The sequence below is a fragment of the Sphingobium sp. LB126 genome, assembly GCF_002795205.1.
GTDB lineage: Bacteria > Pseudomonadota > Alphaproteobacteria > Sphingomonadales > Sphingomonadaceae > Sphingobium > Sphingobium chungbukense.
On sequence record NZ_NETV01000001.1, the window covers coordinates 1 to 56,786 of the forward strand.

Annotated in this window: 49 protein-coding genes, 2 tRNA genes and 20 pseudogenes; 25 read left to right on the forward strand and 46 right to left on the reverse strand. The window is 62.1% G+C overall.

Going from position 1 to position 56,786, the window contains the following annotated elements:
• Positions 1–573: 573 nt before the first annotated feature.
• The 14 genes and pseudogenes from CAF53_RS27815 to CAF53_RS27870 form a co-directional block, all read right to left on the reverse strand.
• Positions 574–800 (reverse strand): UDP binding domain-containing protein (locus CAF53_RS27815; protein ID WP_242443334.1); only part of this gene is annotated, 227 nt, incomplete at its 5' end.
• A gap of 1 nt (position 801) precedes the next feature.
• Positions 802–871 (reverse strand): annotated as a pseudogene (locus CAF53_RS27820) (hypothetical protein); the annotation flags it as partial.
• Between the two features lies 1 nt (position 872).
• Positions 873–1,197: pseudogene (locus tag CAF53_RS27825) on the reverse strand (UDP binding domain-containing protein); the annotation flags it as partial.
• 1 nt (position 1,198) lies between these two features.
• Positions 1,199–1,351: pseudogene (locus CAF53_RS27830) on the reverse strand (UDP-glucose 6-dehydrogenase); the annotation flags it as partial.
• 1 nt (position 1,352) lies between these two features.
• Positions 1,353–1,556 (reverse strand): annotated as a pseudogene (locus tag CAF53_RS27835) (UDP-glucose 6-dehydrogenase); the annotation flags it as partial.
• A 1-nt stretch (position 1,557) separates the two neighbouring features.
• Positions 1,558–1,655: pseudogene (locus CAF53_RS27840) on the reverse strand (hypothetical protein); the annotation flags it as partial.
• Between the two features lies 1 nt (position 1,656).
• A pseudogene (locus tag CAF53_RS27845) lies at positions 1,657–1,798 on the reverse strand (UDP-glucose 6-dehydrogenase); the annotation flags it as partial.
• 1 nt (position 1,799) lies between these two features.
• Positions 1,800–1,918: pseudogene (locus CAF53_RS27850) on the reverse strand (hypothetical protein); the annotation flags it as partial.
• A 337-nt stretch (positions 1,919–2,255) separates the two neighbouring features.
• On the reverse strand, positions 2,256–2,801 hold a 546-nt coding region (locus CAF53_RS27855), incomplete at its 5' end, for a CoA transferase (protein WP_242443335.1).
• 1 nt (position 2,802) lies between these two features.
• Positions 2,803–3,503: pseudogene (locus tag CAF53_RS27860) on the reverse strand (CoA transferase); the annotation flags it as partial.
• A 141-nt stretch (positions 3,504–3,644) separates the two neighbouring features.
• Positions 3,645–4,019 carry a cytochrome c family protein gene (locus tag CAF53_RS00020; protein ID WP_100238632.1) on the reverse strand — a complete coding sequence of 125 codons (375 nt, stop codon included), beginning with the start codon at positions 4,017–4,019 and terminating at the stop codon, positions 3,645–3,647.
• A gap of 264 nt (positions 4,020–4,283) precedes the next feature.
• Positions 4,284–5,198, reverse strand: coding sequence for an RNA polymerase sigma factor RpoH (gene rpoH / locus CAF53_RS00025; protein WP_046763028.1), 915 nt, complete (start codon positions 5,196–5,198; stop codon positions 4,284–4,286).
• Between the two features lie 75 nt (positions 5,199–5,273).
• The coding region (locus tag CAF53_RS27865) for an RluA family pseudouridine synthase (RefSeq protein ID WP_242443336.1) at positions 5,274–5,852 on the reverse strand (579 nt) is incomplete at its 5' end.
• 1 nt (position 5,853) lies between these two features.
• Positions 5,854–6,215, reverse strand: a pseudogene (locus CAF53_RS27870) (RluA family pseudouridine synthase); the annotation flags it as partial.
• Positions 6,216–6,241: 26 nt separating this feature from the next.
• Here CAF53_RS27870 and CAF53_RS00035 point away from each other — a divergent pair.
• Together CAF53_RS00035 and CAF53_RS00040 are read left to right on the forward strand one after the other, a co-directional pair.
• Positions 6,242–6,640, forward strand: a complete 399-nt coding sequence (locus CAF53_RS00035) for a M67 family metallopeptidase (RefSeq protein WP_100236944.1) — start codon at positions 6,242–6,244, stop codon at positions 6,638–6,640.
• 96 nt (positions 6,641–6,736) lie between these two features.
• Positions 6,737–7,390, forward strand: a complete 654-nt coding sequence (locus CAF53_RS00040) for a histidine phosphotransferase family protein (protein WP_046763031.1) — start codon at positions 6,737–6,739, stop codon at positions 7,388–7,390.
• Between the two features lie 5 nt (positions 7,391–7,395).
• On the opposite strand, the gene CAF53_RS00045 is transcribed toward CAF53_RS00040, so the two are convergent.
• From CAF53_RS00045 to map, 6 genes and pseudogenes are all read right to left on the reverse strand, one after another.
• A complete protein-coding gene (locus CAF53_RS00045; protein ID WP_100238633.1) occupies positions 7,396–8,445 on the reverse strand; it encodes a nitronate monooxygenase in 1,050 nt (349 codons plus the stop codon).
• 67 nt (positions 8,446–8,512) lie between these two features.
• Positions 8,513–9,490 (reverse strand): acyltransferase, encoded by a 978-nt coding sequence (locus CAF53_RS00050; RefSeq protein WP_100236945.1) that lies wholly within the window; start codon positions 9,488–9,490, stop codon positions 8,513–8,515.
• A gap of 145 nt (positions 9,491–9,635) precedes the next feature.
• A pseudogene (glnA, locus tag CAF53_RS27875) lies at positions 9,636–9,944 on the reverse strand (glutamine synthetase); the annotation flags it as partial.
• Position 9,945: 1 nt separating this feature from the next.
• A pseudogene (gene glnA / locus CAF53_RS00055) lies at positions 9,946–11,048 on the reverse strand (type I glutamate--ammonia ligase); the annotation flags it as partial.
• A 129-nt stretch (positions 11,049–11,177) separates the two neighbouring features.
• Positions 11,178–11,516, reverse strand: a complete 339-nt coding sequence (locus CAF53_RS00060) for a P-II family nitrogen regulator (protein ID WP_007685085.1) — start codon at positions 11,514–11,516, stop codon at positions 11,178–11,180.
• 241 nt (positions 11,517–11,757) lie between these two features.
• Positions 11,758–12,588: a type I methionyl aminopeptidase gene (gene map / locus CAF53_RS00065; protein WP_046763034.1), complete on the reverse strand. Its 831-nt coding sequence runs from the start codon at positions 12,586–12,588 to the stop codon at positions 11,758–11,760.
• A gap of 76 nt (positions 12,589–12,664) precedes the next feature.
• Between map and CAF53_RS27880 the strand changes: the two genes are divergently transcribed.
• From CAF53_RS27880 to mtgA, 3 genes and pseudogenes are all read left to right on the forward strand, one after another.
• The coding region (locus tag CAF53_RS27880) for a competence/damage-inducible protein A (RefSeq protein WP_242443337.1) at positions 12,665–13,051 on the forward strand (387 nt) is incomplete at its 3' end.
• Between the two features lies 1 nt (position 13,052).
• Positions 13,053–13,426: pseudogene (locus CAF53_RS27885) on the forward strand (competence/damage-inducible protein A); the annotation flags it as partial.
• A 156-nt stretch (positions 13,427–13,582) separates the two neighbouring features.
• Positions 13,583–14,275 carry a monofunctional biosynthetic peptidoglycan transglycosylase gene (gene mtgA, locus CAF53_RS00075; RefSeq protein ID WP_046763035.1) on the forward strand — a complete coding sequence of 231 codons (693 nt, stop codon included), beginning with the start codon at positions 13,583–13,585 and terminating at the stop codon, positions 14,273–14,275.
• A gap of 3,022 nt (positions 14,276–17,297) precedes the next feature.
• Here mtgA and CAF53_RS27890 read toward each other — a convergent pair.
• From CAF53_RS27890 to CAF53_RS00105, 10 genes and pseudogenes are all read right to left on the reverse strand, one after another.
• Positions 17,298–17,486 (reverse strand): annotated as a pseudogene (locus tag CAF53_RS27890) (hypothetical protein); the annotation flags it as partial.
• Between the two features lies 1 nt (position 17,487).
• Positions 17,488–17,579: pseudogene (locus CAF53_RS29215) on the reverse strand (hypothetical protein); the annotation flags it as partial.
• A gap of 662 nt (positions 17,580–18,241) precedes the next feature.
• Positions 18,242–18,302, reverse strand: a pseudogene (locus CAF53_RS27900) (hypothetical protein); the annotation flags it as partial.
• A gap of 463 nt (positions 18,303–18,765) precedes the next feature.
• Positions 18,766–19,337, reverse strand: a 572-nt coding sequence (locus CAF53_RS27915) for a ClpX C4-type zinc finger protein (protein ID WP_242443338.1), incomplete at its 3' end; no start/stop codon positions are given.
• 177 nt (positions 19,338–19,514) lie between these two features.
• Positions 19,515–20,105: pseudogene (clpP, locus tag CAF53_RS00090) on the reverse strand (ATP-dependent Clp endopeptidase proteolytic subunit ClpP); the annotation flags it as partial.
• A 179-nt stretch (positions 20,106–20,284) separates the two neighbouring features.
• A pseudogene (locus CAF53_RS27920) lies at positions 20,285–20,390 on the reverse strand (glycosyl transferase); the annotation flags it as partial.
• A gap of 1 nt (position 20,391) precedes the next feature.
• Positions 20,392–20,584 (reverse strand): annotated as a pseudogene (locus tag CAF53_RS27925) (glycosyl transferase); the annotation flags it as partial.
• Between the two features lie 86 nt (positions 20,585–20,670).
• Positions 20,671–21,197: pseudogene (locus CAF53_RS27930) on the reverse strand (glycosyltransferase family 2 protein); the annotation flags it as partial.
• A 184-nt stretch (positions 21,198–21,381) separates the two neighbouring features.
• Positions 21,382–22,989 carry a trigger factor gene (tig, locus tag CAF53_RS00100; protein ID WP_046763039.1) on the reverse strand — a complete coding sequence of 536 codons (1,608 nt, stop codon included), beginning with the start codon at positions 22,987–22,989 and terminating at the stop codon, positions 21,382–21,384.
• A 69-nt stretch (positions 22,990–23,058) separates the two neighbouring features.
• Positions 23,059–23,143, reverse strand: a tRNA-Leu gene (locus tag CAF53_RS00105).
• Positions 23,144–23,285: 142 nt separating this feature from the next.
• Between CAF53_RS00105 and CAF53_RS00110 the strand changes: the two genes are divergently transcribed.
• The 4 genes from CAF53_RS00110 to CAF53_RS00125 all read left to right on the forward strand — a co-directional run bounded on the left by CAF53_RS00110 (position 23,286) and on the right by CAF53_RS00125 (position 26,096).
• Complete coding sequence (locus tag CAF53_RS00110) at positions 23,286–23,477, forward strand: hypothetical protein (protein WP_046763040.1); 192 nt, start codon at positions 23,286–23,288, stop codon at positions 23,475–23,477.
• A 151-nt stretch (positions 23,478–23,628) separates the two neighbouring features.
• Positions 23,629–24,234 carry a sigma-70 family RNA polymerase sigma factor gene (locus CAF53_RS00115; protein WP_046763041.1) on the forward strand — a complete coding sequence of 202 codons (606 nt, stop codon included), beginning with the start codon at positions 23,629–23,631 and terminating at the stop codon, positions 24,232–24,234.
• Positions 24,152–25,177: a FecR domain-containing protein gene (locus CAF53_RS00120; RefSeq protein ID WP_046763042.1), complete on the forward strand. Its 1,026-nt coding sequence runs from the start codon at positions 24,152–24,154 to the stop codon at positions 25,175–25,177. Before CAF53_RS00115 ends, CAF53_RS00120 begins: the two co-directional genes overlap by 83 nt.
• A 167-nt stretch (positions 25,178–25,344) precedes the next feature.
• A protein-coding gene (locus CAF53_RS00125; RefSeq protein WP_100236949.1) for an IS5 family transposase occupies positions 25,345–26,096 on the forward strand; the annotation gives its coding sequence in 2 pieces (ribosomal slippage) (positions 25,345–25,666 and positions 25,666–26,096; 753 coding nt in all).
• 244 nt (positions 26,097–26,340) lie between these two features.
• Here the strand turns inward: CAF53_RS00125 and CAF53_RS00130 are convergent.
• Complete coding sequence (locus CAF53_RS00130) at positions 26,341–27,039, reverse strand: NAD-dependent deacylase (RefSeq protein ID WP_100236950.1); 699 nt, start codon at positions 27,037–27,039, stop codon at positions 26,341–26,343.
• 195 nt (positions 27,040–27,234) lie between these two features.
• On the opposite strand from CAF53_RS00130, the gene dapB reads away from it, so the two are divergent.
• From dapB to CAF53_RS00185, 11 genes are all read left to right on the forward strand, one after another.
• On the forward strand, positions 27,235–28,008 hold the full coding sequence (dapB, locus tag CAF53_RS00135; protein WP_046763289.1) for a 4-hydroxy-tetrahydrodipicolinate reductase: 774 nt from the start codon (positions 27,235–27,237) through the stop codon (positions 28,006–28,008).
• 2 nt (positions 28,009–28,010) lie between these two features.
• Entirely contained in the window at positions 28,011–28,661 is a 651-nt protein-coding gene (gene nth, locus CAF53_RS00140; protein WP_100236951.1) for an endonuclease III, read from the forward strand.
• 132 nt (positions 28,662–28,793) lie between these two features.
• Complete coding sequence (locus tag CAF53_RS00145; protein WP_046763290.1) at positions 28,794–29,141, forward strand: hypothetical protein; 348 nt, start codon at positions 28,794–28,796, stop codon at positions 29,139–29,141.
• Between the two features lie 375 nt (positions 29,142–29,516).
• A tRNA-Arg gene (locus tag CAF53_RS00150) sits at positions 29,517–29,593 on the forward strand.
• A 530-nt stretch (positions 29,594–30,123) separates the two neighbouring features.
• Positions 30,124–30,219 carry a K(+)-transporting ATPase subunit F gene (gene kdpF, locus CAF53_RS00155; RefSeq protein WP_197707317.1) on the forward strand — a complete coding sequence of 32 codons (96 nt, stop codon included), beginning with the start codon at positions 30,124–30,126 and terminating at the stop codon, positions 30,217–30,219.
• Positions 30,220–30,355: 136 nt separating this feature from the next.
• Positions 30,356–32,059, forward strand: coding sequence for a potassium-transporting ATPase subunit KdpA (gene kdpA, locus CAF53_RS00160; protein ID WP_100236953.1), 1,704 nt, complete (start codon positions 30,356–30,358; stop codon positions 32,057–32,059).
• A 12-nt stretch (positions 32,060–32,071) separates the two neighbouring features.
• Complete coding sequence (gene kdpC / locus CAF53_RS00165) at positions 32,072–32,746, forward strand: potassium-transporting ATPase subunit KdpC (RefSeq protein WP_100236954.1); 675 nt, start codon at positions 32,072–32,074, stop codon at positions 32,744–32,746.
• 15 nt (positions 32,747–32,761) lie between these two features.
• Positions 32,762–34,843 (forward strand): potassium-transporting ATPase subunit KdpB, encoded by a 2,082-nt coding sequence (gene kdpB, locus CAF53_RS00170; RefSeq protein WP_100236955.1) that lies wholly within the window; start codon positions 32,762–32,764, stop codon positions 34,841–34,843.
• 49 nt (positions 34,844–34,892) lie between these two features.
• Positions 34,893–37,583, forward strand: coding sequence for a sensor histidine kinase KdpD (locus CAF53_RS00175; RefSeq protein WP_100236956.1), 2,691 nt, complete (start codon positions 34,893–34,895; stop codon positions 37,581–37,583).
• Positions 37,555–38,268 (forward strand): response regulator, encoded by a 714-nt coding sequence (locus tag CAF53_RS00180; protein ID WP_100236957.1) that lies wholly within the window; start codon positions 37,555–37,557, stop codon positions 38,266–38,268. The genes CAF53_RS00175 and CAF53_RS00180 overlap by 29 nt, the downstream gene beginning before the upstream one ends.
• Before the next feature lie 82 nt (positions 38,269–38,350).
• Positions 38,351–39,028 (forward strand): isoprenylcysteine carboxylmethyltransferase family protein, encoded by a 678-nt coding sequence (locus tag CAF53_RS00185; RefSeq protein WP_242443463.1) that lies wholly within the window; start codon positions 38,351–38,353, stop codon positions 39,026–39,028.
• A gap of 24 nt (positions 39,029–39,052) precedes the next feature.
• Here the strand turns inward: CAF53_RS00185 and CAF53_RS26925 are convergent, their stop codons facing one another.
• Positions 39,053–39,385, reverse strand: a complete 333-nt coding sequence (locus tag CAF53_RS26925) for a hypothetical protein (RefSeq protein WP_157801163.1) — start codon at positions 39,383–39,385, stop codon at positions 39,053–39,055.
• Positions 39,386–39,593: 208 nt separating this feature from the next.
• On the opposite strand from CAF53_RS26925, the gene CAF53_RS00190 reads away from it, so the two are divergent.
• The 3 genes from CAF53_RS00190 (at position 39,594) to CAF53_RS00200 (ending at position 42,864) form a co-directional block, all read left to right on the forward strand.
• Positions 39,594–40,529, forward strand: a complete 936-nt coding sequence (locus CAF53_RS00190; RefSeq protein ID WP_197707318.1) for a LysR substrate-binding domain-containing protein — start codon at positions 39,594–39,596, stop codon at positions 40,527–40,529.
• A gap of 141 nt (positions 40,530–40,670) precedes the next feature.
• Positions 40,671–41,915, forward strand: a complete 1,245-nt coding sequence (locus CAF53_RS00195; protein WP_100236960.1) for an outer membrane beta-barrel protein — start codon at positions 40,671–40,673, stop codon at positions 41,913–41,915.
• Positions 41,916–42,570: 655 nt separating this feature from the next.
• Positions 42,571–42,864: a hypothetical protein gene (locus CAF53_RS00200; protein ID WP_100236961.1), complete on the forward strand. Its 294-nt coding sequence runs from the start codon at positions 42,571–42,573 to the stop codon at positions 42,862–42,864.
• Positions 42,865–42,902: 38 nt separating this feature from the next.
• Here the strand turns inward: CAF53_RS00200 and CAF53_RS00205 are convergent, their stop codons facing one another.
• The 3 genes from CAF53_RS00205 to istA form a co-directional block, all read right to left on the reverse strand.
• A complete protein-coding gene (locus tag CAF53_RS00205; protein WP_100236962.1) occupies positions 42,903–43,142 on the reverse strand; it encodes a DUF2274 domain-containing protein in 240 nt (79 codons plus the stop codon).
• Between the two features lie 148 nt (positions 43,143–43,290).
• Positions 43,291–44,073, reverse strand: a complete 783-nt coding sequence (gene istB / locus CAF53_RS00210; protein ID WP_100236963.1) for an IS21-like element helper ATPase IstB — start codon at positions 44,071–44,073, stop codon at positions 43,291–43,293.
• Positions 44,063–45,586, reverse strand: a complete 1,524-nt coding sequence (gene istA, locus CAF53_RS00215) for an IS21 family transposase (protein ID WP_100236964.1) — start codon at positions 45,584–45,586, stop codon at positions 44,063–44,065. The genes istB and istA overlap by 11 nt, the downstream gene beginning before the upstream one ends.
• Before the next feature lie 50 nt (positions 45,587–45,636).
• Between istA and CAF53_RS00220 the strand changes: the two genes are divergently transcribed.
• Positions 45,637–46,326, forward strand: coding sequence for a LysR family substrate-binding domain-containing protein (locus tag CAF53_RS00220; protein ID WP_100236965.1), 690 nt, complete (start codon positions 45,637–45,639; stop codon positions 46,324–46,326).
• Here the strand turns inward: CAF53_RS00220 and CAF53_RS00225 are convergent.
• The 11 genes and pseudogenes from CAF53_RS00225 to trbB all read right to left on the reverse strand — a co-directional run bounded on the left by CAF53_RS00225 (position 46,259) and on the right by trbB (position 56,108).
• Positions 46,259–46,498, reverse strand: a complete 240-nt coding sequence (locus CAF53_RS00225) for a DUF2274 domain-containing protein (RefSeq protein WP_006022577.1) — start codon at positions 46,496–46,498, stop codon at positions 46,259–46,261. The genes CAF53_RS00220 and CAF53_RS00225 overlap by 68 nt on opposite strands.
• 1 nt (position 46,499) lies before the next feature.
• Positions 46,500–47,642: a TrbI/VirB10 family protein gene (locus CAF53_RS00230; protein ID WP_080655011.1), complete on the reverse strand. Its 1,143-nt coding sequence runs from the start codon at positions 47,640–47,642 to the stop codon at positions 46,500–46,502.
• Between the two features lie 110 nt (positions 47,643–47,752).
• A complete protein-coding gene (gene trbG, locus CAF53_RS00235; RefSeq protein WP_006022579.1) occupies positions 47,753–48,820 on the reverse strand; it encodes a P-type conjugative transfer protein TrbG in 1,068 nt (355 codons plus the stop codon).
• Positions 48,817–49,500, reverse strand: coding sequence for a conjugal transfer protein TrbF (trbF, locus tag CAF53_RS00240; protein ID WP_006022580.1), 684 nt, complete (start codon positions 49,498–49,500; stop codon positions 48,817–48,819). The genes trbG and trbF overlap by 4 nt, the downstream gene beginning before the upstream one ends.
• Positions 49,501–49,502: 2 nt before the next feature.
• Positions 49,503–50,858, reverse strand: coding sequence for a P-type conjugative transfer protein TrbL (trbL, locus tag CAF53_RS00245; RefSeq protein ID WP_006022581.1), 1,356 nt, complete (start codon positions 50,856–50,858; stop codon positions 49,503–49,505).
• A gap of 1 nt (position 50,859) precedes the next feature.
• On the reverse strand, positions 50,860–51,261 hold the full coding sequence (gene trbK-alt / locus CAF53_RS00250) for a putative entry exclusion protein TrbK-alt (protein ID WP_006022582.1): 402 nt from the start codon (positions 51,259–51,261) through the stop codon (positions 50,860–50,862).
• Between the two features lie 10 nt (positions 51,262–51,271).
• Positions 51,272–52,033, reverse strand: a complete 762-nt coding sequence (gene trbJ / locus CAF53_RS00255; protein ID WP_006022583.1) for a P-type conjugative transfer protein TrbJ — start codon at positions 52,031–52,033, stop codon at positions 51,272–51,274.
• A pseudogene (gene trbE / locus CAF53_RS00260) lies at positions 52,030–54,468 on the reverse strand (conjugal transfer protein TrbE). Before trbE ends, trbJ begins: the two are co-directional and overlap by 4 nt.
• A 13-nt stretch (positions 54,469–54,481) precedes the next feature.
• Positions 54,482–54,763, reverse strand: coding sequence for a VirB3 family type IV secretion system protein (locus tag CAF53_RS00265; RefSeq protein ID WP_006022585.1), 282 nt, complete (start codon positions 54,761–54,763; stop codon positions 54,482–54,484).
• Positions 54,763–55,095 (reverse strand): TrbC/VirB2 family protein, encoded by a 333-nt coding sequence (locus CAF53_RS00270; RefSeq protein WP_006022586.1) that lies wholly within the window; start codon positions 55,093–55,095, stop codon positions 54,763–54,765. Before CAF53_RS00270 ends, CAF53_RS00265 begins: the two co-directional genes overlap by 1 nt.
• Positions 55,092–56,108: a P-type conjugative transfer ATPase TrbB gene (trbB, locus tag CAF53_RS00275; protein ID WP_024343194.1), complete on the reverse strand. Its 1,017-nt coding sequence runs from the start codon at positions 56,106–56,108 to the stop codon at positions 55,092–55,094. Before trbB ends, CAF53_RS00270 begins: the two co-directional genes overlap by 4 nt.
• Positions 56,109–56,499: 391 nt before the next feature.
• Here trbB and CAF53_RS00280 point away from each other — a divergent pair, with 391 nt between their 5' ends.
• Positions 56,500–56,688: a hypothetical protein gene (locus CAF53_RS00280; protein WP_124810154.1), complete on the forward strand. Its 189-nt coding sequence runs from the start codon at positions 56,500–56,502 to the stop codon at positions 56,686–56,688.
• Positions 56,689–56,786 lie beyond the last annotated feature (98 nt).

A 56,786-nucleotide genomic window follows, 5' to 3' on the forward strand; every position in this document is an offset into this window, starting at 1 on the left:
GCCGATCCAGTGTCACCGGTACATAGGCCATGTTGCTGCCCGGCTGGAAACTGGCATTGCCGAGCGAAAGCGTCGCCTTTTCCGGCAATCTCGTTCCATTGGCGAAGTCGAAAGTGGAAAAATCCGACACGCTGTTCGTCGTTGAGGAACCATTCACGCTCGACGTTGTTGAGGACGTCGGAGCAATGGTGGTGGACGACAGCAAAGTCGTCGTTGTTGTCGACGTCGTATTCGATGTCGACCCATTGGTCATGATCGTAGCGGCACCCGCTGCGAAAATGCAAAGAACGGACATTCCGGCTCCAAAGATGGAGCCAGTCATTTTGACAGGCATGTTTGCGACCCCNGAAGTTAACCCCTGTAGGGTCTCCTATGAAGGTTAACAAAAACTTCCGGTCAATATCGACTCGTCGTGTTCTTTTGGAATTTGCGATGAACTGTTGTTTGCCNAAGCGAAACGATGTTTGAAATCCGCCATCGTTTCAAAATCGCTACGATGGGAACCAAAATAGATTTGAAGAGTAGTGGCCCGCTTGCCCATCCCCAAGACGGGATGGGCAAGCGGGTTGCGGCTTATTCAGCCGCCTGGACCAGCTCCTCGAACTCGGGCGTGGTGCCACGGCCAACGCTGACATAGGTGAATCCCGCCGCCTCCGCGACTTCCGGCCGGTAGATGTTGCGCAGGTCGACCAGCCCGACTCCGTTCATGATGCCCTTGAGACGCGGCAGGTCGAGCGCACGCAGCGCATCCCATTCAGTGACGATGACCACCGCCTCCGCCCCTTCCGCGGCGCTATAGGNATTGTGGCAAAACTCCACGTTCGACACCATCGCGCGGGCGGCATCCATGCCCTCCGGATCATAGGCGCGTNACCTGCGCGCCGCCATCCTGCAAGGCCTGGATGATGGAAAGCGACGGCGCATCGCGCATATCGTCGGTATTGGGTTTGAAGGTCAGGCCAAGGACCGCGATCGTCTTGCCGCGTACCGATCCGTTGCACACGGCCACCACCTTGCGCGCCATGGCCCGCTTGCGGCTCTCGTTGATGGCCACCGTGGTTTCGATGAGGCGTATCGGCGCACCCGCATCCTCCGCCGTCTTGACCAGCGCCAGCGTATCCTTGGGGAAGCAGGACCCGCCATAGCCCGGCCCGGCGTGAAGGAATTTCGAACCGATCCGGTTATCCAGGCCAATCCNGCGCGCCACCTGCTGGACGTCGGCGCCGACATTTTCACACAGATCGGCCATCTCGTTGATAAAGGTGATCTTCATCGCGAGGAAGGCGTTGGCGGCATATTTGATCAGTTCGCTGGTCCGGCGGCCAGTGAACTGGATCGGCGCCTGGTTGAGNTAGAGCGGTCGATAGACCTCCTCCATCACCGGGCGGGCGCGTTCATCCTCCATGCCGACGACGATGCGGTCGGGCCGTTTGAAATCCTGGATCGCCGCTCCTTCGCGCAGGAATTCCGGGTTGGAGGCAACGGCGAACTGCGCATCGGGATTGGCCTCCCGGATGATGCGGTCGACCTCGTCACCAGTGCCGACCGGGACGGTGNACTTGGTGACGATGACGGTGAACCCGTTCAGATTGGCCGCGATCTCCTGCGCGGCGGCATAGACATAGCTGAGATCGGCATGACCATCCCCACGCCGGNCGGGCGTGCCGACGGCGATGAACACCACATCGGCCTGGCTAACCGATCCGGCAAGATCGGTGGTGAAAGTCAGGCGCCCAGCCTTCACGTTGCGCGCGATGAGGTCGGCAAGGCCAGGCTCGTAGATCGGCACGCCGCCCCCNTGCAACAGCTCGATCTTGCGCGCGTCCTTGTCCACGCAGATGACATCGTGGCCGAAATCCGCGAGACACGCGCCGGAAACCAGGCCGACATAGCCCGAGCCGGTCATAACGATCCGCATCACTATTCTCCTTCTTCAAACGGCTTTCGACCGATGGCCAACCGATCATGTCAGGACGCACAAATCCTTTCCGGAAAAACCGGATGCACGGACCCTCATCCCTCATCATGGGTTGGGCGCCAGCCGACCGAGCCCGATGCCCAATTGGCCGGAACCAGCCGGCGATTGACGCAGCGCAGCATACCGCGCTGCGCAGCATGGATGCAACACAGCCCGCCGCTCTATGGACACATATGGACGTGGATCAGGCGTTTAGCCCATGGAAAAAAGGCGGAAACGTCGACGCTCCCGCCCCTCGCACGCGATCGTTCGAAATTCGAAACCGCCGCTATCGCCGTCATTTCTTCCCATCGGCCGGGCGCTGGGCAATCGCGCCCTCGCTGGCCAGGGCATCGAGCGCGGCATCGTCGAGGCCCAGCCACTGGCCCAATATTTCCCGGCTATGCTCACCCACGCGGGGCGGGCAATATCGATAATCGGCGGGCGTTACAGAAAGCTTGGCCGGATAGGCGACGGTCGGGATTTCAACGCCGTCCTCTTCCCGACGGAAGCGATGGACGGTCTGCCGCGCTTCGACGAAGGGGTCCTCGAACACATCCTTGATCGTGTTCACCGGTCCGGCAGGCACGCCCCTCGCCACCAAGCGCGCCATCAGTTCGTCACGATCGAAGGGGCGGACGATCTCCTGCACCTCGGCCTCGATCGCATCGCGGTTGATGAGCCGCTGGGCACTGGTGGCGAAACGCGGATCGCCGCCGAGTTCGGCATGCCCCATCTCCTCGCAAAAGGCCCGGAACTGCCGGTCATTGCCGATGGCGATGATCATCACGCCGTCTGCAACCTCGAAGGTCTTGTAGGGCACGATGGTCGGATGACGATTGCCNAGCCGGCCCGGCACCACGCCGCCGACAAGGAAATTCGCGCCTTGATTGGCGAGCATCGCGATCTGCGTATCGAGCAGCGAAACATCGATCCGCTGCCCTTCGCCGGTTCGTTCGGCGTGGCGGAACGCCACCATGATGGAAACGGTCGCGTACATGCCGGTCGCCAGGTCCGCCATGGCGACGCCCGCGCGCAGCGGACCGCCGTCCTCCTCGCCCGTGATGCTCATGAATCCGCCCATGCCCTGGGCCACGAAATCATAGCCACCACGGTCGGCATAGGGTCCGTTCTGGCCGAAACCCGTGATCGAGCAATAGACGAGGCGCGGATTGATCTCGCAAAGGCTCTCATAATCGAGGCCATATTTCCTGAGGCCGCCGACCTTGAAATTCTCGACCAGGATGTCGGCTTCCGCAGCCAGCCTGCGGATCAGCTCCGCGCCCTGTGGCGTCGCCAGGTCGATCGCAGCGGAGCGCTTGTTGCGGTTGCACGAAAGATAATAAGCGCTGGTGCCGATTTCCGGCTGGCCATCGGCGCCGGTCAGATAGGGCGGTCCCCAGGCACGGGTGTCATCGCCGCGACCCGGCAACTCGATCTTGATCACGTCGGCGCCGAAATCGGCCAATATCTGCGTCGACCAGGGACCGGCGAGGACCCGTGAAAGATCCAGCACCTTGACCCCTTCAAGAGCCCGGCCGTTCATGGCCGCGCTCCTGCCATCATCATGTCATGGGAAAATCGCATCCGCTCCTGTCCCCGCACCTCTCCTGCGCCGGTTGCTTCGGCAGGTTAGCGAGGCAGGATGGTCAGCACAATTATTTCGCACCATAGGATAGTTTTCAGATCATTTGCCGGATGAGCTGGCGAGATAGGCGATCAGGTTGGCGCGATCGGCGGGATTGGGCAGGCCCGCGAAGATCATCTTGCTGCCAGGCACCTTCGCTGCGGGTTTGGTCAGAAAAGCATCGAGCGACTTGGCATCCCAGCGGATCTTGGCGTTCTTCATCGCGGGCGAATAAGCGAAACCCGGGACCGCGCCCGACGTGCGGCCCATTATCCCGGCAAGCGAAGGACCAAGACGGTTCACGCCGCGATCGACGGAATGGCAGGCCATGCAGCGGGCGAAGACCGTCTTCCCCTTGGCAGCGTCGCCCGTCTGCGCAAGTGCGGGGCTCGCAATCAGCATGGCGGTGGCAAGCGCTACGAGTTTCGAAATCATCAGCAACCCTCTTTCCTTCTTCGCTCATCGGATTCCATGTCCGTGCGCGCAAATATACCGATAACGGCCTGAGTCTGAACGCCGATTGAAGCAGTCCCGGATTTGCGAACGAAGGAACGGGGATGGAGGAACCACTCTGTCACCCGAACGGAACCGGGCAGGACAACCGCCACCTCGCTTCCGCCCCCNGAACCATGACGCCAAAGCTCCCAAGAAAAAGCCCCGGATCGCTCCGGGGCTTTCATTCCTTCTCGCTGGCCCCGCTCAGATGGTCGCCAGCCGCGCCACCTTGCCCAGCTTGTCGCCCGCAATCCGCATCATCGCCTTTTGCAGCTTTTCAAAGGCGCGCACCTCGATCTGGCGGACGCGTTCCCGCGACACGCCATAGACCTGGGAGAGTTCCTCCAGCGTCTTGGGCTCTTCCGCCAACCGCCGCTCGGCAAGAATATGCTTCTCGCGATCGTTGAGGTCGTCCATCGCCTCGACCAGCATGTCGTGGCGCAGTTCGCTCTCCTGCCGGTCAGCGACGCGTTCGTCCTGCAACGGATCGGTGTCCGCCAGCCAATCCTGCCACTGGCCTTCGCCATCCTCGCGCATCGGCACATTGAGCGACGTATCGCCGCCCATCGCCATGCGGCGGTTCATGGAGATGACATCCTCCTCCGTGACGCCCAGATCGGTGGCGATCTTCTTGACGTCGTCGGGATGCAGGTCGCCATCCTCGAACGCTTCGATATTGTTCTTCATCCGGCGCAGGTTGAAGAACAGCTTCTTCTGCGCGGCGGTGGTGCCCATCTTCACGAGGGACCAGGACCGCAGGATGAATTCCTGGATCGAGGCGCGAATCCACCACATGGCGTAGGTCGCCAGGCGGAAGCCACGATCCGGCTCGAACTTCTTCACGCCCTGCATCAGGCCGATATTGCCTTCGCTGATCAGCTCGCTGACCGGCAGGCCATAGCCGCGATAGCCCATGGCGATCTTCGCCACCAGGCGCAGATGCGACGTCACGAGCTGGGCCGCGGCTTCGGAGTCCGCATGCTCGGCATAGCGCTTCGCGAGCATATATTCCTGCTCGGGCGTCAGAATCGGAAATTTGCGGATTTCCGACAGATAGCGGTTGAGGCTGGCTTCACCGCCCAGCGCAGGAACCGCGGGGACATTGGTCTTTCCGGCCATGTCGTCACCTTTCCCTTTCATGCGCGGCGGAACCCAGAAGAGGCGTTCGAAGCGCCGTCGCAAACTTATCCAAACCTATACGTGAAGCTCGCTTAACAGTTCCTGCATATCCGCAGGCAGTTGGCTGTCGAAGCTGAGCGCCTCACCCGTTACCGGATGTATGAACCCCAGCCGTTTCGCGTGCAATGCCTGCCTTTTGAAACCCAGCGTTTCCAGTATCGATTTGAAACCTTTTCTCTCTCTACTGTAAACCGGATCGCCGATCAAGGGGTGACCCAGATGGGCCATGTGCACCCGCACCTGATGGGTACGCCCGGTTTCCAGCCTGCATTCGACCAAAGCCGCACCGCGTAGCTTCTGCTCCGTCCGGTAATGGGTCACGGCATGCTTGCCACGCCCTTCCCGATGAACCGCCATTTTCTTTCGATCGGCGTCGGACCGGCCGATCCAGCTATCCACCGTGCCCGCGCCCGGCGCGGGCACGCCATAGACGATCGCGGCATAGAGCCGGTCGATGCTATGATCCTTGAATTGCTTCGCCAACCCTTCATGGGCACGGTCCGACTTGGCAACGACCAACAGGCCGGAAGTATCCTTGTCGATGCGATGAACGATGCCGGGACGCGCCACGCCGCCGATGCCGGATAATCGCCCNTGGCAATGATGGAGCAGCGCATTGACAAGCGTGCCGTCGAGATTGCCCGCCGCCGGATGGACCACCAGCCCCGCCGGCTTGTCGACGACAATCAGGTCGGCGTCCTCATGTACGATGGCGAGCGGAATGTCCTGCGCGATTGCCTCCGCCTCGACCGGCGGCGGCAAGGTGATGGCGAAGGATTGCCCCACCAGCACCTTCATCGACGGATTGGGTGCACGGCCGGCGGTTTGCACCTGCCCCTCGACGATCAGCGCCTTCAGCCGTTCGCGCGACAGGTCGGGCACCAGCTCCGCGAGCGCCTTGTCGAGCCGCATGCCGTCCTGCGCCTCGCTTATCGTCGCTTCAATGATGGAAACCCCNGAATTCATTGGATAGGGATGTAGGAATGAGGGTCAGGATTGCAAGAGGCATTTTGGAACAAATCATGTCCGAAGCGGCGGCAACGCCGCTTGAGGTCTGCGGCCTGCTCCTGGGCGAGGCCGAGCATATTCAGACGATCCGTCCTGCCGCCAATGTCGCGGCCGACCCGGCACGGCATTTCGAACTCGACCCGGCCGCCCTGATCGCCGCGCACAAGGCCCAGCGTTCAGGCGGACCACGGATTGCCGGCCATTATCATTCCCACCCCAGCGGGGTTCCAGTCCCCTCCTCCACCGACGCAGCCAGCGCGGCGCCGGACGGAAGCCTGTGGCTGATCGTCGGGGGCGGTTCGGCGCGGCTCTGGGTTGCGACGGGGCCGGATGAAAATGCACGATTTGTTGAGGCTTTGCTCGATATCATGTGAAGGAAAGGCGGCAGGCCGGGCTTGCATCATGCGGCGGGGCAGCGCATTAGCCTTTCATTCCCTTCCTGATTTTCCTTCCGGCGGCAGCGAGACTTCATGACCAATCCGACCGACAGCATTGAATTCGCCAGCCTGCTCTGTTCGCGGCTGTGCCATGATCTGCTGAGCCCCGTGGGCGCGCTCAACAACGGGCTTGAGCTGATGGCGGACGAAACCGACCCGGAAATGCGGCAGCGCTGCCTGGACCTGCTGGCGGACAGTGCCAAGACCTCGGCCAACAAGCTCAAATTCTTCCGCCTGGCCTTCGGATCGGCGGGCGGTTTCGGTGATACGGTGCCCACCCATGAAGCGCGTGTCGCGATCGAGGGTATGTTCGCCGCATCCGGCCGGGTGAAGGTCGGCTGGATGATCGAGGAGGACATGCTCGACAAGCTGCCGGTGAAGGTGCTTCTCAATCTTGCACTGATCGCGGGCGACGCGCTGGTGCGGGGCGGACAGCTCGACATCGGCGCCGAACGGCGGCCGGGCGTCACCGAAATCGTGGTGCGTGCGGAGGGCCCGAAACTGGTGCTCGACCCCGATCTGCGGGCCGCGCTGGCCGGAACGCTGCCGCCCGAAGGACTCGCCTCGCGGACCTCCGCGGCCTGGATGGTGCGCACGCTCGTCACCAGCACCGGCGGCGAAATCGCCCTGTCGCCCGCGGGCGAACCGATGCTGCTATTTGGCGCATCCATTCCAGACGCCCAATAGCCCCTTCAGGGCGCCGCCAGTTCGGCGGCAAGCGCAGCGACCAGATCGGCCACGGGCATTGCCCGTGCCAGCGGCGCGCCCCGCCCCGCCCATTGCGCACCGAAGCCGCCTTCGCCTTGAGCCTTCGCCGCGGCGTTGAGCGCCTTGCCGGCATCATAGGCGACGGGATAAGCGGGCGCCTCCAGCCCACAATCCTCGCCCCATCGGGTAAAAAGATTGGCCAGGCATCGCGCCGGACGCCCCGATATGGCGCGGGTCATCACCGTATGATGCGCCGCCGGACCGGCAAGAGCGGCTCGATAGGCCGTATCTGCGCTGCTTTCGGGGCAGGCGATGAAGGCCGTGCCCAACTGCGCCGCCACAGCGCCCGCATCCAGCGCCGCACGTACCCCTGCCCCATCCATGATCCCGCCTGCGGCGATGACCGGAAGCCCGGCCTGCGCCACCAGGAGCCGCGTCAGGGCGAGACAATCCAGTCGCTCATCAGGCCCGTCAGGATCGAAAATCCCCCGATGACCGCCTGCTTCATCGCCCTGCGCGACGACGGCATCGATCCCGGCTTCCCGCGCCTGGCAGGCTTCATCCAGGCAGGTCGCCGTGGCAATCAGCAGGCATCCCGCTTGCTTCAGCGCAGCGATCCGCCCGCCATCGGGCAGGCCGAAATGGAAACTGACGACCGCGGGCGCCCGATCGACCAGCACCGCCAGCATCGCGTCATCCTCAACGAAGCTACGGTAGATTTCACGCAGGCGCGCAGGCGGATCGGCATCATAGCGGTGGAAGAGCGGCGTCAGCGCCTCCAGCCAGGCCCGCTCCCGGTCGGCGTTGCGCTGTGCCGGATCATGGGTGAAAAGATTGACGTTGAACGGCCGGTTGGTCCGCGCCTGCACCGCTTCGATCATCGCGCGCGCGCCCTCCGCATCGGTCGCGCCCACCGCGATCGAGCCCAGCGCTCCGGCATTGGAAACCGCCGCCGCCATGTCCGGCGTGGAAACGCCCGCCATCGGCGCCTGAATGATGGGATGGGCCAAGCCCAGCGACTCGATCAGTGACATGGGCCGATTTTTGAGCATAGGCGACCTGCCATGCAACCATGACCATCGACCGCTTTGCCCCCCACTCTCACGCCGCCTGCTCGCCCGGCTGGCCTCCCAGGCTGATTTTCCGCGAGGCCAGTCTCGCCGCAATGTCCCGCAGAGGGATTTCAACAAATCGGTGCACGGTAATGCCCGCAAGGACCGAACCCAGAACCGCGACGACGAAGCCGATCGGATTATGCTGTCCCATAACAGCCAGCACGGGAAGTATGACGAACAGATGGGACAGGTAGATGGCGTAGGAGGCTTCCCCAAGCAAAGTTGGAAGGAACCAGTCCTTCAACCTGCCGTCGAGTGATCGGGCGGAGGCCAGAATCACGGCCACCGGCAGGGTGACGGTCAGGGGCCGCATGTCCGTCAACAACGGCAGCACCCCAAGAAGGAGGAAGCCCAGCGGCAACAGCCATCCAGGAAGCCGAACATGAAAATGGGCGATCACCATGCCGGCGACGAAGTCGAGCAGAAGCGGCTGGCCATAATAAGCAAGCAGGGCCGGAGGACGGAGGAGAAAGCTGCTACAAGACGCCAGGATGAGAATCAACGCCAGAAGCGGAACGGCGATCCGCCGGGGCAGAGGCAGGAAGATCGCGAACAGGATATAGAAAGCCATCTCGAAATTGAGCGTCCAGCCGACTGGCAGGACGGGCCCACCCGCCACGCCCATGGATGGCAGGAAGAGCAGGGAGGAGAATAGCTTCCAGCCATTTCCTTCACCCGCACCGATGGCGACGCAGAGGGTCGCGATCCAGTAGAGCGGTCCGATCCTTTCGACCCGCCGCCAGAGGAAATGTGCCGGGCTGGGTGGCAACGGCGATGTGGACACCACCATCACATAGCCTGAAATCCCGAAGAACAGGCCTACGCCTTGCTTCAACCAATTGGCCACCGCAGGGTGGTCCACCGCCATCAGATGGTAGGAGAAGGCGTGATAGATAACCACCATCAGCGCCGCGATCGCACGCAGATAGTGGACGGAACGGATGCGGCGGGAACCATGCGGCATGAGAGCCTCATCGCATCCATCGGTAAATTGCCGGTAAATTACTGTATCAATAGACAATTCCCCTCGCCCACCGCGATCGACAGACAAAGAAAAAGGCCCGGCCACTTTCGTGACCGAGCCCTTTTCTTGCAACAATCCCGAAAAATCAGGCGCTGTAGTACATGTCGAATTCAACCGGCGAGGGAGCCATTTCCCAGCGGTACACTTCGGGCCACTTCAATTCGATATAGGCATCGATCTGGTCCTTGGTGAACACGTCGCCCTTCAGCAGGAACTCATAGTCGGCTTCGAGGCTGTTCAGCGCTTCACGCAGCGAACCGCAAACGGTCGGCACCTGGCTCAGCTCTTCCGGCGGCAGGTCATAGAGATTCTTGTCCATCGCGGCGCCCGGATGGATCTTGTTCTCGATGCCGTCGAGGCCGGCCATCAGCAGCGCGGCGTAGCACAGATAGGGNTTGGCCATCGCGTCGGGGAAGCGGAACTCGACGCGCTTCGCCTTGGCACCCGCGCCGTAAGGAATACGGCAGGAGGCCGAACGGTTGCGAGCCGAATAGGCCAGCAGAACCGGGGCTTCGAAGCCCGGCACCAGACGCTTGTAGCTGTTGGTGGTCGGGTTGGTGAAGGCGTTCAGGGCCTTGGCGTGCTTGATGACGCCGCCGATGAAGTAGAGGCAGGTTTCCGACAGACCGGCATAGCCTTCGCCCGCGAAGAGCGGCTTGCCGTTTTCCCAGATCGACATGTGGGTGTGCATGCCCGAACCGTTATCCTGCGCGATCGGCTTCGGCATGAAGGTCGCGGTCTTGCCATAGGCCTGGGCGACCATCTGCACGACATACTTATAGATCTGCATGCGGTCGGCGGTCTGGACCAGCGTGCCGAAGGTCAGGCCGAGTTCGTGCTGGGCAGCGGCCACTTCATGGTGGTGCTTGTCGCAGGGCAGGCCCATTTCGAGCATGGTCGAAACCATTTCCGCGCGGATGTCGGTGCAGGGATCGACCGGCGCGACGGGGAAATAGCCGCCCTTGGCGCGCGGACGGTGGCCCAGGTTGCCGCCTTCATATTCCTTGCCGGTGTTGGTCGGCAGTTCGATATCGTCGATCTTGAAGTAGCTCTGCGAATAGTCATTCTCGAAGCGCACGTCGTCGAACATGAAGAATTCGGCTTCCGGGCCGACATAGATGGTGTCACCGAAACCGGCCGACTTGACGAACGCCTCGGCGCGCTTCGCGCAGGAGCGCGGGTCGCGGGCGTAGAGTTCGCCGGTGTCGGGCTCGACGATGTCGCAGAAGATGATCAGCATCGGCGTGGCGCTGAACGGATCGACATAGACGGCGTCTAGGTCGGGCTTCAGGATCATGTCCGATTCGTTGATCGCCTTCCAGCCTTCGATCGACGAACCGTCGAACATCAGGCCCTGGGTCAGTTCATCCTCGCCCAGCACCGAAGACACCATGGTCAGGTGCTGCCACTTGCCCTTGGGATCGGTGAAACGGACATCGACCCATTCGATCTCCTTTTCTTCGATCATCTTCAGGATGTCTTTAGGCGTGTTAGCCATGTGAACTTGCCCTTCTTTCAAAAATACCCCCCGAAGGGGTAGGTTGATGCTCCCCCGGAGGGGGTGTTTCGTTAACGCCCACCAGACCTCCGCCAGCCCCCTGCAAGCTCGCGAGACTCTGGTGGAAAATCAGATGGCGTCGCTGTCGCGCTCGCCGGTACGGATGCGCACCGCGCCCTCGATATTGGAAATGAAGATCTTGCCGTCGCCGATGCGGCCGGTCTGGGCGGCGGCGGAGATCGCCTCCACCACCCGTTCGGCGAGCGAATCGTCGACCACGACTTCCAGCTTCACCTTGGGCAGGAAGTCGACCACATATTCCGCACCCCGATAAAGCTCCGTATGGCCCTTCTGGCGGCCAAAGCCCTTCGCCTCGGTGACGGTGATGCCCGACACACCGACTTCATGAAGCGCTTCCTTCACTTCGTCGAGCTTGAACGGTTTGATGATCGCTTCGATCTTTTTCATCTTCAGGTATCCCAAATCAATCGCGCGCTGAGTGGCGGATACGATCCCGCCCTTCGTTCCTTCTCGAGACGATCATCGTGCCCCCCAAAGGCAAGCACCGCCTCTCATCCCAATCAATTACCATGCCAAATAGCGAATCGCTGGAATCTGCTTTCCGCGATGCAACAACTTTTGTCCATATTGCCCGGATTCCGGGCAATTTCATGACATTCTGCCCATTTTTTAGGCAGTCTTGCAATGATCAGAGCTTATAGGGAGGCGCGTCGAGTCCGGCCGGGCTCCTGGTGAAGATTTCGCAGCCTGTCTCAGTGATGCCGATGCTATGCTCGAACTGGGCCGACAGCGTGCGGTCGCGAGTCACCGCGGTCCAGCCGTCCTCCATCATCTTCACGCCAGGCTTGCCGATGTTGATCATCGGCTCGATGGTGAAGAACATGCCCGGCTTGAGTTCCGGGCCCGTGCCCGGACGGCCGACATGGACCACCTCCGGACTGTCGTGGAACACCCGCCCCAGGCCATGACCGCAAAAATCGCGGACCACGCCATAGCGATGCTTTTCGGCATGACGCTGGATGGCATGGCCGATGTCGCCCAGATGATTGCCGGGTCTCGCCTGCTCTATACCCAGCATCAGGCATTCATAGGTCACCTCGACCAGCCGCCGCGCCTTGATGGAGGTTTCGCCGCAAATATACATGCGGCTGGTGTCGCCATGCCAGCCGTCGACCAGCGGCGTCACGTCGATATTCAATATATCGCCGTCCTTCAGCCGATAATCGCCCGGAATGCCGTGACAGATGACGTTGTTGAGCGAAATGCAGCAGCTATGGGTATAGCCACGATAGCCCAAGGTCGCGGGCACGCCACCGCCGTCCAGGGTCATGCGGCGCACGATGTCGTCCAGCTCGCCGGTGGTAACGCCCGGCACGACATGCGGGACCAGCGCGTCCAGTATTTCCGCCGCCAGCCGCCCGGCCTTGCGCATGCCTTCGAAACCGGCCGCGTCATAGAGCTTGATCGCGGTCGAGCGGGAAATCGGCGCGTCCGCCGTCATCGTCATATAATCGGTCATGCACCGATTATAGGCAAGGATGCGACATAATGCGAGGGGCTAGGCAGGGCACGCGGCACAGGCTATGGCCAGCCTCATGGCCGATACCAACCGCATCTGGACCGCAGCGCTGGTCGTCATCGGCGATGAGATTCTCTCGGGCCGTACGCAGGACAAGAATGTTTCCCAGATAGCGACCTGGCTCAACGTCCAGGGTATTCGCCTCAATGAAGTGCGCGTCGTGGCCGACGACAGCGACGCGATCGTCGAGGCGGTGAACACGCTGCGGGCACGCAACGACTATCTGTTCACGACCGGCGGCATTGGCCCGACCCATGACGACATCACCGTGGACGCGATCGCCCGCGCACTGGGCGTAGGGGTGGAAATCCATGAGGGCGCCCGCACGATGCTGTCGGGCTATTATGAAACGCGCGGCGGGCTGACCGAGGCCCGGCTGCGCATGGCGCGGGTGCCGGCGGGGNCAAGCCTGATCGAAAACCGCATGTCGGGCGCGCCGGGCATCCGCCATGGCAATATCTACATCATGGCGGGCGTGCCGCATATCACGGCCGGGATGCTGGACAGCCTGACCGGCAAGCTGGAAGGCGGCCTGCCGGTGCTGTCGGCCACCATCGGCTGCTGGGTCGCGGAAAGCGAGATCGCGGACCTGCTCGGCACGACCGAGCATGCGCATGAAGGTTGCCAGATCGGCAGCTATCCCTTCTTCCGCGAAGGCCGGACCGGCGCCAATTTCGTGATCCGATCGACCGATGCGGCGGCCCTGGACCGCTGCACCGCGGACCTCAGCGCCGCGCTGGAACGGGGCGGCTGGCCGGCCGTGCCGGGCGGCATCTGATTACACGTCGATATCGGGTGGGAGGCTGATGCCAGCCTTACCGTCGCCTCGCACTTGATCCGGGGCGTCGAGGACGGCAATGCTGGAAAATATCCAAAATCCATCACACCCGCCGCCACATCTTGAACCCGGTGGAGATCGCGTTACCACGACGCAATGCTCGCAAAGACCTCCGCTCGCCGCCGCTCCCGTTGGGTCAGCATTCCCCTCAAGATCCTCGGCGGATTCATCGCCCTTTCGCTGCTGATGGTGGTGATCTACCGTTTCGTGCCCCCGCCGGTGACATGGACGATGCTCTTCGATCCCCATGGCATCACCAAGGACTGGACGAGCCTGGACGAACTGGATCCGGACATGGCCCGCGCAGCCATAGCGGCGGAGGACAGCCGCTTTTGCAGCCATCACGGCTTCGACGCCGTCGCCATCGCCCAGGCGATGCGCCACAATGCCAGCGGCGGCCGCATTCGCGGCGGATCGACCATCAGCCAACAGACGGCGAAGAACGTCTTCCTGTTCCAGGGCGGCGGCTTCCTGCGCAAGGGGCTGGAGGCCTGGTTCACGCTCCTCATCGAGGCGATCTGGGGCAAGCGCCGGATCATGGAAGTCTATCTGAACGTCGCGGAAACCGGCATCGGCACCTATGGCGTCCAGGCCGGGGCGATCCGCTATTTCCACCATGGCGCCCAGCGCCTGACCCGCGCCGAAGCCGCCCGCCTCGCCGCCGTCCTGCCCCTTCCCAAGAAGCGCGAGGCGATCGATCCGCACGGCTTCACCCGCCGCTACGGCAACAGCATCGCCGCCCGTATCGGCATCGTCCAGCGCGACAGGCTGGATAGCTGCGTCCAATGAAAAGGGCGCGGATCACGCCGCGCCCTTTCCTTTCCATCATATCAGCGATCAGAAGCTGATGCGCGCGCCGATGCGGACCGCGTAGAGCGAGGAACCATTGGTGGTCACCAGCTCATCCGCCAGCACGGTGTCGGAGCTGGGCTCCTGATATTTATACTGTGTGCAGGCCGTGTTCGCGCAGCTGACCTTCGCCACTACCTTGCGGAACGGGAAGCTCGACCGCAACTGCTGGCCCCATTTGTGGTTCAGCAAATTGGTGAAGTTCTCGACATCCGCGAACAGCGAGAAGCGGGCTCCGAGCGGCAGCGGCAGTTCCTGCTCGACATGCAAGTCAATGCGCGTGAACGCCTTGGAACGGAAGGCATTGCGCGGCGCGATCTGCCCCCGATAGTTTTNGAGGCCCGAGCTTTCGATGATATCGTCGATCCGCTGCGCCGCCTGGGCGGCGGTCAGGGTCGTGACGCCGTTCACCACGGTGGGCGCATAGGTGACCAGTGGATCATTGATACCGGTCGNCACGTAGAAGAGGTAGCGCAGCGCGCTGCCCGCCGTGCCGAACACACCCGAACGTCCGCCCGACAGATCCTGCATGGTATAGCTGTAGGGCGCACCGGCACGCGTCGTGCCGAATATGTCCAGACGCGTCTTGTAATCGCCGAAGAAGGCCCGCTCGAACGACGCATTGTAACGGAAGGCCCAACGGACCTCATCGTTCGAATGCCCCNGGCCGCCGAAGTTCGCATCGTAATTGGCGCCGTTGCCATAGATCGATCCGGCCTGCGACGAGGTCAGCGCCCCGGCATCACGCACATCCTGATAGGTATAGGCGCCGCCCAGCGTCAGACCCCAGTCCCAGCTCTTTTCCGCGCGCAGCACGCCGATCCAGCCACGACCATATTTGGTGTTGGTCAACAGCAGGTCCTGCCCCGTGTCGCCTGCATNGCCGATAGCGCTTGTATAACGCTGGCGACCGTCCGGCGTGAAGGAACCCGGGACCGGAACCGACCGAAGGTCGACTACCATCACTTGTTCCCGGACCTTCGAATAGAGCAGGTCCGCGCCGAAACGCCAGCCATCGCCAAGCGCACCCAGATTGGCGTTGTAATCGACCGACAACGTGCCGCGATATTGGTTCGGCGCCTTGAAATTCGGATCAATCGCATTGAGCGAGGTGGTCGCATTGGGATTGGACGAAAGGCCCGCGGCCGCTGCCTGAACCGCGACATCCGCCGCCGCTGGAACGGTTGTGAAGGACGGATTGTTCAGGATCGCGCCGGCAGACGCATTGGCCGTTCCGTTCAACTGATACACGCCACCGTCGGTCTGGCGCGCCGTGATCGAGGTGTTGATGACGCCAGTGTTGGAGANGCTGTTGCCGATATAGACGTCCGGCGAACCGCCGCCAANGATACCTCCGCCGCCGCGAACGGTAAGGCGCGGGGTTGGCTTATAGGTGAAGCCGAAACGCGGCTGGAGCAGACCGATCCCGCCGATATTGCTGGCATTGGTGAAGCCGTAGCGGCGCGAGAAGTTCGGGTTCACCGCTGGCTTGCTGTCCATGCCGAACAGGTCGTAGCGCAGACCCAGGCCGACAGTCAGCTGGCTGTTGACCCGCCAGTCATCCTGAAGGCCGAAAGTATAGGCATCGTAGGAAAAGCTCGCCGCGGCATCGGCCGGATCGAGCGAACCTGCATTATTGTAGCTGAAGGACTGCGCCGTGCCGTTGGCGAAATCCTGGATGCTGTCGAAATAATAAGTGCCCGCCGAGGGATTCACGAACATGTTGAACGACTTGGTGTGGTTCCATTCCGCCAGCATGCGGAAATTATGGTCGCCGGCCTTCAGCTTGGCCGAAACCGATCCACCCNAGGTACGGATTTTCAGGATGTTCGACTGGCTGGGGCCACCGGCACCTAGGACGAACTGCGGCGTGCCGGTGGGGCAGACGGTGCTGACATTGGTGGCGACGCTGGGCTGGGGCGGCGTCCCCGTCGTCACGTTACGAGGCTCCGAAGTCGGCGCCGCGCAGATCGACATCTGCGCGCTACGGCCCATCAACGGGAACTGACCGCTATCATAGGTCTTGTAGAGCGCGCGCGCTTCGGTGGAAAAGCGGTCGGTCCAGTCCGCGTTCCAGTTGACGATGCCCGCCTTCATCTTGTTCGGCTTCTTGTAGGCGTTGGACGCAAGGCCCAGGTCGCGGGTGCCGGTGGTCGTGCTGACGTTCAGTTCGTCCTTCGTATAGAGGCCGGTCAACGAAACGCGCTGCGTATCCGACAGGTTGGCGTCGATCTTGCCGACGACGCGATCGTCCTTGTCGCNGTCCGAACGCAGGATGCCGCCCGGATCATAATTATATCTGTTCTGGGCGATCTGCGTGATCCGTTCCAGATCGGCATCATGGGCGCCGATGACGGGCGTTCCGGCATTATCTTCCTGCGTGCCGAAGGCGACCGGACGAGCGGCGCGCACGCGCTCCGCCGCGATCATGAAGAACAGCTTGTCCCTGATGATCGGACCCGAAATCTCGGCGCCGAAATCCTTGCTGGTGAAATTGGGCTGGACGATCCGGCCGGTCNGGATTGAGGATATAGGATTTGGTCTTCTTGCCGGTCAGCTCGTCGGAACTGAAGGTGTAGAAGGCGGTGCCATGGAATTCGTTGGTGCCCGACTTCAGGATCGCGTTGGAAACGCCGCCNTGGAAAAANGCCTTCGCGGATGTCGTAGGGCGCGACCTTGGTTNCGAACTGGCCGATCGAATCCAGCGGCACCNGGGCCACGACGCGACGGCAGCGCATCGGGATTGAGGCCGAAGCTGTCAGTGATGGGAACGCCGTCGACGGTAAAGCGGTTGAAGCGCGGATTCTGCCCCGCGAAGGACACCTGGCGACCGGTCGTCTGGCTGGTGTCCAGCGTCGCGAACGGATCGCGCGCGGCAATGTCGCGAATGTCGCGGNTTGACCGATGCGATCTTGCTGATCTCCTCAGCCGTCATCACATTGGCCGGACCTGCCGAGATATNGCCTGCACCCCGGACGAGCGAGGCCGTCACAACGATCGCGTCGCCCTCTTCGGCGAGTTCGATCGGCAGCGCGAAGGTCTGACCGACGGCGGTCTGGATGTCGGTGACGGTGGAAGTCGTATAGCCCGACGCGATCACCTGGACGGTGTAAGGCCCGCCGACGCGCAAGCCTGCGGTCGTGAATCCGCCNGAGGAGTCCGTCACTGCGTTCGAAACGGTTCCGGTAGGAACATGGGTCACCTTGACCTGAGCACCTGCGACAGGCGCACCATTGGCGGTCACCGTGCNGCGAATGGTCGACGTCGTTTCCTGCGCATGTGCAGNAGCAATCATCGCGCCGGCAACGCCAACAGCCGCCGCGGACGCGGCGAGAAAAATCTTGAGGTCCCTCATCTTCAATTCCCCTTTTGGGCCCGCCCGGCCACCCNGACCGGACACCCCGTAAGTCACTCACTTTATTGAGTGCGCCACCGCCTAGCGGCGCGTGGCGACGGCCCTGTGATGCTCTGATTACAGTTTTACGACAATATAATAGAAATCCAGTGATGCACGCCCCATCCACCCCGAAAANCACCATTCGAAGCTCAGGGAAAAATGGCTTAACAATTTGATTTATAATGTTTTTAAAGAGAATCGACAGAGCTGTTGAACAGTGGTGCAATTTTGCAACGCAACAAGAATTTTTGTGCAGGTGCGCTGAGGCAACGAAAAAGGGGCNGGCGAACGCTCGCCGGCCCCTCGAATTTCATGCCGTCGGAAGGATTAGTTCAAGCGGCGTCTTCGGCCCGCTTATCCTTTTCGCTGAAAACGCGAATCGGTTCCTTGCTGCCCGCGACCNACATCCTTGTCGACNACGACCTCACCCACGCCTTCCATCGAAGGCAGGTCGAACATGGTATCGAGCAGGATCGCTTCCAGGATCGAGCGCAATCCGCGTGCCCCGNTTTTGCGCTCGATCGCCTTCTTGGCGATCGCGGTGAGGGCATCGTCGGTGAAGCTCAGTTCNACATNCTCCATGTCGAACAGCTTGGCATATTGCTTCACCAGCGCGTTCTTCGGTTCGACCAGGATCTTGACCAGAGCGGTCACGTCCNAGATCCTCCAGCGTCGCGATCACCGGCAGACGGCCGACAAATTCGGGGATCAGGCCGAATTTCAGCAAATCTTCCGNTTCGCTCTGACGCNAGCAATTCGCCGGTCTTGCGCTCTTCCGGCGCCGCGACATGCGCGCCGAAGCCGATCGACTTGGCTTCCAGGCGGTCACCGATNATCTTTTCCAGACCCGCGAACGCACCGCCGCAGATGAACAGGATGTTGNTCGTGTCGACCTGAAGGAATTCCTGCTGCGGATGCTTGCGCCCACCCTGCGGCGGAMCSGACGCGGTCGTGCCTNCCATCAGCTTGANCAGCGCCTGCTGCACGCCCTCGCCCGACACATCGCGGGTGATCGAAGGATTTNCGGCCTTGNCGGCTGATCTTGTCGATTTCGTCGATATAGACGATGCCGCGCTGCGCCTTCTCGACATTATAGTCGGACGCCTGGAGCAGCTTGAGGATGATGTTCTCGACATCCTCACCGACATAGCCCGCCTCGGTCAGCGTCGTGGCGTCGGCCATGGTGAAGGGCACATCGAACGTCTTGGCCAGCGTCTGCGCCAGCAGCGTCTTGCCGCAACCGGTCGGGCCGACCAGCAGGATGTTCGACTTGGCCAGCTCCACCTCGCCCGGCTTGGTGCCGTGGTTCAGGCGCTTGTAATGGTTGTGGACGGCAACCGACAGGACACGCTTCGCCCGGTTCTGGCCGATCACATAATCGTCCAGCACATCGCAGATTTCCTGCGGGGTCGGCACGCCGCCATCCTTCTTGCCGACGAGACCGCCCTTGGTCTCCTCGCGGATGATGTCGTTGCACAGTTCCACGCACTCGTCGCAGATGAACACGGTCGGCCCCGCGATCAGCTTACGCACCTCATGCTGCGACTTGCCGCAGAAGGAGCAGTAAAGCGTGCTTTTAGAATCGGAGCCCGTAAGCTTAGTCATTCGCCAATCTCTCTTCCCTCTTCAGACGACTGCCGCCTGCGGTGAGGGATATGGTGGTCCTAGGATCATCCTAGACCGCGACACGTCCGTTTCACAAGGGGAGAAAAGGACGGGTCGCGGTAAACATGGCTTTTAGCCTTCAGCCGAGTCCGCCACGGCCGGGCGGCGGTCGAACNNTTCATCGACCAGACCGAACGCCTTGGCTTCCTCCGCCTCCAGGAAGGTGTCGCGGTCCATCGCGCGCTCCACTTCCTCCAGCGAACGGCCGGTATATTGGACGTAGAGATTGTTCAGGCGGCTGCGGATTCGCAGGATTTCCTTGGCCTGGATCTCGATGTCGGACGCCATGCCCTGCGCGCCGCCGGACGGCTGGTGCACCATGATGCGCGCGTTGCTGAGCGCGATGCGCTTGCCCGGCTCGCCCGCGGCCAGCAGGAAACTGCCCATCGATGCCGCCTGGCCGATGCAGACGGTGCCCACCTGCGGGCGGATATATTTCATCGTGTCGTGGATCGCCATGCCGGACGTCACCACGCCACCGGGCGAGTTGATGTACATCCAGATGTCCTTCTTCGGATTTTCCGACTCAAGGAACAGCAGCTGGGCCACGATCAGCGAGGCCATGTGATCCTCGACCTGACCGGTCACGAAGATGATCCGCTCCCGCAACAGGCGCGAATAAATATCGAAGCTGCGCTCGCCCCGGTTCGACTGTTCGATAACGATGGGGACCAGAGCGGCCATGGGATCGGTCATGATATCGGTCATCTTGCTCTTTCAGGGTGGTTGCTTTTTGCCCGTTCTCTACATCGGCACAAAAGGCAGACTGTTCAAGGGGTCGCGTGCAACGCGGATGAGATCGGCCGGTCGTCCCGCACGGGATCAATCGCGCCGGGCAAAGTCGGAAGGTGCCTTGAAGGCGAGATAGGCCAGCCGCCGCACCTCCNGCCGCCSSCGCACCACGGTATCCAGGATCAGGCCGCACATGCCCGAAAGCGTGGCGAGGATCATGAGGCCAGTCACGAGAATGGCGGTCGGGAAGCGCGGCACGAGNCCGGTCTTCATATAGGTGAGGATCAGCGGAGCCGCCAGGGCCAGTCCGGTCGCAGCCAACAGCACGGCGATGATACCGAAGAACAATATCGGCCGCTCGATACGGTAGAGGGTGATGATCGTCCGCAAGATGCGCCAGCCGTCGCGATAGGTGGAAAGCTTGCTCACCGACCCTTCCGGCCGCGCGCCATAGGNGGTGACGACCTCGGCCACCGGCATGGCGAGCTCCAGCGCATGGACGCTGATTTCCGTCTCGATCTCGAAACCGGCGGAGAGCACNGGGAAACTCTTCACGAAGCGCCGGGAAAAAACGCGATAGCCCGACAGAATGTCGGTGAAGCTGCGCCCGAACAAGCGCTTGAGCAGGCTCGTCAACGCCCAGTTGCCGAAACGATGGCCACGTCGATAGGCTTCCTCGATCTCGCTCTTGCGCGACCCCACCACCATATCGAGATTGTCTTCCAGCATAGCCGCCACCATGCGGGGCGCGGCGGCCGCCTCATAGGTCGCATCGCCATCGGCCATGATATAGATGTCGGCATCCACATCCGCGAACATGCGGCGCACGACATGCCCTTTGCCCTGTTGCGCCACGCGCCGGACGATCGCCCCTGCCCCCGACGCCAGTTCGCCGCTGCCGTCGGTGCTGTTGTTGTCGAACACGTAAATCTCGGCCGAAGGCAGGGCGCGGCGGAAATCCTCCACCGTCCGTACGATGGCACCCGCCTCATTATAGCAAGGCAGGATGACCGCGATCCGTGGGTTTGCCATACCCTTCCCGCTTTCCACTGCCGGAAATTCCTTCATCGACCCACACACCCTTTTTCGGCCCATTCCGGCCCTTTTGGGCGCCCCTGCCCCCTGTCGACATGAACGGACCCGATTAACATTTCGTCTGCCATGCCGCGGCAGAAATGGAAAGCGACGGAAATGAAAAGCGCCCGCGCTTCCTTGCGAAGCCGGGCGCTTATCCACTCAAACCGAACCGGCCTTATTCAGCCTTGGCGGCAGCCTTCTTGGCCGGAGCCTTCTTCGCCTTGGGCTTTTCCTCGGCGACGGCTTCCTCGGCTACAGCCTCGTCCTTCTTGGCGGCGGCCTTCTTGGCAGGCGCCTTCTTGGCGGGAGCCTCTTCAGCCACTTCCTCGGCAGCCGGTGCGGCTTCTTCGGCCTCGGCCTTCTTCTTGGGAGCAGCCTTCTTCGCCTTGGGCTTTTCGTCATGATCATGGTCATGATCACAGTCCGGGCCATGGACGTGCGGCTTCAGATCGCCATCCTCGGCCTCGATCGCGGCTTCCAGCTCTTCACGGCTGACAGTGCGATCAGTGACCTCGGCCTTTTCGAACAGGAAGTCGACGACCTTGTCCTCATAAAGCGGTGCGCGCAGTTGGGCCGCGGCCATCGGGTCCTGGCGGACATATTGGACGAAACGCTCGCGATCCTGCGGGCTGTACTGTTGAGCCGCCTGCATGATCAGGCGGTTCATTTCCTGATCGGAAACGACCACGCCGTTCGCCTGGCCGATTTCGGAGAGCAGCAGGCCCAGGCGGACGCGACGCACGGCGATGCCGCGATAATCCTCCTTCTCCGCTTCCATCTCGGCCAGAGCCGCTTCCGGATCTGCCTCATGGCCCGCTTCGTGCTGAAGCTGCGCCCAGATCTGGTTGAATTCGGCCTCGACCATGCTCGGCGGCACGTCGAAATCGTGCGCGGCGGCGAGCTGGTCCAGCAGCTTGCGCTTCATATAGGTGCGGGTCAGACCGTTATGTTCCTGCTCGATCTGGCCCTTCAGCAGCTCCTTGAGCTTGTCCAGACCTTCCAGACCCAGCGACTTGGCGAAATCGTCGTCCAACTTGGGCTTGTCAGCATTCAGGATCGCCTTGACGGTGATGTCGAAGGTCGCTTCCTTGCCGGCCAGGTGTGCCGCGCCATAATCTTCCGGGAAGGTCACGGTGATGGTCTTCTCGTCGCCCTTCTTGACGCCCGCGAGCTGCTCTTCGAAGCCGGGGATGAACTGGCCCGAACCGATCTTCAGCTTCACATCTTCCGCAGAGCCGCCCTCGAACGCTTCACCGTCGACCTTGCCGACGAAATCGATGGTCAGCGTGTCGCCGTCCTTCGCCTTGTGCGAAGCGGCATGCTCTTCCAGCGCACCCTGCTGGGTCGCGATGCGGCCTGCGGCTTCATCGACCTGCGCATCGGCGACTTCCGCGGTCAGACGCTCCAGCTTCAGTCCATCGACGCTCGGCGCGGCGATTTCCGGCAGCACTTCCAGCGCGACCTTGATCTCGGCATCCTTGCCGAATTCGAAGCCTTCGTCCAACTCGACGGAGGGCTGCATCGCGGGGCGCAGCTTGTTGTCGGCGATCAGCTTCTGGATGCTGTCCTGGATCGAGCTGTTCAGCGCATCGCGCTGCAACGATTCGCCGTGCATCTTCTTGACGAGGTTGGCGGGCACTTTGCCGGGGCGGAAGCCGGGCATACGGACTTGCGGCGCGATCGCGGCCACTTCCTTTTCCACGCGGGCGTCGATGTCCTTCGACGTGATGGTCACGGTGTAGGCGCGCTTCAGGCCTTCGTTCAACGTCTCGACAGTCTGCATCTCTTCTCTCAAACGCTTTCTAAAGCTGAATTTCGTTGGCGCCTGCGCATCCTATAGAGTCTGGCGCACTGGTGCGGGCGAAGGGACTCGAACCCCCACATCTTGCGATACCAGAACCTAAATCTGGCGCGTCTACCAATTTCGCCACGCCCGCATCGGTCGCCGGTCGGCGCGGCATAGAGAAAAGAGTCTCCCGAAGCAAGGCCCAGAGGTCAAGCCTGTGGATAACCGGTGGATAAGTTTCCGGGAACCCCCACGCCGGCCCGTGCGTACCCCTTATTCAAGAGGAGAGAGCCATGGCCACCCAACCCGACCCGGCACCCGACGGCGTACCGCCGCCCGACATCATCCAGCCGCAATCGCCCCCGGAAAACCCCATTCCTGCGCCTCCGGCGGAAACGCCTCCCGGCGAGCCGCCTGAAATCATTCCCGAAAGCCCGGATTTCGACCAGCCCGATCGCGCGCCGCCGGAACTGCCCCCGATCTGAATCGGCGCATTTCGGCAACATGACACCGGTTTTCCACAGAAACGGGAAATAATGCCGCTCGTAACGCTGGACAGCACCCTGCATCCATGATTGAACTATGACAAACAGATGAAAGAACGGGAGAGGCGCGGCTGACATCAAGGGGGTCAACGTGCAGACGGTTCGCGCTAAGCTGGAATGGTTCAAGACGGTCATCCTGCCTCAGGAAGCGGCTCTACGCGGGCGCCTGCGGCGGATATTACCTGCCAATCAGGAACTGGAAGACATGGTCGCGGAGGTTCTCGCCCGCGCCTATGCCACGGAAAATTGGGAAAATGTGACCACAGGCCGGGCCTATCTGTTCACGATCGCCCGCAATCTGGTGATCGACACCGCCCGCCGGAACAAGGTGGTGAGTTTCGAAACCATCGCCGATCTGGAATTGCTGCAAGGCGAAAATAATGTGGAAGCACAGCTCCACGCCCGCGAAGCCCTGCGGCAGGTCGAGACGATCGTCGATTCGCTGCCGACACAATGCCGCCGCGTCTTCATTCTTCGCCGTATCCACGAAAAATCGATGCTGGAAATAGCGGAGGAGATGTCTCTATCCGTTTCTACTGTTGAAAAACATCTGGCCAAAGCGATCGCAATAGTTATGCGGGCCTGGGCGGAACGTGAGGAAACGGATTTCGAACGTGCAGGCGTCGGGACCAGAATCAGGCTACGAAAGCAGGGGCAAGATCGAGGCGGAAGCCGCGCGCCTGCTGGCAAGGCTTAACAGCGATCCAAGCGCACAGGACGAAGCCGAAATCTGTCAGTGGATCGAAGCCGATCCGCGCCATGCCGTAGCCTTCACCAGAGCCGAAGTCGCCTGGGAAGCAGCCGAGCGCCTCAAGAGCGCCGCCGCAGAAGTCAACCTGCCCCCGCTGGAAGCCATCGTCAGCGAGGAACAACAGCGCCGCCTGTCGCGCAACATCATGATCGCCGCGGCCGTCGCGGTGATGCTGTTCATCGTCGCCGCCATCGTCACTGTCCGCACTTTCAGCGGTGTGGATCATTATGAGACGGGCATCGGCCAGATCAGCGATATTGCCCTGAACGACGGTTCGACCCTCCATCTCAACAGCGACAGCGCCGCGGAAGTCCGCTTCACCGATCATGGCCGCAAGGTGCGCATCCTCAAGGGCGAGGCCTCGTTCGACGTCGCCCATGACCGTTCCCGACCCTTCGACGTAGAGGCCCGCTCGGCCGTGATCCGGGCCGTCGGCACGGCCTTCAACGTGCGCTTGCGTCCGTCCATGGTCGAACTGACGGTGACACAGGGCACCGTGACCGTCCATTCGGGCACCAAATTGGCCGAACGCGTCAGCGCGGGCAGCGGCGCCGTCATTCAGCCGCGCAGCATATCCCTCACCCATCTCGATAAACGCCTGATCGGCCAGCGCACCGCCTGGCGCGAACAGATGGTCGAACTGGACGGCGAAACGATCGAGCAGGCCAGCGGCGAGTTCAACCGCTACCGCACGGCGCCGATCCTGATCGGGGACACAAGGGTTTCCTCGCTCCGCATCGGCGGCCGCTTCCGCATCAGCGACAGCAAGGAATTCCTCTCCGCCCTGCAACTCAGCCTGCCTATCCGGGTGGTCGACGGGCAGGACGGATCGGTTATGCTGCTTTATCGCGATGACCCTGAACCAGCGGACAATGCGGTGGGCGGATAGGCTAGTGTGGTGGATTTGAAATACGCCTCATTATAGCGGCCAAGTGGGGAGCGTATTTCAAATCCATAAACCACACTAGAATCATATATTTGCTAAGGCCTGTGGACATTTAGGGGATTCCTTTTTCCGCGCGGATCGGATTCAAGACTGGCGAAGGGAGCGCCATCTTGGATCGACACGGATTAAGCGACGAGCAGTGGGAGCGGGTTCGCCCCGTGCTTCCCGGTAAAGTTGGGGACCGAGGCCGTTCGGCTGCAGACAATCGTAGATTTCTCGAAGCGGTCTTGTGGATTGCTGGGACCGGAGCGCCATGGAGAGATTTGCCGGAGAGCTTTGGCAACTGGAACTCCAGTTTCCGTCGTTTTCGTCGGTGGGCGGTGAAAGGGGTCTTCGACCTTCTGTTTGAGCAGTTATCGGGCGACCGTGACTTCGAATACGCCATGATCGACGGCACGATCGTCCGGGTCCACCAGCAGGGCGCCGGCGCAAGGGGGGGACTCATCGTCAGGCGATCGGACGGTCGCGCGGCGGTCTGACCACGAAGATCGTGGCGCTGGTAGATGCGCTGGGAAACCTGGCCCGTTTCGTTCTGCTTCCGGGCCAAAGTCACGACCTCGTCGGGGTGAGACCGCTGATCCAGGACGTCGAATTCGATATGTTCCTCGGCGACAAGGCGTTCGACGCTGATTGGTTGCGTACCGAACTGAACGAAAGGGGCGCTGTAGTGGTGATCCCTCCCAAATCGAACCGGAAGCAGAAGATCGACTGCGACTTCCATGCCTATCGCTGGAGGCATCTCGTCGAGAACTTCTTCTGCAGCCTCAAAACATTCCGGCGCATCGCTACCCGATACGAGAAAACTGATCAGAGCTACCGCGCCATGATCAACCTTGCGGCCCTGAAGATCGCTATGCGCTAAATGTCCACACGCCTTAGTGCCCCTGATGAATCTGAAGTTCGTTCAACGCCTGCTCAACAATGTGACGAACTTCAGATTCGGGTCACTAGCCAACAGACCATCCGCGCCGCTCTTGCATAATGGAAGCGCTTGGAGCGCGCTGCGTTAAATCGTACGCAAGTCGCGCGCTCTCAGCTTTTGTTGTCGCATCGCTTCAAGCGCAAAATCGGTTCCCACTTTTGCGCACGATGCTCTGCCCCCATCGTCACCCCAACAACTCCCGCACCAATTCCGGCACCAGCATGCTTGCCGGTCCCATGCGGCTTTCCTCGAAGTAAAAGCTCCCCGCCGACGGCTCCAGATTGAGCTCCAGCGTCCGCGCGCCCACATGGCGGGCCGTCTGCACGAACCCCGCCGCCGGATAGACCGCCCCCGACGTCCCTACCGAAACGAACAGATCGGCCCGCCGCAGCGCATCGTCGATCGCCTCCATCTCATAGGGCATTTCACCGAAAAACACGATGTCGGGCCGCAGGCTCGGCTTTCCGCAGCCATCGCAAACCGAAGCGGGCGGCAAGGCGTCCTTCCAAGGCTTCGCCTTCCCGCAAGCGGCACAAAGCGCCGACTGCAACTCACCATGCATGTGGACCAGCCGCTTCGCACCGGCCCGCTCATGCAGATCGTCGACATTCTGCGTCACGATCAGCAACTCCCCCGGCCATTGCGCGTCCAGCGCCGCCAGCGCCTCATGCGCCGGATTGGGCACGACCTCGGCCAGCTTCGTCCGCCGCTCATCATAGAAACGATGCACCAGCGCCGCATTGCGCGCCAGCGCTTCGGGGGTACAGACATCCTCGACCCGATGCCCTTCCCACAGTCCGTCGGGCCCGCGAAAGGTCGAAAGGCCGCTCTCTGCGGAAATCCCAGCACCGGTCAGGACCACGATGTTGCAAATGTCGTCCATCTATTTTCCCGTCGTGCCTGCCCTGGACAGCGCTACCGCACCGGATGCGGGGGCGATAGGAAATAGTGCGAAAAATCGCCCTTCCCCCATCTCGCCATATTGGCTGTACCACCCCCGTGTCTGCTGCAAGCGCGGATAGCAAAGGGATGACAAGAGGCGCCCATTCTGGCATCCGCCATGCGACTTTTTCGGGGAATGACAATGACGACCAGCATCGGGATTTTCGGAGCGGCAGGCCGCATGGGCCGCGCCATCGCGCAGATCGCCCAGGAAGCCGGCCTGAAAATCGCCGGAGGCACCGATCGCGGCGGCGAGGGTGAATTGGCGCCGGGCATTCCGATCACCACCGATCCCGTCGCGCTGGCGCAACAGAGCGATGTACTGATCGATTTTTCCGTACCCGGCGCCTTGTCCTCCCATCTCGACGCCTGCATCGTTGCGAAAAAGCCGGTCCTGATCGGCACCACCGGGCTCGAGCCGGCGCATCACGCGCTGATCGACGAAGCCGCCGCACATATCCCGTTGCTCCAGACCGGCAACACCTCGCTCGGCGTCAACCTGCTGGCGGCGTTGGTGGAACAGGCCGCGGCCCGCCTGGGGGACGATTGGGACATAGAGATTGTCGAAATGCACCACCGCCACAAGGTCGACGCCCCCTCCGGCACAGCCCTGCTGTTGGGCGAAGCCGCTGCGCACGGACGCGGCATCGCCCTGGCCGACCATAGCGAACGCGGCCGCGACGGCATCACCGGCGCCCGGGCCAAAGGCGCGATCGGATTCGCGGCATTGCGCGGCGGCTCCGTGGCGGGCGATCATCAGGTCATCTTCGCCACGGAGGGTGAGCGGATCGAGATCGGCCATCGCGCCGAAAGCCGCCTCATCTTCGCGCGCGGCGCGGTGAAGGGTGCGCAATGGCTGATCGGCCAGCCGACGGGACGCTATGACATGAAGGGCGTGCTGGGCCTCTGAACATGAAGAAGGACCAGATTTTCGACTTTTTCAGCCGCCTCGCGGAGGCCAATCCGGCCCCCCGCACGGAGCTGGAATATGGCAATGACTATCAGCTTCTGGTGGCGGTGGTCCTCTCGGCACAGGCGACGGACGTCGGCGTCAACAAGGCGACCCGCGCCCTGTTCCGCGAAGTTCACACGCCGCAGCAGATGATGGACCTGGGCGAAGACGGCCTGAAACAGCATATCAAGACCATCGGCCTCTTCAATGCCAAGGCGAAGAATGTCATCGCCCTCTCGGAAATACTGGTGTGCGATTTCGGCGGGGAAGTGCCGCAGGACCGCGATATCCTGACCACCCTGCCCGGCGTCGGGCGAAAGACCGCCAATGTCGTCGTCAATACCGCCTTCGGGCAGGAGACGTTCGCGGTCGACACCCATATCTTCCGCGTCGGCAATCGCACCGGCCTGGCCCCCGGCAAGACACCGCTGGCGGTGGAGCTGAAGTTGGAAAAGCGCGTGCCCGGCCCGTTTCGCCGCGACGCGCATCACTGGCTGATCCTGCACGGCCGCTACGTCTGCAAGGCGCGCAAGCCAGAATGCTGGCGCTGCATCGTCGCCGACCTCTGCCGTTTCAAGCCGAAGACACCCGCTGCCGGAAGCCCGAACTGATTATCGTCCGGTTCAGCCGGGACGTGCTAAAAGGGAGCGGAATAACGGATGAAGCGTTAGCGCGCCGTCATTCCTATAGTCATAAGGAGAGACATGATGTCCGCCCATCTCACCCGCCGGCTGGCTCTGGCCATGGCGCTGGCCTGCACCGCCGCCCCCACCCTCGCCAAGACCGCGCCCGACAATCTCGTGCCGGCCGGCAAGCCGGTGGATTGCGTCCAGATTACATCGATCCGGTCCACCAATGTCCGCGACGACCGCACCATCGATTTCATCATGAATGGCAACAAGGTCTACCGGAACACGCTGCCCAACAGTTGCCCCAGCCTGGGCTTCGAAAAGCGCTTCCTCTACAAGACGAGCCTGTCGCAGCTATGTTCGGTGGACATCATCACCGTGCTCTACCAGACCAATGGATTGCAGCCGGGCGCCAGTTGCGGCCTGGGCAAATTCCAGCCGATGCAAAAACTCGCGAAATAACTTTGATCTGAGGTGATTTTGGTGCTGGCGCGAGCGATTGGGCTTTGCTAAGCGGCCCTTCGCACCAGCGACACGCACCCATAGCTCAGCTGGATAGAGCGTTGCCCTCCGAAGGCAAAGCTAAGTCAAGTGGGTTGTGTGTGCGGATTAGAAAAAGCGAGGGAAACCAAGCGATTGGCGAACCTCGAAGGAACCAGGAAAACCGCTTCCGTGGTCGCGGAAGCACCACGGAAGCAAACGAAAGGAGACCAGAGGCGGCAAACGACGACAAAAGGACTGGTGTGTCACCGAGTCCTAATGACGTTCGAGCCGAGGAAGGGAAGCGGGTTTGAAGTTGACCTCGTTTTGGGTCACGCTTTATCGCCTGCACACGATGCACCCGTAGCTCAGTTGGATAGAGCGTCGGCCTCCGAAGCCGAAGGTCAGAGGTTCGAGTCCTCTCGGGTGCGCCATTTCAGAGAACTTTGAACACAGACTTCGACCGATTTCCGCGGGAGGCGGCGACCATGCCATGTCGGTGTGGGGCGGGTCGATTCCCAGCTTCCTTCTCGTCTTCGATCCGCGCGGCGACGCTACGATAGCTGGATCGACGGCATGGCGCGGCCATGAGTTTCACCAAGTGGATCGTTGCGCATATAGGCGAGAAGATCAGCCTTTCCGAACCCACGTTGGGCACTCTCTCGAAGATTCCACGCTTCTGAAAGCCTGCGGGCGAGCCTGATAATCACGCTTGGCGGCCCGCCTTGAAATGCATCGCGTCAGCAGTATCCGGCGAAAACCGGGCGGCGCGCAATTCCAAGTTCTTTACGCCGCCCTTACGCGCGGACGTAAAAACTCAGCACTACCCTTACATGCGACACAGTAAATGCTTGCCGGCAACCAGAATGGAGCCGGTTTATATGTCGCGCGATCAGTTTCCTCGTAACGCCAAGCCGCAACCCTGCCGATCCGCCACAGACGAGCGCGCGTCGGAGCCTCAACCGTGACCGCCGTCGCGATGACCTGGCTGGCCGGCCTCTGCGCAGTCGGCCTCTTCGTCTATCTGTTCTACGCCCTCGTGAAGCCTGAGCGCTTCTAAGAGCAGAACAGCGTTCTGCAACAATAAGGTCAGGTGGCAATTATGGGCGACCTCATATTCGTAGCGGTGACGCTCGTCTTCTTCCTAGTGACAGCGGGGTTCATTGTAGCCCTGGACCGGATTTGAGGACGCGCACATGGAACACGACCTCACCCAATTCGCTCTCATCCTCGCGATCATGGCCGGGCTGGTTTTCGTGCTCGGCAAATGGATGACGCACCTCTTCGTCAGCCCCGCCCACAACATCATTGAGCGCGGCACCTATCGGCTGCTCGGCGTCGATCCAGCCGAGAAAATGTCCTGGAAGCGCTATGGCATGGTGCTGCTTCTCAGCAACGCCGCGATGATGCTGCTCGGTTATCTGCTCCTGCGCGTGCAGCAGTATATTCCGGGCGATGCGCTTGAGCGTGCGTCGCAGTCGCCGCACCTGGCTTTCAATACCGCCGCCTCGTTCATCACCAACACGAACTGGCAATCCTATTCGGGCGAGACGAGTCTTTCCAACTTTTCGCAGATGGCCGTCATCACCTTCCTCATGACGGTGAGCGCCGCGACCGGCGTTGCGGCGGCAGGAGGCTTTATCCGGGGGTTAAGCCGGAAGAGCGCGGCCGATATCGGCAATTATTGGGTGGACTTCACCCGCGTCATTTTTCGCCTCCTCCTGCCGATCTGCTTCGTCCTGGCCCTCGTCTATGTCTGGCAGGGGATACCGCAAACGCTGAATGCCGAGGCTATCGCAAATACTCTCGAAGGAGCGAGACAACAGCTCATCGTTGGGCCGGTCGCGAGCTTGGAGACCATCAAGCACATCGGCACCAACGGCGGTGGCTTCTTTGCCATGAACTCGGCACATCCATTCGAGAACCCGACGCCCCTGACGAACACGCTGCACATCCTCAGCATGTTGTTGATCCCCTCGGCGCTGACTTACACGTTCGGCTCGATGATCGCGCGGCGGCGCCAGGGCTGGGCCTTCTTCGCCGCGTTTCTGGTCATGTTCCTTGGTTTCCTTGCCTTGGTTTATAGCGCCGAGCGTGCCGGCAACCCCATGTTCGCCTCGGCCGGCGTCGATCAGGCGCAGACGCAGCTTCAGGCCGGCGGCAACATGGAAGGCAAGGAGCTGCGCTTCGGCATCGCTCAGACCAGCCTGTTCGTAACCACCACGACGGCAGCGACGACCGGCTCGGTCGATGCCATGCACTCGTCGCTTACGCCATTGGGCGGCCTGGTGCCGATCGCCGAGATGATGCTGAACAACGTGTTCGGCGGCGATGGTGTCGGCCTCATCAATCTCGTCACCTACGCGATCCTGACCGTGTTCCTGGTCGGCATGATGATCGGGCGAACGCCCGAGTTCTTGGGCAAGAAGGTCGAGGCGCGCGAGATGAAATTTGTGATGCTCGCGGTGCTGGCGCATCCGTTCAGCATCTTGGGTTTCACAGCGCTCGCCTGCCTCACGCCATCAACGCTCGCCAGCCTTGCCAATATGGGTCCGCATGGCTTCAGCGAGGTGCTTTACGCCTACACCTCGGGCACGGCCAACAATGGTTCGGCGTTTGCCGGCCTTAACGCCAACACACCGTTCTTCAACACGACGATTGGCCTGGCGATGCTGATCGGACGCTATCTGACGCTATTGCCGATGTTAGCCGTGGCGGGGGTGATGGCAGCCAAAACGACCGTCCCGGAAGGCCCCGGAACGCTGTCGACGTCGACTCCGCTGTTCACCGGCTTGCTCGTCTTTGTGGTCATCATCGTCGGCGGTTTGACGTTCCTGCCAGCCTTGGCGCTCGGCCCGATTGTCGAGCACCTGTTGATGCTGTCCGGCACGACCTTCTGAGGAAGAACGCTCATGTCCGATGTTTCCAATACGACTGAAAATGGCATCCTCTCACTGACCAAGGGCATCGCGCGTCCGGCGCTCGTGTCGGCCGTCTTCTTCATGGTGGTGGCGGGCATTGCCTATCCGTTGGTGACCACCGGCGTCGCCAATATTCTTTTCCCCGATCAGGCTCAGGGCAGCCTCATCGTAAGAGACGGGCAGACCGTTGGCTCCCGCTTGATCGGGCAGTATTTCGCGCGACCTGAATATTTTCATGGTCGGCCGAGTGTGACGGCAGGCGCTGATCCCAACGATCCCTCGAAAAGCATCGACCAGCCCTATAATGCCGGCGCCAGTGCGGCGAGCAACCAGGGTGCGACCAGCAAGAAACTGCTTGATGCGGTGAACGAACGCGCGAGGGCATATCGCGAAGAGAACGGGCTTGCGCCCGACGCTCCAGTTCCAGTCGACGCTGTTACGGCCTCCGGTTCTGGCCTCGACCCCCACATTTCCGTTGCGAACGCCAGACTGCAAGCAGCGCGCGTTGCTCGGGTGCGCGGCCTGCCGCCAGCCACAGTGCTGGCGCTCGTGAACGATCACACGAGCGGCCCCCAAATCGGCGCTCTCGGCGATCCGAGAGTGAATGTCCTTGAACTCAATCTCGCACTGGACGCGGCCACGACGGCGCGTCCTGCCGCACAATAAGAAGGCGGTGCCATCATGTCACAAGTCGACGCAACGGCGCCGCTCGGCGCAAGTTCCGGTGGAAGTCCCAAGCCCGTAAAGTGGGCCTCCGTGATCGGGGAGGCGTTCAAGAAGCTGTCGCCACGGGTTCAATCGAAAAACCCCGTGATGTTCGTCGTCTATCTCGGCAGCATCGTCACAACGCTGCTCTGGGTCCAGGCGCTTTCCGGTAAAGGCGAGGCGTCGGGCGCATTCATCTTCGCGGTCGCGATTTCGCTGTGGTTCACGGTGCTTTTCGCAAATGCCGCCGAGGCGTTAGCGGAGGGGCGTGGCAAAGCACAAGCTGATGCGCTACGCGCGACGCGCCAGCGCGTGGTCGCTCGAATGCTCAAGGAGCCGCGCCGTGACAGCGAGTCTTGGCCGCAGCCAAGTGACGAGCTTGACGTGGGCGCCTACCTCTTGGTCGAAGCTGGCGAGATAATCCCAACCGATGGCGAAGTCATTGAGGGCGCAGCTTCAGTCGACGAGTCGGCGATCACCGGCGAATCCGCTCCGGTCATCCGCGAGGCGGGCGGCGACTTCTGCTCCGTGACCGGCGGCACTCGCGTCCTATCCGACTGGATCGTGATCCGCGTGACAGCCAAGCCTGGCGAAGCCTTTCTCGACCGCATGATCGCTATGGTCGAGGGGGCCAAGCGGGGAAAGACGCCAAACGAGATCGCCCTGACGATCCTGCTTGTAGCTCTCACGCTTATCTTCCTTCTGGTGTGCGCAACGCTCCTGCCCTTTTCGCTGTTCAGCACGGTCCTCAACGGCTCCGGCTCGGTGGTGACGATCACCGTGCTCATTGCGCTCCTGGTTTGCCTGATTCCCACCACCATCGGCGCATTGCTCTCCGCAATCGGCATCGCCGGCATGAGCCGGATGATAAAGGCCAATGTGCTTGCTACCTCGGGGCGTGCCATCGAGGCGGCCGGAGATGTCGATGTCCTGCTGCTCGACAAGACCGGCACGATTACCCTCGGCAATCGTGAGGCCGCCAAGTTCCATCCCGCCCCTCGAATGGATGAGCGCACGCTGGCAGACGCCGCCCAGCTCGCGTCATTGGCCGATGAAACGCCGGAGGGCCGTTCGATCGTCGTGTTGGCCAAGAACACCTTCAACATCCGTGGGCGTGAACTGCATGGGGCCGAGACCATCGCGTTCAGCGCACACACACGGATGAGCGGCATCAATCTCGACGGCCGCCAGATCCGCAAGGGAGCCGCGAGCGCAATTCGCGCGCATGTCGAGGCGATGGGCGGCGTATTCCCGCAGGAGATCACCAAGATCGTCGAGGATGTCGCGCGGCGCGGTAGCACGCCGCTCGTCGTCAGCGATGACATCCATGTGCTCGGCGTTGTCGAACTCAAGGACATCATCAAAGGCGGGATCAAGGAGCGCTTCGCCGAACTGCGCGGCATGGGCATCAAGACCGTGATGATTACCGGCGACAATCATCTCACGGCCGCGGCGATCGCGGCCGAGGCCGGGGTGGACGACTATCTGGCCGAAGCCACGCCCGAGGACAAACTCCAGCTCATCCGCAAGTATCAGGCAGAGGGGCGGCTCGTCGCCATGACCGGCGACGGGACCAACGACGCGCCCGCGCTCGCGCAAGCTGACGTTGCTCTGGCGATGAACAGTGGCACTCAGGCGGCCAAAGAGGCCGGCAACATGGTCGATCTGGACAGCAACCCGACCAAACTGCTGCGCGTTGTCGAGGTCGGCAAACAGATGATCATGACTCGTGGCTCGTTGACCACATTCAGCGTCGCCAACGACTTGGCGAAATATTTCGCGATCATTCCGGCTGCGTTTGTCGCGACCTATCCTCCGCTGGCCGTCCTCAATGTCATGGGCCTCCACAGCCCCGCATCGGCCATCTTATCGGCGGTAATCTTCAATGCGCTCATCATCGTAGCCTTGATCCCGCTGGCCCTTCGAGGAGTGCAGTATAGAGCCGAGCCAGCGGCCCGGCTCCTTGGCCGGAACCTCCTGATCTATGGATTGGGCGGGATCATCGCGCCGTTTATTGGTATAAAGCTGATCGACATCCTGCTGACGCCTTTCTTCTAGCGGAGGGTCTTCAAAAAGAGGCGAACGCCGTTGTGAGGTTGGACGGTAAATGATGACGGATCAGCGGCCAGATCCCGACGATCTTCTGGAGGTCGTGAAAGGTGAGGACCATCGCTCCAAACGCGGGCAACTGAAGATATTCTTCGGCGCGTGCGCAGGGGTGGGCAAGACCTTCGCGATGCTCCAGGCGGCGCGCCAGCTCCACGCCGAGGGGGCCGCAGTCGGGATCGGGGTCGTCGAAACCCACGGTCGCAAAGATACGCAGGAACTCTTAGAAGGGCTTCCTGTTCTGCCGCGCAAGACGGTGGGCGGCAACGGCCGAGCGGCAACCGAGTTTGATCTCGATGGCGCGCTCGCATCGCCATACAAAATTCTGGTTGTCGATGAACTAGCCCACACCAACGTCGCCGGCAGCCGACATGCCAAACGCTGGCAGGATGTCGAGGAGCTGCTCGATGCCGGCATCGACGTCTATACGGCGCTTAACGTCCAGCATCTCGACAGCCTCAACGATATCGTTGGCGGCATCATAGGCACCCGTGTGCGGGAGACGGTTCCTGACCGCATCTTCGACGCCGCCACCGACGTTGTATTGGTGGACATACCGCCCGACGATCTGCTGGCCAGGTTGAACGCCGGAAAGGTCTATTTGCCGGTCGCGGTCGAGCGTGCTCGTCAGAATTTCTTCCGTCGCGGCAATTTGATAGCGCTCCGCGAACTGGCGCTTCGCCGCGTCGCCGATCGTGTGAACGCGGATGTGCGGAGCTATCGAGTCTCTCACGCGATCAAGTCGGTCTGGCCCACTCAGGAAATGCTCATGGTCTGCGTGAGCGCCGACCGATCGCAAGAGCGGTTGGTTCGCGAGGGCGCGCGGCTCGCGCAGCGGCTACAGGCCAAATGGATCGTCGTCCATATCGACCAACCCTACAAAGGCGACGACACGAGATCCCGCGAAACATTGCTGACGATCGCCACCACCGCGCAGGCAGCGGGGGCGGAGTTTGCAAATATTCCCGGACAGGATATCGCCGAGACCCTGTTGGATTACGCGCGCAAGCGCAATGTTACGAAGCTCATTGTCGGTAATCCACCCCGCTGGAAATTCAAGCTCTTCCGATCACGGCTTCAGGAAAGAATCGCGCGCGCTGGCCCGGAAATGGGACTGATCCTGCTCAGCGTCGATGATGTTCGGCCGACGGTCAAACGCAAAGTCACGGATGAACCCCGAGGCTATGCTGCGGCGCTCTCCATTGCGACACTCGCTTGCGGCGCAACCACGGCGCTAGCGGCATGGCTGCTGCGGGTCTTCGACCCATCCAACGTCATCATGCTGTTCTTGATGACGGTCGTGTTCGTCGCGATGCATCTCGGCCGCGTCGCCGGCGCTTGGGCCGCGTTTTTGTCGGTGGTGTGCTTCGATCTATTTTTCATCGAGCCAACGCTCTCATTCACCGCCACTGACACCCAATATTTCTTCACCTTTGCGCTCATGTTGGTCGTGGCGCTTGTCATCAGCCAGCTCGCTGCGCGTATGCGCTCCGAAGCCAGGGTCGCTCGCGCCGGCGAGCGCCGGGCTTCCACTCTGGCCCGCATCGCGCGCGATCTCTCCAGCGCCATAAAGATCGAACAGATAGTCTCGATGTGCCGGGACGCGATCACCCCCCTGATCGGGGCTCAGGTGGTTCTTCTCATCCCGGACCAGAAGGAGCGCCTCGTCGCGACCCAGAATGCCGGCTTCGTCGACCTCTCGGTCGCCCAATGGACTTTCGACCATGCGCAGGAAGCGGGACTCGGAACACAGACCTTGAGCGCCGCCAATGCGCTCTATCTTCCGCTTAAGGCGTCAATGGCAACCAGAGGCGTGCTGGCCATCCTGCCGTCCGGCTCGACGATACTGAACGATCCAGACGATCGCCGCTTGCTCGATGCCTGTTGCTCGACCATCGGATTGGCGCTCGAGCGTATCCATTTCGTGGAGGTTGCCCAGGACACGCTGGTCCGCATGGAAGGCGAGAAACTTCGCAATGCTCTTCTTTCTGCGGTGTCTCACGATCTCAAAACACCGCTGACAGCGATCCGCGGCTTGGCGGAGACCCTCGAGGACTCGCCTAACCTGCGCGTCAACGACCGCACCGATCTTGCTCGTTCCATCAAGATGCAAGCCGACGAACTCAAGCGCCTCGTGAGCAATCTTCTCGACTTGGCGCGAATGCAAAGCGACGGGGTGCATCTCCACAAAGAATGGCACACGCTCAGCGAGATCGTCGGCAGCGCCCTCGCGCAATCAACCACGCTTCTAAAGCCACGGACGGTCCAAACGCGCCTTCCGGCCACCCTGCCGCTCGTCGAGGTTGATGCGGCCCTCATTGAGCGTGTTCTCATCAACCTCTTCGACAACGCGGCAAAATATACGCCGCCTGAGACAACCGTTACGATCCGAGCCGGAGCTTCAGGGGATTCCGTCTATCTGGTCGTCGAGGACGACGGTCCCGGCTTGCCAGCGACTGACCCCGATGGGCTTTTTGAGCCGTTCGCCAGGGGGCAGAAGGAATCGTCAATCGCTGGGGTCGGTCTGGGCCTGGCGTTGTGTCGCAGCATCGTTTCCGCGCATGGCGGCACGATCCGGGCGCGGGCGCGCAAGCCACATGGCGCAGCCTTCGAGATCCGGCTGCCGCTAGGTGCGCCGCCTGAAGTCGAGAGTGAGACAGCCGATGATCAAACCGCGCATCCTGATCGTTGAGGACGAAGCCGACATTCGTCGCTTTGTCCGAATGGCGCTTGAAAAGGAAGGCATGAACGTCTTCGAGACGGCTACGGCCGAGGAGGCGCGCCTCAACGTGGGCAGCCGGAAACCCGATCTCATGATCGTCGACCTTGGTTTGCCTGACGGAGACGGAAAGATGCTGATCCGCGACGTCCGTAGTTGGGTCTCCGCTCCGATCGTCGTGCTGTCGGCGCGTGAACAGGAAACCGAGAAGGTCGAAGCGCTGGACGCCGGCGCCGACGATTACCTGGTCAAGCCATTCGGTGTGCCGGAGTTGCTGGCGCGTGTGCGTGCGCAACTGCGTCGCTCAAGCACGGTGTCAAACGGTGCAGGCGCCTCGCCGATCGTGAGATTTGGAAATGTCTCAATCAACCTCGCCACCCACGAGATCGCGCGGGGCGATGAGCCGGTGCATCTGACACCAAACGAGTTTCGTCTGCTCACGGCGCTGATCCGCGGGCACGGTAAGGTGCTCACCCATCGACAGCTCCTCATGGAAGTTTGGGGGCCAGGCTACGCGGAGCGCTCGCATTACATTCGCATCTATATGGCTCAGCTTCGGCAAAAACTTGAGGATGACCCGTCGCAGCCCGTGCATTTGATCACGGAATTGCAGGTTGGTTATCGACTCTCTGGGCTCGAGATTTCAGAAGCAAGTTAGGTTTACGCCAACGATAGTGTCATCCGCCCGTGGCTGCTCGCAGCATAGTCTTTGGCGTGATCTGGAAAGTGAGGTGGCGATCATGATCGCCAAGGTCTTGATTCAATCACTCTTGGGCTTGCTAGTCCTTGGCCTTCTGCTGTTTGCGCCTGCCGGCACGCTGTCATGGCCGGAAGGCTGGGCATATCTCCTGCTCTTCATGGTTTGCAGCCTCGCGATGACGCTCTGGATGCTGAAGGCTGATCCCGCACTACTGGCCGCGCGGATGCAGTCGCCACTCAAGGCTGAGCAGAAGCCGCGCGATCGCATCATCGTTTCGCTGCTTCTGATTTTCTTCTGCGCGTGGATGGCGTTCATTGCGCTCGATGCCGAGCGCTTTGAATGGTCCGATGGCCCCGTCTGGCTCGAGGTGGTCGGCGCGGTGCTGGTGGCATGGTCGTTCTGGGGCTTCTACACGGTCCTGCGCGCCAACAGCTTTGCCGCGACGACGATTGGCGTCCAAAAGGAACGCGGTCAAAGCGTGATTTCGTCCGGCCCCTACGCCGTCATTCGCCATCCAATGTATGCCTATCTGTTTCCGTTCGCGATCGGCACGACACTGATGCTCGGATCGTTATGGGGTTTGCTCGGACTTATCCCAATGGCGATCATTCTTGCCGCGCGGATATTTGGGGAGGAAGCGGTCTTGGCCGACGAGCTTCCGGGCTATCGAAACTATGTTAGCCGCGTGCGCTACCGCCTGCTGCCCGGTGTTTGGTGAAAACCTCAGTCCCGCCCCCGGTCGTTATGGCGCACGGGAAGGGAAAGTTTGCTTTGCGCGTCGACGCAAATTCTGCCGGAAAAACCGCACCACCTCGCGATTGAAGGCGACATGAAAGCCAGCGCGGTCAAATCCGGGTGGCGAGGTGCTGGGGGTCGCGGGATTGGTCTTGGGAAGTTGACAGTCGAAGAGAGCGGGCAAGACTCGGCAATGCCAAGAAATTGCCGCTGCATCCGTCATCGTTCCGGCGGCCGCCAGCACCGTGAAGCCGCCCGAGGAAAAGCCGAAGGCGCCCACCCGCGCCGGGTCTAAGCGCGCACGATGAGACCATTGCTCCAGCATGTAGCTGACCAGCACCGAGGAACTGCCGCGGCAGGCGTGCGCATCCTTACAGCACTTTTATGCCAACGGATAAAAACTTTATCCCACCCTTACATTCGATCGCTTAAGCCTCGGTCGATCCTTCGGAGACAAGCGATTGAAAATCGTCTGATCTTGGACGGCGAGCGGGGGTGAACGGGGATCTTCCTATGATTACTTCATCCTAGCTGCTGGTTAACCAATCGTGCCCATACCGAAATGCACCATCGAGGTTCGGCACCTTCGCTACGTTGTTGTGGCCGCAGAACAGGGGAGCTTCCGAAAAGCCTCCGCCAGGCTTGGAGTGCGCGAGTCAACGATCAGCCGACAGATCCGTGATTTGGAAGATGCCCTCGGCTCTAGTCTTTTTCTCCGCACCCGAGCGGGCGTCGCTCTTACCCAAGCCGGCGAGAGCTTTGTTCAGAGAGCGCGATGTGCTCTTACGCAGATTGATTTCGCGATCCGCGATGTTGGAGCGATTGGACGCGGCAGCCGCGGGGTCATTCGCATCGGACTTTTTTCCTCCCTTGCAACCGGATTCGTCGCGAGCCTGATTGGGCAATTTATGGCTGATCACAAGGAGGTGCAGCTCGAATTCCTCGAAGGCGATCACCTTGAACTCATCCCTGCCGTGCGCCGCCATCAACTCGACATTGCGTTCATGACCGAGCCTCATGAGATCGAGGATTTCAGCTCGATACGTTTGTGGACCGAGCAGGTCTATGTGGTTTTGTCGAAAGCGGACGCTCTCGCATCTCGATCGGAGATAGCCTGGAGTGATATACGTCGCCGTCGGTTCATCGTCACAGAGATCGCGCCTGGACGGGATATTGAGGCTCTCCTCTTTCGGCATTTGTCTTCACTGGGTCATCGGCCGGACATCCAGCGCAATCGCGTATCCCGCCAGACCCTGATGCAACTCGTTGCTTGTGGTCAAGGCATCACGCTCGCGAGCGAGTCGATCACCGAAACGCCGTTCGCTGGCGTCGCGTATCGGAGATTAGTTGGGTGTCGGCTGCCGTTCTGTGGCATTTGGTCCGATGAAAACGACAATCCCGCATTTCGGCGCCTGCTGAGCATGGCGAACCTCCTGTCGAGGGTCGAGAGCAACGCAGTCGTCCGTAGGCCCCATACTCATTAGAGTGTATAATTATTGGGTGGGGCAGCGGCGTGCCGCGATTTTTACTCCGTCCTTACGATTCTGAGCAAGATAAGACGCCGATTTTACGCGCCCGCTCTTACGTCTCGTGTGCATCGACCTTTCAGGCAGAGGGATGCACGCATGACAACTCCGTCTCCGTTTTCCTATTCGGTGGCCACCTCGAGGCGATGCGGCTCTCGCTCGTCTGGTGTGCGCGCCGCCCGTTACGCCTTCCTGCTCGTTGCCTGTAGCGCCTTCTTCGGGATCGAGGCGGCTCACGCCGATCCGTTGCCGGCGCCGAGCTTTTCCGGCCCACTCGCGCCTAATCCTCATCCTCTGTCGGTGGACGCGGGGCCATTTGGCTCGATCTCGCTCTCCGGTCAGCTCAGCGGCATTGGCGTGTTGCAAAGCGCCGCCACGCACGCGGGCGGCATAGGAAACGAGGACGGATTCGCAGACCTCAGCAATGCGCAGATCGAGATCCAGACGGACGGACGCTTGCAGTTTTATGTCCAGGCCGGCGCCTATTCGCTACCGTCGCTGGGCACGGCCTATCTGCGTGCAACGAAAGCGACCGACCAACTCTATGGTCCCATTCCTGTCGCCTATGCCAAGGCCATGATAACACCGGAGCTGTCAATCAGCGGCGGTCTCCTGCCGACTATGGTCGGCGCGGAGGCGACGTTCACGTTTCAGAACGTCAACATCGAGCGCGGGCTGCTATGGAATCAAGAGCCTGCGATCAGCCGCGGCGTTCAAGTCAACTATGCGCGCGGGCCGCTCTCCGCAGCGATCTCGCTCAACGACGGCTATTTTTCCGGCAAGTTGAATTGGCTTTCGGGCACACTAGGTTATGCGATCGACTCGTCGAATTCGATCAGCATTGTCGGCGCCGGCAGCCTGTCGCGGAGCGACAAGTCGTCAGTCGCGACCCCCCTCGCGCAGAACAACAGCAGTATCTTCAATCTCATCTACACCCATACCAGCGGCCCACTGACGCTCACGCCCTATCTGCAATATAGCCACGTCGGCCGTGATGACCAACTCGGCATCAATCGCTCGGCTGATACCTATGGCGGTGCGCTGCTCGTCAAATACGCGCTCAACAGCGAATGGTCGCTTGGCGCGCGCGCCGAATATCTGAAGACGACCGGCGGAACGTGCGGGACGGACCCCAACTGCACGCCGACCAATCTGCTCTACGGCGCAAAGAGCAACGCCTGGTCGCTCACCATCACTCCGACCTACCAAAAGGGCGTGTTCTTCGCGCGTGGCGAACTGTCTTACACCAGGATCGGCAATCTTCAGTCGGGGCTCGGCTTCGGCCGTGACTTGAACCAGCGCGATCAGGTCCGCGCCCTACTGGAGACCGGCATCCTCTTCTGACGGGGCAGCGCGGGGCGCAGGTTTGAAGGGTCGTTCCGCCTAGCCAAAACAGCACGAGCACTGGCCGGCACTCGCAGCCTGTTGCTCGGAGATCAGGGGCACCGGAGCTCGAGGCGGTCGTCACCGGCTCTGATATGACGTCAGTCGCGGCGGTATGTGTGCATTTACGCCAACACTCTGAGGAAAACCGAGCTGATCAGCATCAAAAGGAGCATGGCGAACCCGTGATCCCAGACGCACAGGCTGTTGGGAGGAATTGGATCGCGCTTCCAGAGTGCGGCACCGAATACGAGCAGCGCCGAAAATCCGAACATGAGATGTATCAGGGATAGGAAGAGTATCGGTCTATGCTGATCAATGGCCAGAGTAGGAGAACTGAACAGAACGATAAAGCCGACCTGGCCTCCCAACAGTCGCAAATGCTTACGCGAGCGCTCATCGGGATCGCGTAGCACCCCGAGCCAACGACCTGGACTCCACTCGTGCCGCATGAGCGGACGGCTAACATAGCCGATGTCAGGGCAGCACAATGTTTGGCGCGTCTCTGTAAGAACTGTATAGGGATGGCTTCACCGACCAGCCGAAGCTCTCCCGGCGGGCGGCGTAAAAATTTGATGCTGTCTTTATTCGAGGCCCGATAGACAGCGAAAAACGCTTGCAATCGACCGGCCAAATCATGTTTTCCCGCCTCAATACCGGGTCGCGCCTGGCTATTCGCCGCTTTTGCACGAAGCTCGCGATATCGGCCGTGATCGGCACCTATGGCAAGGCCGGGTATCTCACGGCCGTCTCTTTTTGGATCGGCCTTTATGCCGCGTTTTGTGTGACGTTCGCTCTGATGCTTAAAGAACGCTTTTGGCAGCGGGACGGCTTCAACCATTGGGATGAAGCATTGTGGCTAGGGTTCGTGGCGTTCGGGCTGCATATCGGCGGTAATTTTGCACATTAACGACACGGCGAAGTTTCACCGCAATCAGGCCGATGGCATTAGCTATCGACCTTCGCGGCCCCAATGGAACGTCGCGTCTTTGCAAAACCTCGATCTGTGGCGATGAAGCGTTGCAGCATGGGCACGATTAAACGCACAGGATCAGCCGGCGGTTGATTGGTCTCCCGGCCAAGAATTTCGGCATAGACCGCAAGGTCGCTATGAAGGCTGGCGGGTAACTCCAGCGTGACTTTTACGGGCTTTTCGTCGGCGATTGGGCCGAGCTTCAACTTGGTCATGTCAGCTCCCGTAGGGTTCGAGGGTGATGTCGCGCGTAACGATGACGCGAACGGGAAAGCCGGGCTGTTGATTACCGTTGAGAAGTGACCCGGGATTTCCACCGAGAAGTGACCCGCCTGATATTATGTTTCGGATGTCATTGATGGGTCAAGGTGCAGGTTTCTCCTTTCTGGGTTTGGCCTGGTGGGCCGAGCTGTTTTTGAACCGGAAGCTGTCGTTGCCGGTTTCCAGGATATGGCAGTGATGGGTGAGCCGATCGAGGAGCGCGGTGGTCATCTTGGCGTCACCGAACACGGTGGCCCATTCGCTGAAGCTCAGGTTGGTGGTGATGATGACGCTGGTGCGTTCGTATAATTTGCTCAGCAGGTGGAAGAGCAGTGCGCCGCCTGATGCGCTGAACGGCAGATAGCCTAGCTCGTCGAGGACGACGAGGTCGGAGTGGACGAGCCGGTTGGCGATCTGCCCGGCGCGCCCCTGGGCCTTTTCCTGTTCCAGGGCATTGACCAGCTCGACCGTGGAGAAGAAGCGGACGCGCTTTCGATGATGCTCGATAGCCTGAACACCCAGCGCCGTGGCGACATGGGTTTTGCCGGTGCCCGGTCCGCCGACCAGCACGATATTGTCGGCAACGTCGATGAAGTCGCAGCGGTGCAACTGGCGCACCAGCGCCTCATTCACCTCGCTGCTGGCAAAGTCGAAGCCGGCGAGGTCGCGATAGGCGGGGAACCGCGCGACCTTGAGCTGATAGGCCACAGACCGCACCTCGCGTTCGGCTGTTTCGGCTTTCAGCAACTGGGAGAGGATCGGCACCGCCGCCTCGAAGGCGGGCGATCCCTGCTGCATGAGGTCGGTCACAGCCTGGGCCATGCCGGGCATTTTCAGGCCGCGCAGCATCACGACGAGGGCGCCGGTGGCGGGATCATGACGCATGACGGTTCTCCCGGCGCAGGGCATCGTAGCGTTCGACATTGGCCATCGGCTCACTGACCAGCCTCAACGCCTGTGGCGCCGTCACCGGCGGCGTCGAGAGCGGCTTTCCATCAAGCAGCCGGTGCAGCAGGTTGAGGATGTGCGTCTTGGTCGGAACGCCTGCATCCAGCGCCATGGCGACGGCGGTCAGCACCGCCTGCTCGTCATGATGGAGGACCAGCGCCAGGATCTCGACCATCTCCCTGTCGCCGCCGGGGTTGCGCAGCAGATGCCGTTGCAACCGCTGGAAGGCATCGGGCAGTTCGAGGAACGGCGCGCCGTTGCGCAGGGCGCCGGGCTTGCGTTGAACGACGGCGAGATAATGACGCCAGTCATAGACGGTGTGGCCGGGACCATCATGGGATCGGTCGATGATGCGCTGATGCTCGCATATGACCTGTCCCTCTGCGACGACCAGGAAGCGATCGGGATAAACCCGAAGGCTGACGGGCCGATTGGCGAAGGACGCCGGAACGCTGTAACGGTTGCGTTCCAGGTGGATCAGGCAGGTTGGCGAGACCCGTTTGCCATATTCGACAAAGCCATCGAACGGTCTGCCCACCGGCATCAGGCTTTCCACTTCATCGCCCCAGGCATCGGCGACCGAACCCGGTTCGATCCCGTGCGGGATATCCTGCCACAGCGCCTTGCAGCGCTCCTCCAGCCACAGGTTCAGGGCATCCAGGCTTTCCGCCTGCGGCGTGGGTTGCCATAGCCGATGACGGGCATCCTGGACATTCTTCTCGACCTGGCCCTTTTCCCAGCCCGCTGCCGGATTACAGAACTCGGCCTCGAACAGATAGTGACTGACCATGGTGAGGAAGCGGTTGTTGACGTTGCGCTCCTTGCCGCGCCCGACCTTGTCGATGGCGGTGCGCATATTGTCGTAAATCCCACGGCGCGGAACGCCGCCCAGCACGCGGAATGCGTGATTATGGGCATCGAACAGCATCTCGTGGGTCTGGAGCAAATAGGCCCGCACGAGGAAGGCCCGGCTGTAGCTGAGCTTGAAGTGCGCCACCTGCAGCTTGGTGCGCACGCCGCCGATGATCGCCCAGTCCTCGCTCCAATCGAACTGGAATGCTTCCCCCGGTGCGAAGGACAGCGGCACGAATGTCCCGCGCCCGCTCATCTGTTGCTCACGACGATAATCATCGCGCCAGTCCCGGGCAAAGGCCGCCACCCGATTGTAGGAGCCGTCATAGCCCAGGCTGACCAGATCAGCATGCAGCTGCTTCATCGTCCGCTTCTGCTTGCGGGTCCGACCCATCTCCCGTCTCAGCCAGGCTGACAGCCGCTCCGCGAACGGGTCCAGTTTGCTCGGCCGATCGGGCACCTTGAACCGCGGCTCGATCGTGTCCGAACGTAGATATTTACGGATCGTATTACGTGACAGCCCGGTACGCCGCGCAATCTCGCGGATCGAAAGATGATCGCGGAAATGCCAGCGCCGGATAACGCTCAATAACGCCATGTCCAACACTCCATGACCCCTCGCTCGTCAATGCCAGGGGTGAGTTCAACATGGGTCACTTCTCAGTGGAAATATCGGCCCTTCCCGGGTCACTTCTCAACGGTAATCAACAGGGAGCCTACGGCAAGGAGCATGCAAGTGTACGGGTCGAATTTTTTGACGGCGATCCTGCGGATCACGTTGCCTCGATCCGGCGACTTCAACTCGATGTGGCTTTTATCACGGGAACCACACAGTGGTCGGACTGTGAAACAGAGCAACTTTGGTCCGAGCGAGTATTCGCCGTACTTCCCAGCGATCATCCTCTCTCTGAGAAATCGGAGCTTGGCTGGCGTGATCTTGTGGACGAGAGATTCATTGTAAGTGACGGTGCCCCTGGATCGGAAATTCACGACTATTTGGTTCAACGCCTCGCCGATCTTGGGCGTCACCCAGAAATCGATACCCAATACGTCGGGAGGGACAATCTCCTGTCGCTTGTGGCGATCGGCCAAGGCGTCACGGTCATGAGCGAGGCCGGGACGGCGGCTCAGTTTCCGGGAACTGCCTATCGGCAGCTTGCCGGCGAGGTTCTGCCGTTCTGCGCGGTGTGGTCGCCGCGGAATGATAACCCGGCCTGGCGCCGCCTCCTCAGTCTTGCGCGTTCAATGTCGCGCTCGGCTGCCGCCACAATCATTCAGACGGTTTCGGCAGTTCTTTTGACTTCCTCGCTTTCGCAAATCCCCGATCCGTGGCTATGAACCGCTCCAGCATCGGAGCGATGAGGCGAACGGGATCGGCCGGCGGTTGCCTCGCTTCGCGGCCGAGAATTTCTGCGTAGGCCGTTAGGTCGCGATGCAGGCTTGCCGGTAACTCCACCGTGACCTTCACCGGTTTGTCGTCGACGATCGCTCCCAATTTCAGCTTGGTCATGTCAGCCTCCGTAGGGTTCGAGAACGAGATCGCGGGTGACGATGACGCGGACGGGCAAGCCTGGCCGGATGGTGAGGGTCGGTGCGATGTTGAGCTGGCGCTGGACGATCTGCTGGCCGGTTTGACTGACGCTATTGGAGGCACCCTGTCGCAGCGCCCGCACAATATCGCTGTCCTGGCCAGACGAGCCCGCCTCCGCACCGATGCTCAGAATCGTGGAAAGTGCAGCGGCCTTGAACAGTTCGCCCCAGTGATAGTCGACGCCATCCTCAAGGCCCGCATAGCCCTCGGCGTCCGCACCAGGCTGACGCTCCAGAACGATGGAGCGGCCATTGGGGAAGATCAGCCGGTTCCAGACGAGAAGTATGCGCCTCTGACCGAAGCCGACGCCACTGTCATACTGGCCGATAACGCGCGTGCCCTGTGGCACAAGCAGGATCTTGCCGGTCGGGCTGTCATAGATGTTCTCCGTCACCTGTGCGGTGATCTGACCCGGCAGGTCGGAGCGGATGCCGGTGATGAGCGCGGCCGCGATGACGGCGCCGGCCTGCAGGACGTTCTTCGACGCTGGCGCGGCAACGCGATCCGGCGAGACAGTGCGCTTGTCGGGCGTCTGATTGAGGAATGCGAGCTGACGATCCTGCGCGGAGGGTGTCGCTGGCTGCGGCGCAAGGCCGAGGCTGGCGAGATCGGCCGACGGCGTGGCGGTCGCAGTCGGCTGTGTCGAAGCTCCAGCCGTAGCGGGCCGAGTCTCGGTGGATGCGAACAGCCGTGCGGTCCGAGCCGCCTCCAGTTCCTGCGCCCGGCGCTGTTCCTCGGGGCTCGGTCCCGTCGGACCTGATGCCGGTGCGCCGATCGGCGGCACTGTGCCACCGTTCTGCGCGTTGAGGATCGGGCGACCGAGGTCGCCGGGCAGCGGCGGGCCGAGCTTCGGGACGCCGGAATAATCCTTCGGCAATCCAGCCAGACCGTCCGGTGTCGAGCGGTTGTCCGTAGAGTAAAGCTCCTGACCCTGGCCGCTGTGACGAGTCTGGAGCGCATAGATCAGCGCCCCACCGACACCGAGGCTTGCCGCAAGACCCAGACCGGCCAGCACCTTGCGGGACAGGCGGGTCACACGCGGCGGCTCGGCGCGCAGCCGCATGGTCGCGGCCGGCTCGCCGGTCAGCGGCCGAGCGTCGTCGTCGGTCGGCTGAGGCTGGGGCGCCGAACCGGGCGTCCGGCCTTCCTCCTTTTCGGGATCGCGTTCGTCGCTCACGATGCCGGCCTCCCGTCGGTGCGGGAGATGCGGACACGCTTCTGGTTCTTGCCCGCGCCGAACCGCAGTTCGGCGGCGGCGAACAGTCGATCGACGATCATGTAGTTGCCGCGCACGCGATAGTTCACCAGCTCGGAGGTGTCGCCCTCCGGTCCGACCACGAACAAGGGCGGCATCTCGCCCTGTCCGATGCCGCGGGGGAATTCGATGAACACCTGCTTGCCGTCATCGAAGGCGCGCAGCGGCCGCCACGGTGCGCGGTCGCCGGTCACCTCGTAGCGGAAATTGACACGGGCGAGATCGATGCCGCCCGACACCGGCTGCGCGGCCTCGGCTTGGCTGTTCTGGCGGCGCAGCGCGATGAGCTGGTCCTGCGGATATTGCCAAGACACCGATGCCATATAGGTCGATGGCGTCGCGCGCAGCTCCATGTGATAGGTGCGCCGGTCGGTGTTGATGACGAGATTGGTCATCAGCTCGGCCCGCGTTGGCTTCACGAGGATATGGACCTGCTTGGCCGCGCCAACGCCGCTCTCGGTATCGCCGATGATCCAGCGCACTGTGTCGCCAGCGGCGACAGGACCGGAGCCGACGAGCTGCTCGCCGGGCTGAAGCGCGATGTCGGTGATCTGCCCCGGCGAGGCGTAGACCTGATAGAGCGCGCCATCGACGAAGGGATAGACCTGCATCGAGTTGATGAAGCCGTTGCGGACGGGCTGGACGCGCGCTGCGGCATTGGCCTGGTTGACGCGCGCGGCGGGATCGGACGGTTCCGGCTCGGGCTTGCCGTCCTTGCCGATGGGCTTCAACTGACCAGGCAGCGGGAGCGGTTTGGGAAGCTCCACCACCCGGACGGGCGCTGGCGGATCGGAGGTCTGCACAGCCGGCACCGCATTGTCGTAGGAAATCTCCGGCGGCGGGGTGTGAGTGGCGCACCCTGCCAGCGCCGAACCGGCGAGCAAGATTCCCGGCAAAGCGGATTTGCGGAAAACCGGAACTACGTGGATGAGCAAAGCCGGGAGCCCTGCACTCCAAGGGGCGGCTTTGCGGAGTGCGGGCGTCATTGTCCAAGCTCCTTCGACCAGTTGATGGCGTTGATGTAGATTCCGAGTGGGTTCTTCCGCAGCGTGTCGGCGTCGCGTGGGGGCTGCACGACGACGGTGAGGATCGCGGACCAGCGTTCGGTGGAGGCCAGTGAGCCGTCCTGATAGCGTCGCTCGATCCAGGCGATGCGGAAGCTCGACGGCGAGGCGCGGATCACCGACGACACTTCGATCGCGATCTGCTGCTTGCCGACCTTGGTGAAGGGGTCGTTGGCGCGCGCATAATCGTTCAGCGCGAGCGCGCCACCCTGTGTCGTGAAGTCGTAGGCGCGCAGCCAGTTCTGCCGCACGATGATGGCGTCGGACGGGATCGAGCGGACCTGCTCGATGAAGCGCGCGAGGTAGAAGGCGATTTGCGGATCGTTTGGCTGATAGTCGGCGGTCGCCGGCGCGATCGCCTGCGCCTGGCCGAGCCGGTCGACCTGCACTACCCAAGGCACGATCGAGCCGTTGGCGGACTGCCAGACCAGCGCGGCCGAAAGGCCGCCCGCGAGGGCCAATGATCCGAAGGCCATGTAGCGCCAGTTACGGGCCTGCACGCGGGCGGAGCCGATGCGATCGTCCCAGACCTGAGCGGCGCGCTGATAGGGAGTCTCGGGCTGAGGGGCTTTGCCGTAGTGGGTGGATGGTCGCTTGAACATGGTCAGTCGCTTTCGGAGAGGTTGACGGAGGAGCCGCCGCCATGGCTGTCGCCGCTACGCACGGCGTGGGCGGCGGCCTGAACGCCATGGGACATCTGCTGCGAGCGCTTCATGCGTTTCGCCCAGGCCGGCGGCCCGTCGCTGGTGGAAGACGCAGCTCCGGGAGATGCGGCCTCCGCGGTGGCGGTCGTCGCAGCACCGGATGCGCCGGTGGCGATCTCCGTCGCGGCCTGGCCACCGGCCTGATAGCTCTGCTTCAGGCTGTCGGCGGCACGACCGGCTGCGCGCTTCAGCGGTGAGACGGCCGCCTTCGCGCCGGTGCTGGCAACACTGCCAAGACCCGACGCGACGCCGGATGCGCCGGCCTGGCCGGCCGCGCCGAGGCTGTAGGCGGTGGAGGCGCCACCGGCGAGGGCTGCACCGCCACGCGCGGCGGCGGCAGCGCCGCCAGCAAGTGCAGCGCCGCCTGTCACGACGGCGCCGGCAGCGGCCGCGCCTGCTGCGACAACGCCGCCGGCGGCAAGACCAGTGCCAATGGCCGCGCCGGCGCCGAGCTGCGGGCCACCGGAGATGAGGCCGTTAGCGATGCCGGGACCGAAGATGCCGAGACCAAGCAGCGACAGCGCGGCAAGCACGATCGCCATGGCATCGTCGATCGATGGCGTTGCGCCGTTGAAGCCCGAGGTGAACTCGGAGAACAGCGTCGAGCCGATGCCGATGATGACGGCGAGCACCAGCACCTTGATGCCGGAGGAGATGACGTTGCCGAGCACGCGCTCGGCCATGAACGCCGATTTGCCGAACAGGCCGAAGGGAATGAGGACGAAGCCGGCGAGCGTGGTCAGCTTGAACTCGATCAGGGTGACGAAGAGCTGGATCGCCAGGATGAAGAACGCCAGCAGCACCAGCGCCCAGGCGAAAAACATGCAGGCGATCTGGATGAAGTTCTCGAAGAACGACCAGTAGCCCATCAGGCTGGAGATGGAGTCGAGCAGCGGCCGGCCGGCATCGAGACCAGTCTGCGCCACCTTGCCGGGGCGCATGAGATCGCTCACGGCAAAGCCCGTTCCCGAAGCCTTCAGGCCGAGGCCCGCGAAGCTCTCGAAGACGATGCGGGCGAGATTGTTCCAGTTGGAGATCAGGTAGGCGAAGACACCGACGAAGAGCGTCTTCTTGACCAGCCTCGCCATGATGTCGTCGTCGGCGCCCCATGACCAGAAAAGCGCGGCGAGCGTGACGTCGATGACGATCAAGGTGGTGGCGATGAAACCGACTTCGCCGCCGAGCAGCCCGAATCCTCCGTCGATGTAGCGAGTGAAGACCTCGAGGAAATGGTCGATGACACCGGTGCCGCCCATGTCAGCGAACCTCTGGCTGAGCGGGCTCGGCCTGCATCGCAGGCCCGGTCACGTCCGCTGGCGCACTGTCTTTGTGGATGGGAGCGGCCGACGCGGGCGCGCTTGGAAACAGCGTGGTCGGCGCAACCGGCGATGGTGATGAAACGGGGGCCGGCTGGCCGAGGAAGCGGCGCCGGTTCTCTGCCCATGCCTTCAGGCAATTGGGATCGCGCGTGCCGGCCTCGCCGATCTCGGAACAACGAAGCAATTCGGCGGCGAGAGGATCCGATGTTGTGACCGGACGGCCCTGCGTCGCGAGGACGTCCGTCGAAACGTCCTTGCGGTTCATCTCGATCGCGGTCGCCGTGATGGCGACCGCGACGAAGACGATGGCGCCGACGCGAGCGAGGGTCTTGCCGTCCATCGTGCCAGCCTCAGTTGCCGCTGTTCGGGAACATGCGGGCATTGCCGGGCTGGTAGCCCGAGCCCGGCGTCAGGAAACGCCGGCGCTGCTCGCGGCCCTGTTCGGCGGCGGCGGCCTGCTCGGCCGACTGCAAGGCCTGCGCCCGGCCGTTGGCCGCCACGACGGCGGTGAGATCCGCGAGTTGCTGCGCCTGGAGCGCAAGGAGTTGGTTGCCGGCCTGCGTCGCCTGCAGCGCGCCGGTCGCGCCCTGGCTCTGGCCGATCAGCGCCGACATCTGCGTGCGATTGGTGTCGATGTTGCCGACGACGCCCGCCTGCACCCGCATTGCGTCCTGCAGGCCGCCGACCGTGTTCTGCCAGCGCGAGCGGGCATCGGTGACGAGTTGCTGATCCGAAGCGGACAGCGAGACGTTCCCGTACTTCTGCTGGAACATCCGGTCGATCTGCTGGACGTCGTAGGCGATATTCTGCGCCTGGTTGAGAAGCTGCTGCGTGCGCTGGACGGACTGCTGAAGCTGTTGCAGCGACGAGAACGGCAGGCTCGCAAGGTTGCGTGCCTGGTTGATCAGCATTTGCGCTTCGTTCTGAAGCGAGGTGATCTGGTTGGTGATCTGCTGAAGCGATCGCGCCGCCGTGAGCACGTTCTGCGCATAGTTCGAGGGATCGAATACGATGATGGCGTGAGCGGGCGTCGCCAGCATGGGCGCGAGCGCGACGGGAGCGGTCAGCAGCGCGGCAGCAAAACGCGCTGCGCGGGAATTGCGCAGTTTCATTGGGACGTCTCCTTGTTGGTGAGCGTGGGGATGAGATCGGCGGCCCAACCGACCTCACGGTGATCGAGCCATGCGGCGAGGAAGCCGTCGCGGCCGTGTTCGGCGACGATGCGGGCAATGGCCGCCTGGTCGGTCTTCGATGACGCGGCGCACAGAGCGAGCGCGACATCGGACAGACCGAGCTCGAAGAGGCGGTTGCCGCGCCGCGACTGGCAGTAATAGTCGCGCTTGGGCATTGCCCGCGCGATGATCTCGATCTGGCGGTCGTTGAGGCCGAAGCGCCGATAGATCGCCGTGATCTGCGGCTCGATCGCGCGCTCGTTCGGCAGCAGAAGCCGGGTCTGGCAGCTTTCGATGATGGCAGGCGCGATGGCCGAGCCGTCGATGTCGCTGAGCGATTGCGTGGCGAAGATGACGCTGGCGTTCTTCTTGCGCAGCGTCTTCAGCCATTCGCGGAGCTGGCCGGCGAAACCGTCATCGTCCAGCGCCAGCCAGCCTTCGTCGATAATGAGAAGAGTCGGCGAACCGTCGAGCCGATCTTCGATCCGATGGAAGAGATAGGAGAGAACCGCCGGCGCCGCGCCGGTGCCGATCAGCCCCTCAGTCTCGAACGCTTGAACGAACGCCGAGCCAAGATACTCGCGTTCAGCGTCGAGCAGCCGGCCGTAGGGACCGCCGACGCAATAGGGCCTGAGCGCCTGTTTGAGATCGTTCGACTGGAGCAGCACGACCAGGCCGGTGATCGTGCGCTCCTCGACGGGCGCCGATGCCAGCGAGGTCAGCGCCGTCCAGATATGCTCCTTCACCTCGGGCGTGATCGCCACGCCCTCGCGGGTCAGGATCGATACGATCCAGTCGCCCGCCCAGGCGCGCTCGGGCACGTCGTGAACGCGGGCGAGCGGTTGAAGGCTGACGTTATCGGTCGCGCCGTCACTGAGATCGCCGCCGAGGTCATGTCAATCGCCGCCCATGCCGAGCGCCGCCGCGCGGATCGAGCCGCCGAAGTCGAAGGCGAAGACTTGGGCGCGAGCATAGCGTCGGAACTGCAGCGCCATCAGCGCCAGCAGGACCGACTTGCCCGCGCCGGTCGGGCCAACGATCAGCGTGTGGCCGACGTCGCCGACGTGAAGCGAAAGCCGGAACGGGGTGGAGCCTTCGGTCTTGCCGAAGAGCAGTGGGGGCGCTGCAAAATGCTCGTCCCGTTCCGGCCCCGCCCACACCGCCGACAGCGGGATCATGTGGGCGAGATTGAGCGTGGAGATCGGCGGCTGGCGGACGTTCGCATAGACGTGGCCGGGCAATGATCCGAGCCAGGCGTCCACCGCGTTGATCGTCTCGGCCATGGCAGTGAAGTCGCGGCCCTGAATGACCTTCTCGACGAGGCGCAGCTTCTCGTCGGCAGCGCGCGGATCCTCGTCCCACACCGTCACCGTCGCGGTGACGTAGGCCATCCCGGCATAGTCGGCGCCGAGTTCCTGGAGCGCCATGTCGGCATCGGCGGCCTTGTTCGCGGCGTCGGTGTCCACGAGGACGGACGCCTCGTTGGTCATTACCTCCTTGAGGATCGCGGCGATCGGCTTGCGCTTGGCGAACCATTGCCGGCGGATCTTGGTCAGCAGCTTGGTCGCGTCGGTCTTGTCGAGCAGGATCGCCCGCGTCGACCAACGATACGGAAATGCGAGACGGTTCAGCTCGTCGAGCAGGCCAGGTGTCGTCGCCGTTGGAAAGCCTGTGACGGTGAGGATGCGCAGATGCGACGCGCCAAGGCGCGGCTCGAGCCCGCCGGTGAGCGGCTGGTCGGCGAGCAGCGCGTCGAGATAGATCGGCGTTTCGGGGACGCGGACACGGTGCCGTTTGGTCGAGACGCAGCCGTGGAGATAGGTGAGCGTCTCCGCGTCATCAAGCCAGCGGCATTCGGGCATGAAGGCTTCGACCAGGCGCAGGATGCGATCGGTGCGATCGGCGAACCCGGTCATCACCTCGTTGGGGTCGAGGCCCGACTTTTCCCGGCCTTCATAGAGCCAGGATTCCGCGCGCGCGGCGTCCTCGGCCGGCGGCAGATAGGTGAAGGTCAGGAAATAGCTCGACTCGAAATGTGCGCCAGCTTCCTCGAAATCCGCTTTGCGCTCGGCGTCGACCAGCGCCGAGGCGGGATCGGGAAAGCGGCTGTCGGGATAGAGGTTCGAAGCTTGCCGCTGCGCCTCGACGAAGATTGCCCAGCCTGATCCAAGGCGACGGAACGCATTGTTGAGGCGGCCGGCGATGGCGACTAGCTCAGCCTGTACGGCGCTGTCGAGATCGGGGCCGCGAAACCGCGCGGTGCGCTGAAAGCTGCCGTCCTTGTTGAGGACGATGCCGGAGCCCACCAGCGCGACCCAGGGGAGGAAGTCGGCCAGGCGGCTGTTGCGATTGCGATATTCGGCAAGGTTCATCATGGCCGCGCTCCCCTCAGACCGAAAGGTGTGCGGGGACGCGCAGATGGCGGCGCACAACGTCGACGAAGAGCGGATCGCGCTTGGCAGCCCACACCGCGGTGACGTGGCCGATCGCCCAGATCGCGATCCCCACCAGCCAGAGGCGAAGCCCTAGGCCGACCGCGCCAGCGAGCGTCCCGTTCATGATGGCGATAGCCCGTGGGGCGCCGCCGAGCAGGATCGGCTCGGTCAGTGCCCGGTGAACGGGGACGGTATAGCCTGGGACGTCGCCGCCCTGATCGACAGCGCCCGTCATCAGACCAGCGCCCCGCCGCCGAACGAGAAGAACGACAGGAAGAAGCTCGACGCGGCGAAGGCAATCGAGAGACCAAACACGATCTGGATCAACCTGCGGAAGCCGCCGGAGGTATCGCCGAAGGCCAGCGTCAGGCCGGTAACGATGATGATGATCACCGCCATGATTTTCGCCACGGGACCTTCAATCGACTGCAGGATCTGTTGGAGAGGCTGTTCCCACGGCATCGACGAACCGGAAGCGTGAGCGGGGGCTGCCATCACCGCCGACAGAGTGGCGATGGAAACGGTCAAGACGAGATGATGGCGCGCGCGCCGCAGGCGTTGGATCACAGGCTTTCTCCTTCAGGTGCTGGGACGAACAAGCTCGAGCTGCCGTCGCCATCCGTGGTGGCCGGCGCGATGCGGTAGTCGCCGTCGAGACCGAGGCCTTCGACGCGCGAGAGTTCGGAGAGTCGCCGCGCGGACCCGCGACCGGAGAGGACGGCAACGAGGTCGATCGTTTCCGCGATCAATGCGCGCGGGACCGTGACGACTGCCTCCTGAATGAGCTGCTCCATGCGGCGCAGTGCGCCGATCGCGCTGCCGGCGTGGATGGTGCCGACCCCGCCAGGATGGCCGGTGCCCCAGGCCTTGAGCAGTTCGAGCGCTTCGGCGCCGCGCACTTCGCCAACGGGTATGCGATCGGGCCGCAGACGCAGCGAAGAGCGAACGAGATCGGAAAGTGAGGCAACGCCATCTTTTGTTCGCATCGCCACGAGGTTCGGCGCGGCGCATTGCAGTTCGCGGGTGTCTTCGATGAGGACGACGCGATCGGCGGTCTTCGCAACTTCGGCGAGCAACGCGTTTGTCAGCGTCGTCTTGCCGGTGGATGTCCCGCCGGCGACGAGGATGTTGGCGCGTGAGGAGACACTCCGGCGGAGTATCTCGGCCTGCGTCGCTGACATGATGCCGGCCGCGACGTAGTCGTCGAGCGTGAACACCGCGACAGCGGGCTTACGGATCGCGAATGCGGGGGCAGCGACGACGGGTGGCAGCAGGCCTTCGAACCGCTCGCCGGTTTCAGGCAACTCTGCGGATACCCGAGGAGCACCAGCATGAACCTCGGCTCCGACATGGTGCGCAACCAAGCGAACGATACGTTCGCCGTCCGCTGGTGACAGCCGCTCACCGGTATCGGAAAGTCCTTCGGAGAGTCGGTCGATCCAGAGGCGCCCATCGGGATTGAGCATCACCTCGACGATGCTGGCGTCATCAAGATAGCGCGCGATTGCAGGACCGAGCGCAGTGCGCAGCATCCTTGCGCCGCGCGCGAGGCCTTCCGAATTGTGGTGTGATGCTGTCATAGTGCCCCGTTTCTATCGGGGCCGATACAGTCCTTCCCCAGACGGGGATGATTAAAGGGGCCAGATTTCGGGGCGATTCAACAAAGATTCATCGACGTAGTAGTGTAGCGTGCAAATACAGGAGAACGGCGGTGTCGGACGCACGATACGCCAATACGCTCGCGGAGCTTGACCGGCTCTGCGCAAGCGTCTGATCCTCGCACAATGACCGCTCAATGCATTTGTTGTGGAGGTGATGGACATCCTCGATCGCGGAGATCATCCGGGGGGTGAGATCCTTCTTAATCGGGATCATGCACGGCGTTAGGCTGAACGGGACGGTACGTACGATAGCATCTTTGCAGCCATGAACCCCAGCCGAGTAGAGTAGCCTATGTTTCTTAGATCGGTTTTGGCCGCCGCCGCATTTGCTGCGGCGGTACTCCCCGCGGAATCGGTGTTCGCCGAGGGCGCCCGAAAAGCCAATCAAGGGCAACAGCGCGAGATCGGCAGCAAGGTAATTGAGAAGGCCAACGCCCTCCTTGACAGTTTAACACCGGCGCGGCGCAATGAAGCCCTCGTCGATTATAGATCACGGTGACGGACCGATCGGCGCGGAAAGAGATTTGTAGGCTTCCTCACCATTCAGCGCTGATTCAAGGCTATTTGACGCGCGATCGAACGCGGAAGAAACATCAA

What these genes read in the sequence shown, in the direction of transcription:
- kdpA (WP_100236953.1), top strand. Translation starts at nt 30,356, where the DNA reads ATGGAACACGACCTCACCCAATTCGCTCTCATCCTCGCGATCATGGCC.
- CAF53_RS00265 (WP_006022585.1), bottom strand. Translation starts at nt 54,763, where the DNA reads ATGACGGGCGCTGTCGATCAGGGCGGCGACGTCCCAGGCTATACCGTC.
- trbB (WP_024343194.1), bottom strand. Translation starts at nt 56,108, where the DNA reads ATGACAGCATCACACCACAATTCGGAAGGCCTCGCGCGCGGCGCAAGG.
- CAF53_RS00175 (WP_100236956.1), top strand. Translation starts at nt 34,893, where the DNA reads ATGATGACGGATCAGCGGCCAGATCCCGACGATCTTCTGGAGGTCGTG.
- kdpB (WP_100236955.1), top strand. Translation starts at nt 32,762, where the DNA reads ATGTCACAAGTCGACGCAACGGCGCCGCTCGGCGCAAGTTCCGGTGGA.
- CAF53_RS00205 (WP_100236962.1), bottom strand. Translation starts at nt 43,142, where the DNA reads ATGACCAAGTTGAAGCTCGGCCCAATCGCCGACGAAAAGCCCGTAAAA.
- CAF53_RS00195 (WP_100236960.1), top strand. Translation starts at nt 40,671, where the DNA reads ATGACAACTCCGTCTCCGTTTTCCTATTCGGTGGCCACCTCGAGGCGA.
- CAF53_RS00035 (WP_100236944.1), top strand. Translation starts at nt 6,242, where the DNA reads ATGAGGGTCAGGATTGCAAGAGGCATTTTGGAACAAATCATGTCCGAA.
- CAF53_RS00225 (WP_006022577.1), bottom strand. Translation starts at nt 46,498, where the DNA reads ATGACCAAGCTGAAATTGGGAGCGATCGTCGACGACAAACCGGTGAAG.
- CAF53_RS00040 (WP_046763031.1), top strand. Translation starts at nt 6,737, where the DNA reads ATGACCAATCCGACCGACAGCATTGAATTCGCCAGCCTGCTCTGTTCG.
- CAF53_RS00130 (WP_100236950.1), bottom strand. Translation starts at nt 27,039, where the DNA reads ATGGACGACATTTGCAACATCGTGGTCCTGACCGGTGCTGGGATTTCC.
- CAF53_RS00230 (WP_080655011.1), bottom strand. Translation starts at nt 47,642, where the DNA reads ATGCGGCTGCGCGCCGAGCCGCCGCGTGTGACCCGCCTGTCCCGCAAG.
- trbF (WP_006022580.1), bottom strand. Translation starts at nt 49,500, where the DNA reads ATGTTCAAGCGACCATCCACCCACTACGGCAAAGCCCCTCAGCCCGAG.
- map (WP_046763034.1), bottom strand. Translation starts at nt 12,588, where the DNA reads ATGACCGATTATATGACGATGACGGCGGACGCGCCGATTTCCCGCTCG.
- CAF53_RS00145 (WP_046763290.1), top strand. Translation starts at nt 28,794, where the DNA reads ATGGCGCTGGCCTGCACCGCCGCCCCCACCCTCGCCAAGACCGCGCCC.
- istA (WP_100236964.1), bottom strand. Translation starts at nt 45,586, where the DNA reads ATGGCGTTATTGAGCGTTATCCGGCGCTGGCATTTCCGCGATCATCTT.
- rpoH (WP_046763028.1), bottom strand. Translation starts at nt 5,198, where the DNA reads ATGGCCGGAAAGACCAATGTCCCCGCGGTTCCTGCGCTGGGCGGTGAA.
- CAF53_RS00045 (WP_100238633.1), bottom strand. Translation starts at nt 8,445, where the DNA reads ATGTCACTGATCGAGTCGCTGGGCTTGGCCCATCCCATCATTCAGGCG.
- mtgA (WP_046763035.1), top strand. Translation starts at nt 13,583, where the DNA reads ATGCTCGCAAAGACCTCCGCTCGCCGCCGCTCCCGTTGGGTCAGCATT.
- trbL (WP_006022581.1), bottom strand. Translation starts at nt 50,858, where the DNA reads ATGGGCGGCACCGGTGTCATCGACCATTTCCTCGAGGTCTTCACTCGC.
- CAF53_RS00110 (WP_046763040.1), top strand. Translation starts at nt 23,286, where the DNA reads ATGGCCACCCAACCCGACCCGGCACCCGACGGCGTACCGCCGCCCGAC.
- kdpC (WP_100236954.1), top strand. Translation starts at nt 32,072, where the DNA reads ATGTCCGATGTTTCCAATACGACTGAAAATGGCATCCTCTCACTGACC.
- CAF53_RS00180 (WP_100236957.1), top strand. Translation starts at nt 37,555, where the DNA reads ATGATCAAACCGCGCATCCTGATCGTTGAGGACGAAGCCGACATTCGT.
- istB (WP_100236963.1), bottom strand. Translation starts at nt 44,073, where the DNA reads ATGCGTCATGATCCCGCCACCGGCGCCCTCGTCGTGATGCTGCGCGGC.
- trbG (WP_006022579.1), bottom strand. Translation starts at nt 48,820, where the DNA reads ATGACGCCCGCACTCCGCAAAGCCGCCCCTTGGAGTGCAGGGCTCCCG.
- CAF53_RS00185 (WP_242443463.1), top strand. Translation starts at nt 38,351, where the DNA reads ATGATCGCCAAGGTCTTGATTCAATCACTCTTGGGCTTGCTAGTCCTT.
- CAF53_RS00020 (WP_100238632.1), bottom strand. Translation starts at nt 4,019, where the DNA reads ATGATTTCGAAACTCGTAGCGCTTGCCACCGCCATGCTGATTGCGAGC.
- trbK-alt (WP_006022582.1), bottom strand. Translation starts at nt 51,261, where the DNA reads ATGGACGGCAAGACCCTCGCTCGCGTCGGCGCCATCGTCTTCGTCGCG.
- CAF53_RS00060 (WP_007685085.1), bottom strand. Translation starts at nt 11,516, where the DNA reads ATGAAAAAGATCGAAGCGATCATCAAACCGTTCAAGCTCGACGAAGTG.
- dapB (WP_046763289.1), top strand. Translation starts at nt 27,235, where the DNA reads ATGACAATGACGACCAGCATCGGGATTTTCGGAGCGGCAGGCCGCATG.
- tig (WP_046763039.1), bottom strand. Translation starts at nt 22,989, where the DNA reads ATGCAGACTGTCGAGACGTTGAACGAAGGCCTGAAGCGCGCCTACACC.
- nth (WP_100236951.1), top strand. Translation starts at nt 28,011, where the DNA reads ATGAAGAAGGACCAGATTTTCGACTTTTTCAGCCGCCTCGCGGAGGCC.
- trbJ (WP_006022583.1), bottom strand. Translation starts at nt 52,033, where the DNA reads ATGAAACTGCGCAATTCCCGCGCAGCGCGTTTTGCTGCCGCGCTGCTG.
- CAF53_RS00050 (WP_100236945.1), bottom strand. Translation starts at nt 9,490, where the DNA reads ATGCCGCATGGTTCCCGCCGCATCCGTTCCGTCCACTATCTGCGTGCG.
- CAF53_RS00220 (WP_100236965.1), top strand. Translation starts at nt 45,637, where the DNA reads ATGGGTCACTTCTCAGTGGAAATATCGGCCCTTCCCGGGTCACTTCTC.